Origin of the sequence: Clostridium tyrobutyricum DSM 2637 = ATCC 25755 = JCM 11008 (genome assembly GCF_000359585.1) — a bacterium.
Lineage (GTDB): Bacteria > Bacillota > Clostridia > Clostridiales > Clostridiaceae > Clostridium_B > Clostridium_B tyrobutyricum.
This window is the reverse complement of sequence record NZ_APMH01000004.1, coordinates 57,672-115,342: the sequence shown is the minus strand read 5'-3', so window position 1 is coordinate 115,342 and position 57,671 is coordinate 57,672. Positions and strand designations below refer to the sequence as shown.

At 32.4% G+C, this 57,671-nt stretch carries 53 protein-coding genes (2 of these 53 cut by a window edge); 46 read left to right on the top strand and 7 right to left on the bottom strand.

What is annotated here, in order from left to right; translation table 11 throughout:
- From J418_RS0103615 to J418_RS0103510, 22 genes are all read left to right on the top strand, one after another.
- On the top strand, window positions 1-280 hold the end of the coding sequence (locus J418_RS0103615; RefSeq protein ID WP_017894813.1) for a LuxE/PaaK family acyltransferase. Its footprint begins 833 nt before the window's first position; only the last 280 of its 1,113 coding nucleotides appear in the window; its start codon lies off the left edge, out of view; it ends in the stop codon at window positions 278-280.
- Window positions 277-1,572, top strand: coding sequence for an acyl-CoA reductase (locus tag J418_RS0103610; protein WP_017751850.1), 1,296 nt, complete (start codon window positions 277-279; stop codon window positions 1,570-1,572). Before J418_RS0103615 ends, J418_RS0103610 begins: the two co-directional genes overlap by 4 nt.
- Window positions 1,573-1,742: 170 nt before the next feature.
- Window positions 1,743-3,188, top strand: a complete 1,446-nt coding sequence (locus J418_RS0103605) for a sigma-54 interaction domain-containing protein (RefSeq protein ID WP_017751851.1) — start codon at window positions 1,743-1,745, stop codon at window positions 3,186-3,188.
- A 165-nt stretch (window positions 3,189-3,353) separates the two neighbouring features.
- Window positions 3,354-4,250: an AraC family transcriptional regulator gene (locus J418_RS0103600; protein ID WP_017751852.1), complete on the top strand. Its 897-nt coding sequence runs from the start codon at window positions 3,354-3,356 to the stop codon at window positions 4,248-4,250.
- 209 nt (window positions 4,251-4,459) lie between these two features.
- Window positions 4,460-5,287: a sugar phosphate isomerase/epimerase family protein gene (locus J418_RS0103595; protein WP_017751853.1), complete on the top strand. Its 828-nt coding sequence runs from the start codon at window positions 4,460-4,462 to the stop codon at window positions 5,285-5,287.
- 219 nt (window positions 5,288-5,506) lie between these two features.
- Window positions 5,507-7,444 (top strand): 3D-(3,5/4)-trihydroxycyclohexane-1,2-dione acylhydrolase (decyclizing), encoded by a 1,938-nt coding sequence (gene iolD, locus J418_RS0103590; RefSeq protein WP_017751854.1) that lies wholly within the window; start codon window positions 5,507-5,509, stop codon window positions 7,442-7,444.
- Window positions 7,445-7,470: 26 nt separating this feature from the next.
- Entirely contained in the window at window positions 7,471-8,373 is a 903-nt protein-coding gene (iolE, locus tag J418_RS0103585) for a myo-inosose-2 dehydratase (protein WP_017894812.1), read from the top strand.
- Between the two features lie 45 nt (window positions 8,374-8,418).
- The gene (locus tag J418_RS0103580) at window positions 8,419-9,438 is read left to right on the top strand and encodes a Gfo/Idh/MocA family oxidoreductase (RefSeq protein WP_017751856.1); all 1,020 of its coding nucleotides are present in this window, start codon (window positions 8,419-8,421) and stop codon (window positions 9,436-9,438) included.
- Window positions 9,439-9,485: 47 nt separating this feature from the next.
- Complete coding sequence (locus J418_RS0103575) at window positions 9,486-10,280, top strand: 5-deoxy-glucuronate isomerase (protein WP_017894811.1); 795 nt, start codon at window positions 9,486-9,488, stop codon at window positions 10,278-10,280.
- Window positions 10,281-10,329: 49 nt separating this feature from the next.
- Window positions 10,330-11,172, top strand: coding sequence for a transketolase (locus J418_RS0103570; protein WP_017751858.1), 843 nt, complete (start codon window positions 10,330-10,332; stop codon window positions 11,170-11,172).
- 3 nt (window positions 11,173-11,175) lie between these two features.
- Window positions 11,176-12,141 carry a transketolase family protein gene (locus tag J418_RS0103565; protein WP_017751859.1) on the top strand — a complete coding sequence of 322 codons (966 nt, stop codon included), beginning with the start codon at window positions 11,176-11,178 and terminating at the stop codon, window positions 12,139-12,141.
- A gap of 109 nt (window positions 12,142-12,250) precedes the next feature.
- Window positions 12,251-13,639, top strand: coding sequence for an MFS transporter (locus J418_RS0103560; RefSeq protein WP_017751860.1), 1,389 nt, complete (start codon window positions 12,251-12,253; stop codon window positions 13,637-13,639).
- 98 nt (window positions 13,640-13,737) lie between these two features.
- Window positions 13,738-14,748 carry an inositol 2-dehydrogenase gene (iolG, locus tag J418_RS0103555; protein ID WP_017894810.1) on the top strand — a complete coding sequence of 337 codons (1,011 nt, stop codon included), beginning with the start codon at window positions 13,738-13,740 and terminating at the stop codon, window positions 14,746-14,748.
- Window positions 14,749-15,450: 702 nt separating this feature from the next.
- Window positions 15,451-16,851: a sugar porter family MFS transporter gene (locus tag J418_RS0103550; RefSeq protein WP_017751862.1), complete on the top strand. Its 1,401-nt coding sequence runs from the start codon at window positions 15,451-15,453 to the stop codon at window positions 16,849-16,851.
- A 274-nt stretch (window positions 16,852-17,125) separates the two neighbouring features.
- Window positions 17,126-18,130 carry a Gfo/Idh/MocA family oxidoreductase gene (locus tag J418_RS0103545; RefSeq protein ID WP_017751863.1) on the top strand — a complete coding sequence of 335 codons (1,005 nt, stop codon included), beginning with the start codon at window positions 17,126-17,128 and terminating at the stop codon, window positions 18,128-18,130.
- 32 nt (window positions 18,131-18,162) lie between these two features.
- A complete protein-coding gene (locus J418_RS0103540; protein ID WP_017894809.1) occupies window positions 18,163-19,278 on the top strand; it encodes a 4-hydroxybutyrate dehydrogenase in 1,116 nt (371 codons plus the stop codon).
- Between the two features lie 458 nt (window positions 19,279-19,736).
- Window positions 19,737-19,931, top strand: coding sequence for an MFS transporter (locus J418_RS0103535; RefSeq protein ID WP_017894808.1), 195 nt, complete (start codon window positions 19,737-19,739; stop codon window positions 19,929-19,931).
- A 103-nt stretch (window positions 19,932-20,034) separates the two neighbouring features.
- On the top strand, window positions 20,035-20,985 hold the full coding sequence (gene pfkA, locus J418_RS0103530) for a 6-phosphofructokinase (RefSeq protein ID WP_017894807.1): 951 nt from the start codon (window positions 20,035-20,037) through the stop codon (window positions 20,983-20,985).
- Window positions 20,986-21,301: 316 nt separating this feature from the next.
- Window positions 21,302-22,756, top strand: coding sequence for a 4-hydroxyphenylacetate 3-hydroxylase family protein (locus J418_RS0103525; protein ID WP_017751867.1), 1,455 nt, complete (start codon window positions 21,302-21,304; stop codon window positions 22,754-22,756).
- Window positions 22,757-22,767: 11 nt separating this feature from the next.
- Entirely contained in the window at window positions 22,768-23,061 is a 294-nt protein-coding gene (locus tag J418_RS0103520) for a NifU family protein (protein WP_017894806.1), read from the top strand.
- A 271-nt stretch (window positions 23,062-23,332) separates the two neighbouring features.
- Window positions 23,333-24,634, top strand: coding sequence for an acetyl-CoA hydrolase/transferase family protein (locus tag J418_RS0103515; protein ID WP_207736498.1), 1,302 nt, complete (start codon window positions 23,333-23,335; stop codon window positions 24,632-24,634).
- A gap of 42 nt (window positions 24,635-24,676) precedes the next feature.
- Window positions 24,677-26,062 carry a hypothetical protein gene (locus tag J418_RS0103510; protein ID WP_017894804.1) on the top strand — a complete coding sequence of 462 codons (1,386 nt, stop codon included), beginning with the start codon at window positions 24,677-24,679 and terminating at the stop codon, window positions 26,060-26,062.
- A 250-nt stretch (window positions 26,063-26,312) separates the two neighbouring features.
- Here the strand turns inward: J418_RS0103510 and thiW are convergent, their stop codons facing one another.
- Entirely contained in the window at window positions 26,313-26,804 is a 492-nt protein-coding gene (gene thiW, locus J418_RS0103505) for an energy coupling factor transporter S component ThiW (RefSeq protein WP_017751871.1), read from the bottom strand.
- Between the two features lie 201 nt (window positions 26,805-27,005).
- Between thiW and J418_RS0103500 the strand changes: the two genes are divergently transcribed.
- Window positions 27,006-27,848 (top strand): Cof-type HAD-IIB family hydrolase, encoded by an 843-nt coding sequence (locus J418_RS0103500; protein WP_017894803.1) that lies wholly within the window; start codon window positions 27,006-27,008, stop codon window positions 27,846-27,848.
- Window positions 27,849-27,935: 87 nt separating this feature from the next.
- Here the strand turns inward: J418_RS0103500 and J418_RS0103495 are convergent, their stop codons facing one another.
- Window positions 27,936-28,862, bottom strand: a complete 927-nt coding sequence (locus tag J418_RS0103495) for a tetratricopeptide repeat protein (RefSeq protein ID WP_017894802.1) — start codon at window positions 28,860-28,862, stop codon at window positions 27,936-27,938.
- 350 nt (window positions 28,863-29,212) lie between these two features.
- On the opposite strand from J418_RS0103495, the gene J418_RS0103490 reads away from it, so the two are divergent.
- On the top strand, window positions 29,213-30,136 hold the full coding sequence (locus tag J418_RS0103490; protein WP_017894801.1) for a S66 peptidase family protein: 924 nt from the start codon (window positions 29,213-29,215) through the stop codon (window positions 30,134-30,136).
- A 47-nt stretch (window positions 30,137-30,183) separates the two neighbouring features.
- Here J418_RS0103490 and J418_RS0103485 read toward each other — a convergent pair whose 3' ends face one another.
- Window positions 30,184-30,540 (bottom strand): SdpI family protein, encoded by a 357-nt coding sequence (locus J418_RS0103485; RefSeq protein ID WP_017751875.1) that lies wholly within the window; start codon window positions 30,538-30,540, stop codon window positions 30,184-30,186.
- A 103-nt stretch (window positions 30,541-30,643) separates the two neighbouring features.
- On the opposite strand from J418_RS0103485, the gene J418_RS0103480 reads away from it, so the two are divergent.
- Window positions 30,644-31,000, top strand: a complete 357-nt coding sequence (locus tag J418_RS0103480) for a YopX family protein (protein WP_017751876.1) — start codon at window positions 30,644-30,646, stop codon at window positions 30,998-31,000.
- 22 nt (window positions 31,001-31,022) lie between these two features.
- Here J418_RS0103480 and J418_RS0103475 read toward each other — a convergent pair whose 3' ends face one another.
- The 3 genes from J418_RS0103475 to J418_RS0103465 all read right to left on the bottom strand — a co-directional run bounded on the left by J418_RS0103475 (window position 31,023) and on the right by J418_RS0103465 (window position 33,340).
- Window positions 31,023-31,610, bottom strand: a complete 588-nt coding sequence (locus J418_RS0103475; RefSeq protein ID WP_017751877.1) for an HD domain-containing protein — start codon at window positions 31,608-31,610, stop codon at window positions 31,023-31,025.
- A 29-nt stretch (window positions 31,611-31,639) separates the two neighbouring features.
- Window positions 31,640-32,176 (bottom strand): macro domain-containing protein, encoded by a 537-nt coding sequence (locus J418_RS0103470; protein ID WP_017751878.1) that lies wholly within the window; start codon window positions 32,174-32,176, stop codon window positions 31,640-31,642.
- Between the two features lie 276 nt (window positions 32,177-32,452).
- The gene (locus J418_RS0103465) at window positions 32,453-33,340 is read right to left on the bottom strand and encodes a LysR substrate-binding domain-containing protein (RefSeq protein WP_017751879.1); all 888 of its coding nucleotides are present in this window, start codon (window positions 33,338-33,340) and stop codon (window positions 32,453-32,455) included.
- Window positions 33,341-33,467: 127 nt separating this feature from the next.
- On the opposite strand from J418_RS0103465, the gene J418_RS0103460 reads away from it, so the two are divergent.
- Window positions 33,468-34,997 carry a nitrite/sulfite reductase gene (locus J418_RS0103460; protein ID WP_017894800.1) on the top strand — a complete coding sequence of 510 codons (1,530 nt, stop codon included), beginning with the start codon at window positions 33,468-33,470 and terminating at the stop codon, window positions 34,995-34,997.
- A gap of 42 nt (window positions 34,998-35,039) precedes the next feature.
- Here J418_RS0103460 and J418_RS0103455 read toward each other — a convergent pair whose 3' ends face one another.
- Entirely contained in the window at window positions 35,040-35,708 is a 669-nt protein-coding gene (locus tag J418_RS0103455) for a helix-turn-helix transcriptional regulator (RefSeq protein ID WP_235807024.1), read from the bottom strand.
- 386 nt (window positions 35,709-36,094) lie between these two features.
- Between J418_RS0103455 and J418_RS0103450 the strand changes: the two genes are divergently transcribed.
- The 20 genes from J418_RS0103450 to ade form a co-directional block, all read left to right on the top strand.
- Window positions 36,095-37,222, top strand: a complete 1,128-nt coding sequence (locus J418_RS0103450) for a BMP family ABC transporter substrate-binding protein (RefSeq protein WP_017894799.1) — start codon at window positions 36,095-36,097, stop codon at window positions 37,220-37,222.
- A 477-nt stretch (window positions 37,223-37,699) separates the two neighbouring features.
- On the top strand, window positions 37,700-38,827 hold the full coding sequence (locus J418_RS0103445) for a BMP family ABC transporter substrate-binding protein (RefSeq protein WP_017894798.1): 1,128 nt from the start codon (window positions 37,700-37,702) through the stop codon (window positions 38,825-38,827).
- Between the two features lie 17 nt (window positions 38,828-38,844).
- A complete protein-coding gene (locus tag J418_RS0103440) occupies window positions 38,845-40,383 on the top strand; it encodes an ABC transporter ATP-binding protein (RefSeq protein WP_017894797.1) in 1,539 nt (512 codons plus the stop codon).
- Window positions 40,364-41,452, top strand: coding sequence for an ABC transporter permease (locus J418_RS0103435; protein WP_017753097.1), 1,089 nt, complete (start codon window positions 40,364-40,366; stop codon window positions 41,450-41,452). Before J418_RS0103440 ends, J418_RS0103435 begins: the two co-directional genes overlap by 20 nt.
- A gap of 3 nt (window positions 41,453-41,455) precedes the next feature.
- Window positions 41,456-42,385 carry an ABC transporter permease gene (locus J418_RS0103430; RefSeq protein ID WP_017753096.1) on the top strand — a complete coding sequence of 310 codons (930 nt, stop codon included), beginning with the start codon at window positions 41,456-41,458 and terminating at the stop codon, window positions 42,383-42,385.
- A 12-nt stretch (window positions 42,386-42,397) separates the two neighbouring features.
- Window positions 42,398-43,462: an XdhC family aldehyde oxidoreductase maturation factor gene (locus tag J418_RS0103425; protein ID WP_017894796.1), complete on the top strand. Its 1,065-nt coding sequence runs from the start codon at window positions 42,398-42,400 to the stop codon at window positions 43,460-43,462.
- Window positions 43,463-43,476: 14 nt separating this feature from the next.
- On the top strand, window positions 43,477-44,502 hold the full coding sequence (locus J418_RS0103420) for a molybdopterin-binding protein (protein WP_017753094.1): 1,026 nt from the start codon (window positions 43,477-43,479) through the stop codon (window positions 44,500-44,502).
- A gap of 5 nt (window positions 44,503-44,507) precedes the next feature.
- Window positions 44,508-44,987 (top strand): cyclic pyranopterin monophosphate synthase MoaC, encoded by a 480-nt coding sequence (gene moaC, locus J418_RS0103415; RefSeq protein ID WP_017753093.1) that lies wholly within the window; start codon window positions 44,508-44,510, stop codon window positions 44,985-44,987.
- A 20-nt stretch (window positions 44,988-45,007) separates the two neighbouring features.
- Window positions 45,008-46,231, top strand: a complete 1,224-nt coding sequence (gene dpaL / locus J418_RS0103410; RefSeq protein ID WP_017894795.1) for a diaminopropionate ammonia-lyase — start codon at window positions 45,008-45,010, stop codon at window positions 46,229-46,231.
- On the top strand, window positions 46,224-47,810 hold the full coding sequence (locus J418_RS0103405) for an N-acyl-D-amino-acid deacylase family protein (protein ID WP_017894794.1): 1,587 nt from the start codon (window positions 46,224-46,226) through the stop codon (window positions 47,808-47,810). The genes dpaL and J418_RS0103405 overlap by 8 nt, the downstream gene beginning before the upstream one ends.
- 19 nt (window positions 47,811-47,829) lie before the next feature.
- Window positions 47,830-49,014 carry a YgeY family selenium metabolism-linked hydrolase gene (locus J418_RS0103400; protein ID WP_017894793.1) on the top strand — a complete coding sequence of 395 codons (1,185 nt, stop codon included), beginning with the start codon at window positions 47,830-47,832 and terminating at the stop codon, window positions 49,012-49,014.
- A complete protein-coding gene (hydA, locus tag J418_RS0103395) occupies window positions 49,014-50,396 on the top strand; it encodes a dihydropyrimidinase (protein ID WP_017753089.1) in 1,383 nt (460 codons plus the stop codon). The genes J418_RS0103400 and hydA overlap by 1 nt, the downstream gene beginning before the upstream one ends.
- Before the next feature lie 82 nt (window positions 50,397-50,478).
- Window positions 50,479-51,807, top strand: coding sequence for a putative aminohydrolase SsnA (gene ssnA, locus J418_RS0103390; RefSeq protein WP_017894792.1), 1,329 nt, complete (start codon window positions 50,479-50,481; stop codon window positions 51,805-51,807).
- 13 nt (window positions 51,808-51,820) lie between these two features.
- A complete protein-coding gene (locus tag J418_RS0103385) occupies window positions 51,821-52,909 on the top strand; it encodes a 4Fe-4S binding protein (protein WP_017894791.1) in 1,089 nt (362 codons plus the stop codon).
- Entirely contained in the window at window positions 52,906-53,469 is a 564-nt protein-coding gene (locus tag J418_RS0103380) for a nucleotidyltransferase family protein (RefSeq protein ID WP_017753086.1), read from the top strand. Before J418_RS0103385 ends, J418_RS0103380 begins: the two co-directional genes overlap by 4 nt.
- A 33-nt stretch (window positions 53,470-53,502) precedes the next feature.
- Entirely contained in the window at window positions 53,503-55,623 is a 2,121-nt protein-coding gene (locus tag J418_RS0103375; RefSeq protein ID WP_017753085.1) for a xanthine dehydrogenase family protein molybdopterin-binding subunit, read from the top strand.
- A complete protein-coding gene (locus J418_RS0103370) occupies window positions 55,607-56,092 on the top strand; it encodes a (2Fe-2S)-binding protein (RefSeq protein WP_017894790.1) in 486 nt (161 codons plus the stop codon). The genes J418_RS0103375 and J418_RS0103370 overlap by 17 nt, the downstream gene beginning before the upstream one ends.
- On the top strand, window positions 56,071-56,904 hold the full coding sequence (locus tag J418_RS0103365; RefSeq protein ID WP_017894789.1) for an FAD binding domain-containing protein: 834 nt from the start codon (window positions 56,071-56,073) through the stop codon (window positions 56,902-56,904). The genes J418_RS0103370 and J418_RS0103365 overlap by 22 nt, the downstream gene beginning before the upstream one ends.
- Window positions 56,897-57,388 (top strand): nucleoside deaminase, encoded by a 492-nt coding sequence (locus tag J418_RS0103360; RefSeq protein ID WP_017753082.1) that lies wholly within the window; start codon window positions 56,897-56,899, stop codon window positions 57,386-57,388. The genes J418_RS0103365 and J418_RS0103360 overlap by 8 nt, the downstream gene beginning before the upstream one ends.
- Window positions 57,385-57,671, top strand: the start of a protein-coding gene (ade, locus tag J418_RS0103355) for an adenine deaminase (RefSeq protein WP_017894788.1). 1,477 nt of this gene lie beyond the right edge of the window; 287 of the gene's 1,764 nt are visible here — the first part of the coding sequence; it begins with the start codon at window positions 57,385-57,387; its stop codon lies off the right edge, out of view. The genes J418_RS0103360 and ade overlap by 4 nt, the downstream gene beginning before the upstream one ends.

The window sequence follows — 57,671 nt, the reverse complement described above, 5'->3', positions numbered from 1 at the left end:
ATACAAGCATGTACCGGATTTTGCAGATATTATAATAAGGGATTTTAACAGCTTGCGGGAATCGAAAATTGGAAAGCGTGGAATTATAGAGGTTATTAGCATTTTGGGATCCAGTTATCCCTCACAGGCTGTTTTAACTGAGGATGTAGGCGAACTAATTGGAATAGATGATTGTAAATGCGGTAGAAAGGGCAAATATTTCAAATTTAAATCCAGAATGCAAAGGTCGGAAACGAGAGGCTGTGGCGATACTTTTGCAGAAAGGGAGAAGGACAGATGATAGATTGTTATTTGTTAGACGGACATATATATCATGAAAAAATCAGATATTGCAACTTTAAATATATAATTGAAAATACAACTTGTAATTTGGAACTGCTGAATTCTATACCTTCGGAGGTTATAATACTTATATTGGATGAATATTCCAGAAAACTGTCTAGAAATAAAAATATGCTGAAGATAGAAGGAGTTGCCTATCTTTCATTTTTTTTAAGAAAAGCCAATATTGAAAAATTGATTGAGCTGAACATAGGAAACAAAAAATATTTGGATGATTTTGTAGACAAGGGAAAAGGAAAGTTTGTAAAAGCACAGGGGCGGGGAATTTCTTGCCATTGGGTAGCAGGTAATGTATATACTCTTGCAATTTACTCTGTAGTTCAATCTATAATAGCTAAAAATTTCAATATTGCGAGAATACCTGAACAGAGTTTGCAAATGGTATTAAAATTACTTGAATGTATGGAAAATATAGAGGTAAATTATATGGGAAAGTCATATTCTTCTATAGATATATTGAAAAATATTTGCATAATATATTTTAATAGTAAGGATGAAGACCTCAACAGAGAGATGTCCCATATTGCTGATTCAAGAATTATATGGGGAGGACAGTATGCTGTAGAACATATTTCACTTCTTCCTAAAAAGACTACCTGTAAAGATATAATTTTTGGGCCCAAGTATTCTTTTGCAGTTTTTGACAGTGATATTTTAGAATGCGACAGTTGTGAAAAATATATGGACAGATTGGTTTTGGATATAGTGTTATTTGGACAAAAAGCATGTTCATCTCCCCAGGTATTGTTTGTAGAAAAAAGCAATAAAACACTTAATTATATAGTTAAAATGTTGGAGAGCTCTTTTGAAAAAATAGGGGTAAAACATAAAAATATTTTGGATGAAGGACAATGTACAAAAATTATAAACGAAAGAGGCTTTTATAGTCTAAGCCTGGACAAAGATATTTGCTGCAGCAGGGGAATGGAATATACTATTTTGATTAATAATGATATAAAATTGGAAGAACCTGTTGGAGGAAGATGTATTTTTGTAAAGGAAATAGACAGCATATTTAATTTGGAAGCACTTATTACAAGGAGAATACAGACTGTAGGTTTTGCAATTAAAGATGAAAACAAGATATTTAAGTTTGCGGACTTGGTTACGAAAGCCGGTGTGGACAGAGTAATAAATATAGGAAATATGAATGACTATGATTGCCCATGGGATGGATATTTGATGATAAATGAGCTTGTGAGATGGTGTAATTTAAATATGAATTTTTAAATTAAAATTGATACACTGCTTATAGAACATAGCACTTATTAACTTATTAAATATGTGCTATAATTTTTATATAATGTAATTTATTGTACTATTTAATCTCATCAATTGTTTTAAAATTTATACTTTTAAAATGACAAGGATAATTAGATATGTACTTGGGAGGGTTGTTTATGAAAAACAACAATTTTTTGGGATTCGATGAATTTCTGCAGGAAGATGTAAATACATTGAAATTTAGAATAAAGCAGTTGTATCAGGTTCTTGAAAGTTCTTATGATGGTATATACATAACGGATGGAAATGCAAATACCATATTTTTGAATAGGGCGTACGAAGAAATTACAGGGATGAAAAAAAAAGAAATGATTGGTAAAAATATGGCATACTTAGAAAATGATAATTATATTTCTAAATCCGGAACGCTTATGGTTCTTAAAAGCAGAAAAAATATTACAATTGAGCAGAAATTTAAAACTGGCAAAACAGCACTTGTGTCCAGCAGCCCAATTTTTAACGATAATGATGACATAACAATGGTTGTTACAAATGTAAGAAATGTTACAGAGCTCTATGAGTTGAAAGAGCAGTTGAAAAAGAACAGGGAACTTACAGAAAAATACTACTCTCAATTGAGGGCAATGAGACATCAGTTGCTTAAATTTTCAGATATCATAGTAAAAGATGAAAAGATGCTCAATATACTTGAAATGGCAAGAAAAGTGGCCAAGGTAGATACAACAGTACTTTTGTTGGGTGAAACTGGTGTTGGTAAAGAAGAGGTAGCCAAGTATATACACAAAAATAGTAAAAGAAGCAAAAAGAGTTTTATTAGCATAGATTGTGGGTGTATTCCTTACAATCTTATGGAATCCGAATTATTTGGATATGAAAAGGGAGCTTTTACAGGCGCCAATAAAGAAGGAAAGGTTGGACTTTTTGAACTGGCCAATAGTGGTACGATTTTTTTGGATGAAGTTGGAGAACTTCCACTAGATATGCAGGTTAAATTGTTAAGAGTTCTTCAGGAAAAGGAAATAAAGAGAATAGGTGGAGTAGACAATATTAAGATTGATGTGAGGGTAATAGCGGCTACCAACAGAAATTTAGAAGAAATGGTCAGAAAAAAAAATTTCAGGGAAGATCTGTATTATAGATTAAATGTAGTTCCAATTAAAATATTACCACTAAGAGATAGAAAAGATGATATAGAACCTCTTGTAGAACATTTCATGTGTGTGTTTAATAAAAAATATAATTTTAATAAGATAATAACTCATGGTGCAATAGAATCACTTAAAGAATATAAATGGCCTGGTAATGTAAGGGAATTAAAAAATATAATAGAAAGAATTATGATTATGAGTACAGGAAATAAAATACTTAGAAGTGATTTACCTATAAAGGAGGTTTGGAGTAATGATAATAGAAATACAGATGTTGAAAGAGGGCATTTGAAATTGAAAGAGGAAGTTCAAAATTTAGAAGAATTGTTAATAGAAAATGCTTTTAAAAGATATGGAAATGTTAGGGATGCAGCCAGGGAATTAGGAATAGATGCATCTACTCTTGTAAGGAAAAGGAAGAGATATAAAAATAAATATATGATGAAGAAATAATACTTTTTTTAATAATGTACTCAGAAAATTTTATATTTTGAAAACGTTTTATAATCTTAGTTTAAAATGGTATATATAATCAATATTTAACATAATAAATTTAGTAGTATAAGTTACAGTTGTAAAGTACAATTATCAAGTTTTAAATTTAAAGGGGTGGAATTGATGATTCAATGCTTTGTAAAAAAAAATGTTACTTCTAGTTTTAATTATGTTACATTTCCCAAATTGCTTTATGTCAGTAAAATAAAAGAAGAGTCCAGTATTTATCCGCGTGTAATGCATTCTCATGATGATTTTGTAGAGATTGTTTTAATATGTAAAGGCAGTGGTGAATATTCTATTGGCGGTAAAATGTACAATATTAAACCAGGTGATGTTTTAATATATAACAGTGGTGTTATTCATGATGAGATTTCAGGACCCAATATTAAGATAGCCAGCTATTGTTGTGCTATTAGTGGAATTAAAGTAGAAAAACTACGAAAAAATGCTTTGATTCCTGATGATGAATGTCCTGTTGTGCCAAGTAAAAATAAATTTCCAGTATTATATAAAATTTTTAATGTGATGTTCTCTACTCTTTCGAGTGGATGCTATGGTGCAGAAGAGAGTTGCAATTATCTTATGATGGCACTTTTAGTACAAGTTAAAAATTTATTGTGCAAAATAGCCGGTTTTCATGATGGGGATACTGATGAACCTAATGTTTTAGTAAGGCGCATTGAAAAATATATTAATCAACATTATAAAGAGGATATGAGTTTAAAGACAATGTCGGGTGATTTGAATATTAGTCCATACTATTTATCTCATATATTCAAAAATTTTACTAGTTATTCACCAATTCAGTATGTATTGCGCCGACGTATTGGAGAAGCTCAGACGTTGTTGATAACAACCAACTATTCTGTTACACAAATAGCTTCTATAGTGGGATATGATAATCCAAGCAATTTTAACTTGATTTTCACAAAATATGTTGGAATGTCTCCTAAAAAGTATAGAAAAAATTACATTGTGAAGGTTGATAATATCAAGAAGAGTTTTACATTAAATTGAAAAAATTAAATTTAATTGTATGAACACAGCTCTGAAGATTTTTTAAATCTTCAGAGCTGTGTTCATATGATTGAATTTCCCGGCCAAACATTTTACATTAAAAATATAAAAGCAAGAAATGTATAAAACTTTTTATATAATGGGTCTATAATGTATATGACATGAAAATAATATTATTATATATAAAATAAAAAAGGAGTTGAAGTTAAGTGAAACTTGGTTTTAATGAAGCAACATGTATGAAAAAATCAAATGTTATGAGAGATTTGGAACTTTGTGAAAAGTATGGCTATGACTATATTGAGCTTCGTCTTGACATGATAAAAGATTATTTGGAAGATCATAGTATTGAAGATCTAAAAGAATTTTTTAAGGCAGGTCATTTGAAACCGTTCGCCCTAAATTCAATTGAAAATATTAATTTTTGTAACAAAAGGCAGTGGAATGAACTTATAGATTTATTTACTTTTGGGTGCAAGGTTGCATGCCATATAGGAAATCCCTATATAGTAGTGGTTCCAACTGTAACTTCAGAGGTATCCAATAAAAATGAAGAGGAAGTTTTCATTGACTCTGTAAACGTATTAAATAAATTAGCCGATATAGCTGAAAAATATAATGTAAAACTTGCATTTGAACCTATAGGAGATAAGAAATGGGTTTGCAATAGTATTCGTCAGGCATATGAAATTGTAAAATTAGTAAACCGTGATAGTGTTGGACTTGTAGTAGATTGTATAAATGTCTATTTGCATGATAAATGTGCAGATATTGAGTATCTCAGAAAAATACCGCTAGACAAGATATTTGTATTTCATATTAATGATTGTGAAAATCTGCCTCTGGGAATTTTGGACCATTGTAATAGGCTCTTCCCGGGAGACGGCTGTATACCAATAAAAGAAATTACTGATATATTAAAGGAGAAAGGTTACGATAAAATTGCTTCTTTAGAATTATTCCGTCCTGAATACTGGAATATGGAACCTGAAGATGTTATACGTATTGGTGCAGAAAAAACAAAACAATATTTATAGAGAACTTTATAATAAAACAAGAATTTTATAGTTTTAGGAAAATGATATTAAAAGTATTAAGGATAATAAAGGATAATATATGAAATATCCCAAATATCAAAGCAAGAAATCTATAGAATTGCATTAAAAAAAATTTTATACTATACACGTAAGGTAAAAGTAAGTAAATACCCATTATGTTAAAAATTAAAATATTGTTAGATAGAAGGAGGTATTACTTTGAATAGAGTAAAAATGACAGTGGGACAGGCAATTGTTAAGTTCTTGAATAATCAGTATATAGAATTTGATGGAGTTGAAAACCAGTTTATAGATGGTATTTTCACAATATTCGGTCATGGAATGGTAGCAGGACTTGGACAAGCATTGGAGGAGGATCCAGGACATCTAAGAGTATACCAGGGGCGTAATGAACAGGGAATGGCACATGCAGCTATGAGTTATGCAAAACAGAATAATAGAAGACGCATAATTGCATGTACATCATCAATAGGTCCAGGAGCTGCAAATATGGTTACTGCAGCACTCACTGCATCTATTAATAATATTCCTCTATTGTTGTTTCCATCGGATACGTTTTCTACACGTCAGCCGGATCCGGTACTTCAACAGATAGAGCAGCCATATAACCTGTCTATAACTACAAATGACTGCTTTAAGCCAGTAACTCGTTATTGGGATAGAGTTGCAAGACCGGAACATCTTATGACTGCTCTTATAAATGCAATGCGGGTATTGACGGATGTCAGCAATACTGGAGCAGTATGTATTGGCATACCACAGGATGTACAGGGTGAGAGTTTTGATTTTCCTGAATACTTCTTTAAGAAGAGAGTACATCACATTGCCCGCCGTAAAGCAGATGACAGGGAAATTGAAAATGCAGTTGATCTTATTATGGTTAGCAAGAAGCCTTTATTTATTGGAGGCGGAGGCGTAAGGTATTCAGAAGCCGGAGAGACTCTTCAAAGTTTTTGTGAGGAATTTGGCATACCATATGCTGAAACACAAGCAGGTAAGAGTTCTACCAAGTCATCAAGTCCAATGAATTTGGGTGGTGTAGGTATAACAGGAACACTTGCTGCAAATACAGCAGCAGAGATGGCAGATTTGGTTGTTGGAGTAGGAACTCGATTCAATGATTTTGTAACGGGATCCAAGGAAATATTCCGCAATCCTGATGTAAGATTTGTTACTATAAATACATCTGAATTTCATGCTGAAAAGATGGATGCTGAACGTGTTGTGGGAGATGCAAAATTAAATTTGGAGATTATTGTAAAAGAACTTCACAGCAAAAAATACAAACCTGCTTATAAAGAGGATGAAATAGCAAAAATTCAATCAGTATGGGAAAAGGAAAGGCAATCAGTTTGCAATGTTGTTTATACAGGAAAAGATTTTGTGCCATGTGTTCCAAGTTGGACTCCTGAAATTATAAATGACTATATTCGAGATATAGGAGGTACTATTACAGAATCCAACGGAGTAGGTATTGTAAGAGATGTTATTGATGACGATGCAATTGTTGTGGCTGCTGCAGGGTCACTGCCAGCTGATCTGGAACGCCTTTGGACTACAGATGTAAAGGATTCCTATAACATGGAGTATGGTGCATCATGCATGGGCTACGAAATTGCAGGTGCACTAGGTTCCAAACTGGCTGAACCGGATAGAGAAGTTTATGCTCTAGTAGGTGATGGCTCGTTCCTTATGTTGAATTCTGAAATTACAACAGCCGTACAGGAAAATGCAAAGATAACTATTATTGTATTTGACAATGCTGCATTTGGATGTATAAATAATCTACAGATGGGAAATGGAATAGGAAGTATGTGTACAGAATTTCGCTATCGTAATGAGAAAAGTGGAAGAACAGATGGAAACTATATCTATGTAGATTTTGCAAAAGTAGGAGAAGGTTATGGCTTGAAGGGATATGTAGCTAAAACTCCTGAAGAGTTGAGAGCAGCTCTTGAAGATTCAAAAAAACAAACAAGATCATGTATTATTGATGCCAAAGTACTTCCAAAGACAATGGCAGAAGGTTATAAATCCTGGTGGCATATAGGTGTTGCATCTGTTAGTAAATCAGAAGTAACTCAAGCCTCCTATAAAAGCAGACTTGAAAGACTTAAAAAAGCAAGAATATATTAAAACAAACTTACAAGGGGGAAGGTTTTATGTTAAATAGAGAAAATGTTAAAATTGGAATTGCACCTATTGCATGGACAGAAGATGACATGCCTGAATGGGGAAAAGAAAATACTTTCTTACAGACAATTAGTGAAATTGCACTTTCTGGTTATAAAGGTACTGAAATAGGATGCCAGTTTCCTAGAGATACAGACATTTTGAATAAGGAATTCAGTCGTCGAGGTATTTCAGCTATAACAGCATGGTATAGCTCCTATCTTAATGAAAAACCATATGAGGTTAATGAACGTGGCTTTATAGATCATATGAATTTTCTGAAGGCAATTGGTGCCAAGCATGTAGTCGTTTCTGACCAGAGCCATAGTATTCAACATTTTAACAATATTCCACATACTGACAAGTATGTTATTACAGATGAAGCTGAGTGGAAGCAGCTGGCAGAAGGACTGGACAAACTCGGTAAAATAGCTGTGGATAATGGCATGATGCTCATATACCACCATCATATGACTACTACAGTTCAAAGAACGAATGAAATTGACAAATTGATGGAATTAACTAATCCCAAGTATGTAAATCTTCTATTTGATACAGGACATCTTACATTTTCAGGTGAAGATCCAGTTGCAATTCTAGATAAACATTTTGACAGAATTAAGCACATTCATTTGAAAGATGTTAGACCTGATATCATGAAGAGATGCAGAGATAAAAAGTTGAGCTTTTTAAAATCCGTTCTTGAAGGTGTATTTACTGTTCCAGGTGATAAAACTGGTTCTGTAGATTATCCTGCAATTTTTAAGATATTGGAGAAAAGGAATTATAAAGGTTGGTTGGTAGTTGAAGCTGAACAAAATCCATATATATATAATCCACTTGATTATGCTAAACTTGCAAGAGCATATATTAAGGAGCAGACAGGTATATAAATTAAAAATTTTAATATATTATTTATGAAAATGGGGGAATTTAATATGAAAAAAATTAAAATTGGTTCTGCAGGTTTAGGCCGTCTTGGATATGAACATGCTTGCAATCTTGCTACACGTGTACCTGGAGCTGAACTTACTGCAATTACTGATATAGATGAAAGCAAGCTTAAACAAGTAAAAAGTGAACTAAATGTTCCATATGCTTACACTGACTTTAAAGAAATGTGCGCTAATCCTGAGTTAGATGCAATTGCCATAGTTACTCCATCTGCTCTTCACACAGAACAAATTGAAATTGCATTAAATGCTGGAAAGCATGTATTCTGTGAGAAACCTTTGGATACAAATATAGAGCACTGCAAGAAAGCTGAAAAAGTTGTAGAAGCCCACAAGGATAAAATATTCATGTTGGGATTCATGAGACGTTATGATTATTCGTATCGCAAGGCAAAAGAAAAAATTGAGAATGGTGATATTGGAAGAGTAATTTTGGTTCGTTCCTATACACAGGATCCTATAACAACAATAGAAGGTACATTGGCATTTGCACCACACAGCGGAGGACAGTTCCTGGATATGTGTGTACATGATATAGATTTATGCCGTTGGTTTACTGGAAGTGAACCAAAGAATATGTGGGGTATAGGAGGATGCTTTGAATTTGAGCAGTACCGCCAGTGGAATGACGCAGACAATGTAGGTTGTATGATTCAGTTTGAGGACGAAACTATGGCATTTATGTTTGCCGGACGTGCTGCAGCTCACGGTTGTAATGTAGAGACTGAAATTATTGGAACTAGGGGTACTCTAAGAATTGGATCAGTTGGAACCGATAGTTTACTGGAAGTAATGAGTGAGCATGGAGTATGTCGTGAATGTTATCCAGATTTCGTTGCACGTTGGCATAATGCATATATAGCAGAAATGGAGGAATTCGTAAAATGCATTCAGGAAAACCGCAAACCAAATGTAACTGTATATGATGGTACTGCTGTTTCAAAGATTGCAAATAGATGCAAAGAGTCATTTGAAAAGGGGCAAATGTTACCATATGAAAAGTAAGTTTGTATAAACATATTTTAAATTATAGAAAGAGGCGTATGCAAACTATGAAAATTTCTAGAAATACTCCCTTTTCAAAGGGATATAATGAAATTGTTAGTAAAGAGAAACATCCTTCAATGATGGGAATGGAATTTGGTGTAATTTCCATGGAAGATGGTGATGAAGATTCTTTCACTTATAATCAGGAAGCAATATATGTTCTGATGACTGGTAAGATTACATTTTCATGGAATAACAACAGTGAGACAGTAGAACGCAATAGTTGTTTCCATGAGGCACCTATTTTACTTCACGTGCCTCAGAATACGGCTGTATCAATTAAGTGTTTATCGAGAACTGCAGAGGTTGCAGTTTCAAGAACTGAAAATACAAAAAAATTCCAGGCAAAATTATTAAAGCCAGAAGATTGTCTTTGCGCAAATGAAGAAAGAGGTGCAGGTACATTAAATGAGTGCTCAACACGTCTTGTAAGAACATTCTTTGACAGATCAAATTGTCCTGAAACTAACTTCTTTGTTGGAGAAGTTGTTAGTTACCCTGGTAAGTGGTCTTCATTTCCACCACATACTCATGTGGAGCCGGAAATTTACTTTTATAAATTTTTGCCGGAAAATGGATATGGACTTGCAGAAATGGGAGATGATGCTTATAAGGTAAAAAACAATGAACTTACAGGAATGCCTTGTAATACTACACATGCCCAGTCTACAGCTCCAGGATATGCAGAATATTATTTATGGGTAATACGTCTTAGAGATGCTCAGAATATTATTACTACAGTAAGACCGGAGTATGAATGGACAACTGAGTCAGATGCAAAATATTTTCCAGAATTATAGATGATTTAACTAAGATGACTAAAAGATAACTCTCACAAGGAGGTATAAAATGTTAAGTAAAAGTGAAATCAGGGAACTAAAAAGATTAGCTGTAAAGATAAGGATAGATACTATAAAATCCATTGCTAATTTTGGTGCAGGACATGTTGGTGGTGCAATGTCTATGGTTGAAACTTTGGCTGTATTATATGGCAAAATCATGAGATATGATACTAAAAATCCAGACTGGAAAGATAGAGACTGGTTTATATGTTCAAAGGGCCATTCAGGTCCCTCATTGTATGCTACTCTTGCAATAGAAGGTTTCTTCCCGGAAGAAGAATTAAAGACATTGAATCAAGGAGGAACTAAACTTCCCAGCCATTGCAACAAGGATTTAACAAAAGGTGTTGACATGTCAACAGGTTCGCTTGGACAAGGATCATCTTTGGCAGTAGGAGTTGCACTTGGGAATAAGTTAGATAAAAGAGATAATTATACTTATCTGATGCTTGGTGATGGAGAAATCCAGGAAGGTCAGGTATGGGAGGCAGCGCTTTATGCAGCACAGAAAAAGTTGGATAATTTAATTGCTTTTGTGGATTATAATAAAAAACAACTTGATGGCTATGTAAAAGATATAAATGATGTGGGGGATATTAAAGTAAAGTTTGAATCTTTTGGTTGGAATGCACAGAAAGTAGATGGCAACGATGTAGTTCAAGTATACGATGCCATAATGAATGCAAAAAAAATTAAAGGTAAGCCATCTTTAATAGTTCTTGATACCATAAAAGGAAAGGGAATTCCTTTTGCTGAAAACCTTAAATTAAATCATCATATACAAGTTAGCAGTGAACAATTGGAAGAAACTCTTGCATATTTGGAAAAAGAACTTGAAAGGCTGGTGTAATTTATGAGTGTGGTTTTAGCATCAAAAAGAATAAAAGATGAAGAAATGAGAAATATATATTGCAATACTCTGCTTAAAATTGCAGCAAAAAATAAAGATGTTGTAGTTTTAGATGGCGATTTGATGTCATCTATGGGTATGAGAAAATTTGCAGAAGAATTTCCTGAAAGAACTTTTGATGTAGGAATTCAGGAAGCAAATATGATAGGTGTTGCAGCTGGATTATCTGCTACGGGAAAGATACCATTTGCTCATACATTTGGACCATTTGCCACAAGAAGATGCTTTGATCAATTGTTTCTGTCTGTAGGTTATTCCAACCGAAATGTAAGAGTAATTGGAAGTGATCCGGGAGTTACAGCAGCATTTAATGGAGGTACCCATATGCCATTTGAAGATATGGGGATAATGAGAAATATACCTAATGTTACGATACTGGAACCAGTAGATTGCACAATGCTTGAAGATTTAATCAAGCAGACAGCAGCTTTAAAAGGATTTTTCTATATTAGACTACTTAGAAAAAATCCAATTAAAATATATGAAAGTGGATCAACATTTGAAATTGGCAAGGGAGTTACCTTGAAAGATGGTAAGGATGTAAGTATAATAGCTAGCGGAATAATGGTTAATGATGCTATAAATGCAGCTGAAGCTCTAGCTAAAGAAGGAATAAATGCCAAGGTTGTAAATATATTTACATTGAAGCCAATTGACAAAGAATTAATAATAAATTGTGCCAAAGAGACTGGAGCTATAGTAACTGCTGAAAATCATAATATTATAAATGGATTAGGAAGTGCAGTTTCTGAAGTATTGAGTGAAAATATTCCAGTACCTTTGGAAAGGGTAGGTATACGTGATAGATTTGGTCAGGTTGGCTCAGTGGATTATTTGAAACAAGAGTATGGACTTACTGTTCAGGATATTGTTAATACTTGCAAAAAAGTAATTGAAAGAAAAAAATAATAGTTGCACAGTATAAATTAGATATATAATTATTACTATAAAATACTACAAAACTATAAAATAGTTTTGTAGTATCAATTTATGAAACAAGATAGGATTGAATACAGTTATGATTGAAAAAAAGCAGAAAAAAATAGCACTGATTGTAGCTATGTGCCTTTTTATGGAAATGTTAGACGGTACAATTGTAACAACAGCAACTCCGGCTATATCAAATACATTTAAAGTACCACTGGCTTCAACAAGTGTTATTATAACAGCGTATATGATTACTTTGGCCATGTTTATTCCTTTAAGTGGATGGTTTGCAGATAGATTTAATAATAAAACAATATTTTTAAGTGCAATTGTAATATTTACTGGGGCTTCTATTGGATGTGCCTTGAGCAAATCATTTGATTTTTTAGTGGCAATGAGAATTATACAGGGTCTTGGAGGTTCTATGATGGTTCCTGTTGGAAGATTGATAGTATTAAAGAAAACTCATAAAAAGGAACTGCTTCAGATGATATCTTATCTTGTATGGCCTGGCCTTATTGCACCTGCAATAGCACCGCTTTTAGGAGGGCTTATTGTAACTTATTATTCTTGGCATTTGATATTTGCAATCAATATTCCTCTAGGAGCTATAGCATTTTTGGTGAGTTTTAGAATATTGGAGAATTCTAATGGAGATAAAAATAAGTCATTAGATTGGATGGGATTTATTTTGATTGGAATAGGTGCCGGAGGTATTATTTACGCAGCCAATATATTGGCTGATTCCAGTAGATCATGGGAAAAAGGTCTTGTTTTGTTATTAATTTTTATCATGGAATTTTTGCTTGCAATGCTTTACCTTTACAGAACCAAAGATCCTTTAATTGATTTAAGAGTTTTGAAGATAAAGACTTTTCGCATATCTCAGACAGGAGGATCACTATTTTGGTTTTGTGTAGGTGCAGCTCCTTTTCTACTTACTATTATGCTTCAAAATTTATTTGGGTGGAGTGCAGCTTACTCTGGCAGTATAGTACTATTTATATTTGTTGGAAACATTGGAATAAAACCAGCCAGTACATTTTTAATAAACAAATATGGTTTTAAAACCATATTTATTGATTCAATGTTGGTAGTTTCAATAACAATGGTTGTAAGTGCATTTTTTTCCATACACACTCCAATAGTTTTCATGATTATTATCACAATTTTAAGTGGTATAGGCCGTTCTTTGACATTTACCTCTTATAATTCAATTGCATACAGTGAATTGGATTATAAGCAAACTAATGCTGCCAATACACTTGAATCAACTACAAAAAATATGGCACAGGCTTTAGGTATAGCCATAATTTCAGTAGTATTAAGAATAGGACAATCTATTTTTTCAGGAAAAGGATTAGAATCATTAAGTTACAGATTATCCTTTTTTGTTCTCGCAGTATTCTGCATAATGGCATTGATTGAGATATTCACGCTTCCTAAAAATGCAGGAAATGTTGTTCTCAAGGATAGATAAAAATTTGACAACCTTGAGGAAATGATATCATTAAAAACAAGATATTTTTAGACTTAGAAGAACTGGTTAAATTAAAATAATAAAGGAGGATGTATTATATGATTAAGTTAGGAATTATTGGTGTAGGTAGAATAGGAAGAGTACATGGTGAAAGTATAACAAAATATGTTGAAGGTGCAGAAATTAAAGCTATAGCTGATGCATATTTGAATGATGATCAGAAAAAGTGGGCTAAAGAAAAAGGTATACCAAATGTATACACTGATTATAAGAAAATAATTGAGGATCCAGAAATAGATGCAGTTTTAATTTGTTCTTCTACAGATACACATTCCAAAATATCAATTGAAGCTATAAAAGCTCATAAACATGTTTTTTGCGAGAAACCTATAGATCATGATATTTGTAAAATAAATAAAGTACTAGATGAACTCAAAAAAAATCCGAAAGTAAAATATCAAGTTGGATTTAATAGACGATTTGATCACAATTTTAGGGCTGTAAGACAGGCTGTTAAAGATGGAAAAATAGGTGAGCCACATGTATTAAAAATAACTTCAAGAGATCCTGAACCACCATCAATTGATTATGTTAAGGTATCAGGAGGAATATTTCTCGATATGACAATACATGATTTTGACATGGCAAGATATCTTATGGATAGTGAAGTTGTAGAAGTTTATGCAGCAGGAAATGTACTTATAGATAATGCTATAGGAGAAGCTGGAGATATAGATACTGCAATTATAACTTTGAAATTTGCAAATGGATCAATGGCAGTTATAGACAATTCAAGACAATGTTCATATGGATATGACCAGAGAGCTGAAGTATTTGGTTCAGAAGGACAGGTTTCTGTTTCAAATGATTCAGATTCATCTGCAGTTATATCAACAAAAGAAGGAGTCACAGGTGAAAAACCAATGTATTTCTTCCTTGAGAGATATATACAGGCTTATGCACAGGAAATTAGTGAATTTGTGGATGCAATTATAAATGATAAAGATACAACTGTAAATGCAGATGATGGATTAAAATCAGTGCTTATAGGTCTTGCAGCTAAAAAATCTTTGCAGGAAAATAGATCGGTTAAAATATCAGAAGTTTAATTTTGATGTTGTGTAAAAATTGATTTATTTGAATACGCATGAAAGTTACTAGATTTATAATGTGATTTTTTATGCGTATTTTAGGTTGTTTATATTATAATACAACAATTAAAATTGTATAGAAAAAGCAATAATTTAAGGAAACACTATAAAAAAATTATATAAATTCCTTATATAACAGTAAATATAAAGGCAAGAAATCCATGGAAGTTTATATATATATAATTTATAATATATATAAGGTAAAGGAATATAATATCTTCTCAATATACAATCTTAAATTTTCACAAAAACTTTTCAAAACTTTTCACTTATTCTCTTTAATACTAATATATAAATCAAGAAAGAGGTGTATATAATTATTGAAAATTTCTGGAGATATGACTTTTTAAATAGATATTCCAGTCGGCTAAATACTCAGTTAACACTAATCCAAATATATTAAAAATATATTAACGTATCTTAGTATTTGCAATTAACGGAAAAACTATATTAAAGGATTAAATATAATAGCAAGTACAATTATGATATATGATACTATAGACAAAAAGAGTTACTGATAAGATATTATAAATACCTGTAAAAAGAATAATAAGGAGTGATAAAACCTAATTTTGGTGAAAACGTTTAATATAAAAGCGAATTATTAAAAAATTAAACAATAACGGTCATATAATTAATAAATATGGGGGTATTAAATATATGGAACAAACTGTTAATAAAGACAAGAAAAAATTTTTAAGAAAGATTTCCATTTTAGCAACTTTTGGTTCACTGTTATTTGGCTATGATAGTGGGGTAATTAATGGTGCACTAACTTTTATAGCTAGAAAAGATCAATTGAATTTGACTCCTTTAACTGAAGGACTTGTCACAAGTTCGCTCTTGCTGGGAGCTGCTATAGGTGCAGTACTTATGGGACATTTTTCTGATAAATATGGAAGGAAAAAGGTGCTTAAAGTTCTTGCTGCAGTGTTCTTCTTTTCAACTATAGGGTGTTCAATTTCTCCAAATGCTGAGATAATTATTATATGTAGATTTATAGTAGGTATTGGTGTAGGTGGAGTATCTGTTGTTGTGCCAACCTTACTGGCTGAAATGGCACCTACTAAAATAAGAGGAAGTCTTGTTTCAAGGGATCAATTTATGATTGTTACTGGACAATTATTGGCCTATATATTCAATGGAATTTTGGGTAATGTTTTCGAAAATCCGGGGATATGGCGTTATATGATAGCTATATCATCTATTCCAGCTGTTGTCTTGTGGTTTGGGATGCTTGTAGTTCCAGAAACTCCAAGATGGCTGGCATCTCATGGAAAAATTGCTGATGCACTGGAAATTTTAAGACAAACTCGTGAAGAACAGGAAGCAGAAGCAGAAATCAAGGAAATTCAAAAAAATATTGAAGCTGAAAGCAGTTTGGAACGTGCTACATTTAAAGAGCTTGGTATACCATGGATAAGACGTATTGTAATAATTGGTTGCTTAATAGCTATTATACAACAATTTGCAGGGGTCAATGTATTGATGTACTATGGAACAACTGTATTGGAGAAATCTGGTTTTGGAGTTAAAACGGCATTGATAGCAAACATAGGAAATGGAATAATGTCTGTTGTCGCATCGTGGATTTATATGCACTTGCTGTCCAATAGGTGTAATCGAAGACCTTTGTTGATAATTGGATATTGTGGAACTACTGTAACCTGGCTTGCTATAACTATTGTTTCTCATGTACTTTCAGGTTCAGGAACACTTCCTTTTGTAATAGTTATTTTGACCATGATTTTTCTAGCTATTGATCAAGCTACATTGGGACCATTGACATGGCTTTTATTGTCTGAAATATTCCCACTTAGAGTAAGAGGAATGGGGTATGGTGTTGCAACATTTTTCAATTGGATAGGAAATTTTGCAGTTGGACTTACTTTTCCTATATTGATTGCATACTTTGGATTGTCAAGCACTTTTCTTATATTTGTTTTACTTGGAGTCTTATGTATAATATGTGCAATTATGGTTGTACCAGAAACTAGGGGAAAGTCACTGGAACAAATGGAAGACTATTTTAGAAGTTATAAAACTAGATCTGAAAGTTAACTTTATCAGTATGATTTTATAAGCAAAGCAATATATCAAATATTTGGGCTTATTGTCTAGTTAATATTTAGTAATTTATTATAAAGTATTGATTTATAGTACAATGCAAAAGCAAGAAATCTATAGAATTAAATGTGTAGTAAGCTATACTATATACAGTAGCAATGTTTGAATTCTTAAATTCATGCATGATGATTATCAATTTTATGTAACCGTATACTAAAATATAGCTTCATGAAAATTATTGACTTTAAAATTAAGGAGGAATATTGATATGGATCTTAAAGTTGGGGTAATTGGAACTGGGGGAATAGGTCAGGAACATATACGTCGTTTGACCAATGTAATTACAGGAGCCAAAGTAACAGCAGTCTCTGATATAAATGAGGGTACAGCACAAAAAATTGCTGAAAAATATGGAGCTAAGTTCTATAAAACCGGAGAGGAAGTTATTAATGCACCGGAAGTTGATGCTGTAGTTATTGCTTCATGGGATCAAACTCATGCAGGTTACGTGTTGGAGAGTATTAAATTAGGTAAATATGTATTTTGTGAGAAACCACTTGCTACTACTGCAGATGAATGTAAAGATATTATGAATGCTGAAATTCAGAGTAAAAGGCATTTGGTACAGGTTGGATTCATGCGCCGTTTCGATAGAGGATATCGTGAATTAAAGGAGATCATAAAAAGTGGCAAGTTGGGTTCAACTTTAATGATTCATGCATGTCATAGAAATCTTACACATATTCCCAGCCATACTACAGACATGACTATCACAAATTCTGGAATTCACGAGATAGATATATCACGTTGGTTGCTGGATGAAGAATATGAAAGTGGACAAGTGCTTACTGTAAAACAGAATTGTAATTCATCAAAGGAACTTTTAGATCCACAGATAATTCAACTTAAAACTAAAAGTGGAGTAAGAATAGATGTAGAAGTCAATATGTCTTCTGGATATGGTTACGATATTCAATGTGAGATTGTATGTGAAAAAGGTGCTGTTAGGCTTCCAGATCCTAATAAACCCCTTGTTCGATATAATTGTCAGCGTTCTTATGAAATTTATGAGGATTGGTCACAGCGTTTTATAGAAGCATATGACATAGAATTTCAAGAATGGGTGAATTCAGTTAAATCCAATAAGTTAACTGGTCCAAATTCCTGGGATGGCTATATTGCCTGCGTTACAGCAGATGCATTGATTAAATCAAGAAATATTGGAGCAGCACAGGATATTTTAACAATAGATAAACCACAGTTTTATAAATAAGTTTAAATTAACTTATGCTTGGAGGAATATTAATGAAGTTATTAGAGATAGTGCCTAAGATTTATAAATTTGATACAACTAAGGAATTTGCAAAATTTTTCAATGTCGGAAAAGGTGATCTTATACTTACTAATGAATTTTTGTATAAGCCTTTTTTGGAAAAATATTCTGATGGAGCAGATACTGTATTTCAGGAGAAATATGGTGCTGGAGAACCATCTGACCAGATGATAAATGCAATAATCAGTGATATAGGTGATAAAAAATACAAAAGAATAATTGCATTAGGGGGTGGAACTGTAATAGATATAGCTAAACTTTTAAGACTTAAATATACGAAAGACTCACTGGATATATTTGATGGTAAGGTTCCTTTGATAAAGGATAAAGAATTGATTATTGTTCCTACAACTTGTGGAACTGGTTCTGAGGTTACAGATGTATCTGTTGCAGAACTTAAATCCAGACATACCAAGAAAGGAATTGCAGGAGATCAATTATATGCAGATTATGCAGTGTTAATACCTGAAGTTGTAAAGGGACTGCCATATAAGTTCTTTGTAACTAGTTCTGTAGATGCTCTTATTCATGCATCTGAATCTTATTTATCTCCAAAGGCTACACCTTATACCGAAATGTTTAGTATAGATGCAATAAAATTAATATTGAATGGATATATAAATATATTGAAGAAAGGGCAGGATTATAGAACTGAGATAATTGAAGATTTTGTTCTTGGAAGCAATTATGCAGGTATTGCCTTTGGAAATGCTGGATGTGGTGCTGTACATGCACTTTCTTATCCAATAGGAGGCAATTATCATGTACCACATGGTGAGGCAAATTATATTTTCTTTACAGAAATATTAAAAACTTATGTTAAAAAGAATCCTAATGGCAAGATAAAGATATTCAATAATTTATTATCTGATATATTGAATTGTAACCAAGAGAATGTATGTGAAGAACTATCAAAAGTTTTAGATAAATTGTTACCTAGAAAACCACTCAAGGAATATGGAATGAAAGAAAAAGAAATTGAGATTTTTACTGATCAAGTTATAAAGGGGCAGCAGAGATTACTTGTAAATAACTATGAGCCTCTTTCAAGAAAAGACATAATTGATATATATAAGAGGTTATATTAAAATTTAGATAATTGGAATTAAGGAATAATTTCTTATAAGTTATTCCTTCCTTTATTTTTTATAATGCTGCAGAACTTGAAACAAAAATTTAGTAATTTCAAGAAGGGAGTATCCTAAGTACAAAAAGAACACTTTAACATAAAAAGCAAGAAATCTATAGAACTAAGTATATGATGAGTTATACTATAAGTACGATGTAAATATTTATCAACTCATTGAAAATTAATCTAAGAATCCTAATCATAAGTTAAAAAACATTACAGAACATGTAAATGTATTAAAATTGTTTGTATAGAAAGATATAATGTAAAAGTTGCATTTGAAATTAAAAGATGGATTTACAACAGTATTTTGCAGTAAAAATAAAATTATAGAAATATAATTGTAAATAAATATTGTAATATTCATTAAAATCTGAATAATAAAAACAATGCTTCAATAAATATATGGTTATATTTTTGCTTGTTTTGCTGACGTTACCTGTATTACTTGAGAAATTTGATACAGCGTTATTTATTGCCTATGCTGTAATGAATATATTTGCATTTATTTTTGCATGGTATAAAGTTGTTGAAACAAAGGGAAAAAGTTTGGAAAAAATTGAATGTGAATTATATAAAAGTGCTGCGAAGCAGCAAAATAGTTTATTTTAAATATAACAGAAAAATTAAAAAAATATTTATCAAGGGTATAGTTATATTCAACTAGAAAGAATAATACGTATCTGTATTAAGTTAATAACAGGTGGTGATATTAATGAGAATAGGAATTTTAACAAGTGGGGGAGATGCTCCAGGAATGAATTCAGCTATAAGAGCTGTAGTGAAATCTGCAATTTACAATAATATGAAAATTTTTGGAGTAAAATGTGGTTATAGAGGACTTATAGAAGGCAATTTGATAAAATTGAATTTTTCTAGTGTGGACAATATAGCAGAAAAAGGGGGAACTGTTTTAAAAACTAGCAGATGTCCGGAGTTTATGAAAGAGGATGGAAGAAAAAAGGCAGTTGATACACTGAAAAAATTTCAAATAAGTGGTCTGATAGTACTAGGTGGAAATGGATCTTTCAAGGGTGCGGAAAAGTTGAGCAAGTTAGGTATAAATACTATAGGATTGCCAGGTACTATAGATAATGATTTAAATTATACAAATTACTGTATAGGATTCGATACGACTCTGAATACGGTTCTTGATTGTATAAAGAGAATAAAAGACACGAATAGTTCTCATGACAAGACTACTATTGTAGAAGTAATGGGTAGATATTGTGGTGATCTGGCATTGTATTCAGCTCTGGCAGGAGGTGGAGAAATAATATCTACACCTGAGAGAAAACTCAGTTTTGATGATATATGTGAAAAATTAAATAAAAATATTTTATCTGGAAAAAAGGATAATATAATAATAATAACTGAAAGAATGTATGATATAGAAAAATTGCAAAAATATATAGAAGATAAATTAAATATTAGTATGAGAGGTACTGTACTGGGATTTTTGCAAAGGGGAGGAAGTCCATCTGCATTTGACAGACTATTGGCAGGTAAAATGGGAGTTAGAGCAGTACAATTATTATTGGATGGATGTACAGGTAGAGCTGTAGGTATCAGGGATAATAAAATAATAGATGTTGATTTTAAAGATATAGATATTGAAAATCACAACAAAAAATTAGAATATGAATTATTAAATATGCTTTTATAATAGACTTAGTATGTTGCAAAAATAAAATTTGTTGCAATTATGCAATTGTTTTAAATTATTAATTTAAGGACTTTACTATTACCAAACAAAGAATTTTCTTACCTATAAAAACGTTTTCTGATGCAATAATGCAGCAAAATAGTAATTTAATATAAATAACAATTAAGCCTATTTTAATGAATGAAAGTACTTAAGTGCTCATAAAATAGGCATTCATATTTATTTCTTTTTAAGATTGACAAGTTTGGCATCAGATTTGCTTGATATATTTGTACAATAATAAAAAATAAAAATAATTTTGGAAGGGTTGATTGTAATGGCTTTAATGACAGGAGAACAATATGTAGAAAGTATACGTAAATTAAATTTAAATATTTATATGTTGGGAGATAAGGTAGACAGTCCGGTGGACAATCCTATACTTCGTCCATCATTGAATTCTGTAAAGATGACTTATGAATTGGCTCAGCAACCTGAGTATGAGGATTTAATGACAACGACTTCAAACTTAACAGGTAAAAAAATAAATAGATTTACAAATTTACATCAGAATTCAGAGGATCTAGTTAAAAAAGTAAAGATGCAGAGATTACTAGGACAAAAAACAGCTGCCTGTTTTCAAAGATGTGTTGGAATGGATGCTTTTAATGCAGTTTATAGTACTACTTATGAAGTGGACAAGGAATATAAAACAAATTATTTTGAAAATTTCAAGAAGTTTTTAGCATACGTACAGGACAATGATTTAACTGTAGATGGAGCTATGACTGATCCGAAAGGTGACAGAGGACTTTCACCAAGTAAACAGGCTGATCCTGATTTATACCTGAGAGTAGTAGAGAGAAGGCCTGATGGAATTGTTGTAAGAGGTGCCAAAGCTCATCAAACAGGCATTTGTAATTCTCATGAGGTACTTGTAATGCCAACAGTAGCCATGAGACCAGAAGATAAAGACTATGCTGTAGCATTTTCAGTACCTACAGATACAAAGGGAATAACTATGATAATTGGCAGACAATCCTGTGACACTAGAAAGTCTGAAAAAAATGCAGACATAGATGTTGGAAACAAGGTATTTGGTGGAGTAGAGGCTTTAGTTGTATTTGATGATGTATTTGTACCAAATGACAGGATATTTTTAAATGGTGAAAGTGAATATGCAGGGATGCTTGTAGAAAGGTTTGCAGGATATCATAGACAGAGTTATGGTGGATGCAAAGTTGGTGTAGGTGATGTCTTGATAGGAGCTGCTGCATTGGCTGCAGATTATAATGGAGCAGCAAGAGCATCTCATATAAAGGATAAACTAATAGAAATGACACATTTAAATGAAACTCTATATGCATGTGGAATTGCATGTTCTGCAGAAGGGCATCCAACTAAGGCAGGAAACTATGAAATAAATTTACTTCTTGCAAATGTATGTAAACAAAATGTAACTAGATTTCCATATGAAATAGTAAGATTGGCAGAAGATATAGCAGGTGGATTAATGGTTACTCTTCCATCTGAAAAAGACTATAACAATCCTGAAACTAAAGGATATATAGAGAAGTATTTAGTAGGAGTTAATTCTGTATCTACAGAAAATAGAATGAGAATATTGAGATTAATAGAAAACTTAAGTCTTGGAACTGCAGCAGTAGGCTACAGAACCGAATCAATGCACGGAGCAGGTTCACCACAAGCCCAGAGAATAATGATATCAAGACAGGGTAATCTTCCTGCTAAGAAGAAATTGGCAAAAGCTATAGCTAGAATAGAAGAATAGAGGAAATAACTATGAAAGATAGGATACTTAAAGTAATTGAAGAAAAAATAAGACCGTATCTTAATAGTCATAATGGTGATATTGAGTTTTTAGACATAAGAGATGGGATAGTTAAAATAAGATTTTTAGGTGAGTGCAGCAGCTGTATTTCTGCAAAATACACTGTTAAAGATATAGTTGAAACTTCTCTAAAAAAAGAAATTCCTGAGATAAAAGAAGTACAGCTCATACAGTATATGGATGAAGAAATGATATCCATGGCAAAGAAAATATTGAGTAAAAAAATATTGAGTAAAAAAATATAATATGCCTAGATTAAGTGTAGGAATCAAGTATTGTGGAGGATGCAATGCAGGATACGATAGAAGAGAATTTCTAAAGAGAATGGAAGCGGAATTTAGTGCGGATTTTGAAGTCGCAAAGGTGGACAAGATTTATGATATGGTTATAGTCCTATGTGGCTGCAGCAGCTGTTGTGCAGATCATGAAAAGTTTAAGTTCAGATTTAAAAAAATGCTAGTTACAGATGTGGATGATTATTATCATATAAAGAAGTATTTTAACTATATAGAGAGGATGGTTTTTGTGAACTGGAAGGATTCATACAAAAATGCACTAGTCAGTGCAGAAGAGGCAGTTTCAAAGATAAAATCCAACAGTAGAATAGTTGTTTCACATGCTGTTGGAGAACCACTGGATCTTATTGATGCCCTGGTTAAAAATAGGGAACAATATGAAAACCTGGAAATAGTGCATATGGTAGCTATGGGAAAAGGTGAATATGTTAAACCTGGAATGGAGAAATATTTTCACCATAATGCTCTATTTGTAGGTGCCAGCACAAGAGAAGCCGTAAAATCTGGAAGAGCAGATTATACACCATGTTTCTTTTATGAAGTTCCCAGATTGTTTAAAAAAGGGTATTTGCCAATAGATGTGGCATTAATTCAGGTGAGTGAGCCTGATGAACATGGATACTGCAGTTTTGGAGTATCCAATGATTATAGTAAACCTGGGGCAGAAAGTGCAAAACTGGTAATTGCTGAAGTAAATAAAAATATGCCTAGAACCTTGGGAGATTCTTTTATACATGTTTCAGATATTGATTATATTGTAGAGTCTTCACATCCAATAATAGAATTAAAACCAGCTAAAATAGGTGAGGTAGAAAAGGCCATAGGAAAGTACTGTGCTTCGTTAATTGAAGATGGCTCAACACTGCAACTTGGAATAGGGGCGATTCCAGATGCTGTATTATTGTTCTTGAAAGATAAAAAGGATCTTGGAATACACTCTGAAATGATATCTGATGGAGTTGTTGAACTAGTAGAGGCAGGAGTTATAAACAACAAGAAAAAGACTCTCCATCCTGGTAAGATAGTTGTAACTTTCTTAATGGGAACAAAGAGATTATACGATTTTATAGATAATAATCCTATGATTGAATCATATCCGGTAGATTATGTAAATGATCCCATGGTTATTATGAAGAATTACAAGATGGTTTCTATAAATTCTTGTGTTCAGGTAGACTTAATGGGACAGGTATGTTCTGAAAGTATAGGATTGAAACAGATAAGTGGAGTTGGAGGCCAGGTAGACTTTATAAGGGGTACAAGCATGGCTGAAGATGGAAAGGCTATTATTGCAATACCATCTACTGCAGCTCATGGCAAGGTGTCAAGAATAGTTCCATTTTTAGATGAAGGAGCGGCAATTACTACTTCTAGAAATGAAGTGGATTATATAATTACAGAGTATGGTATTGCACAACTTAGAGGAAAAACACTGAAACAAAGAGCAGAAGCTCTTATAAATATTGCCCATCCTGATTTTAGAGACAGTTTAACTGGAGAATTCAACAGAAGATTCAATTAACATACGAACAAACCCATAAATAAATAGTAAAGGGGAATTTATATGTCACAAAAAAGAGAATATGGCAAGGAACAACCATATATATCTGCAGGTCCCTTTAAAGTACGTATTCCAGGAGTCCACTATAAATTTGAACTCCCGGATTATATTCAGGGACTTTTGATGTGTGCTGTCTGTCTTGGTGCAATCCCTATGCTTCAGCAGTATTTAGGGATGCCATTTAGAGTTGCACTGGCCATTGTTATTCTTAATGGAATATTTTATTGTACTCATGTTTTGCTGGGTGATCCAGTTATACCTGGATGGGTTACACCTGCTATACCGCTTTTAATGTTATATGTAAGTGGGTTTCCAATGGGGCCTCAAAGAGTACAGGCATTGATTGCATTTGAATTAAGTTTAGGTATTCTAGCTGCATTTCTTGGAATCACCGGACTTGGAAAAAAGGTCATATCTTTAATACCTAATTGTATGCAGGCAGGAATCATAATAGGAGCAGGACTTGCAGCTGTTAATACTGTGTTTGGAAAAGGGGGCAATTTTGATAAGTTTCCCTGGTCAATTGTAATTTGTATAGGACTTGCATTTTACTTGTTGTTTTCCAACCATTTCAAAAGCATAAGAAATAAAAATAGTATTTTTAGAACTATTTCTAATTTGGGAATTTTGCCTTGTGTGTTACTAGCAGTTGTAGTAGGGCCTCTTGTAGGAGAAACTGTGTGGCCAAGTATCAAATGGGGATTTTCAAATCCATCATTTGGTGAATTATGGAGCCACTGGACATTTTGGTCAATTGGATTTCCATCTCCAAAGATGTTTATACAGGCACTACCAATGGTATTTTCAGCTTATGTAATATTATTTGGTGAAATGATCCAGGCTCAGGCACTTCTTGAAGATGCACAAAAAGCCAGACCTGATGAACTAATAGAATATAATCCTAATAGATCACATTTAATATTTGGCCTGCGTAATATGATAATGTCATTTATAGGACCAGATATAACTATGTGTGGACCTCTTTGGGCTGCTATGCAAGTTGTTGTGTGCGATAGATACAAACACGGTAGAAAAGCCATGGATTCAATAAATGGAGGATCAGGTTCCTTTAGATTTGGAACTTTAACAGGCTATTTTCTTATGCCTATAGTTACTTTTGTTACTCCTGTTTTAAGTATAGCATTGGCTTTGACTATGTTAATTCAAGGATATGTTTCTGTAAGAATAGGTGTGTTGAAGGCACGTACTATGAATGATTTGGGAATTGCAGGTGTAATGGCAGCTGTAATAGTTGCAAGAGGAGCTACCTGGGGACTTGCAGTTGGCGTAGTATTGAGTTTGTTGATATTGATAGGTAATAAAAAGGGTTTTGACGTAAACTTATTCTCAAAACAAGATGATAAAAAAGAAGTTAGTGAAGAGGTTTAAATCATATATTTAAAATCAAGAGAGGCCAATCTGAAAAGATATAAATTTATCTTTTTAGTTTGATCTTAGTTTAATTTAAAAATTAAAAATGTTATAATTACAATAATAGAAGGACAGCAGAGATTATTGGTAAATAGTTATTAGCAATTTTCTAGACACAGCAGTATGCATACTTATAGAAAACCATATTAATCAGTTTAAATAGAGAGTAGATTTATTTTTTATAAATTTACTCTCTATTCAATAACTCTTATATGCTGTTTAATATGGTTTTAACCTTAGATTGAAGCACTTTAATAATAGCGTATCCTATAATACTCCCACCTGTAGTGCTTATTAAAAAAGGAATTATAAATGCAACGGCACCTACACTTTTTCCCATTATAAAATTAGCTATTGGAACTGATACAAGAGATCCTAATATTCCTGTCCCAAAAATTTCCCCTATAACAGCAGTTATTGGCTTCCTGAATTTTTTATATAATATACCGGCAAAAAATGCTCCAATCATGCTTCCTGGAAATGCCAGCAGTGATCCTGTACCCATGAAGTTCCTTAAAAGGGATATACAAAATGCAATAGATACTGAATAAAAAGGACCAAGTATAATTGCTGCCATTACATTAACTGCATGTTGAATGGGGTAACATTTTGCAATTCCAACAGGAATATATATGGAAGTTCCACCTAGAACTCCTACTGCAATAAACAGTGCTGATAAAGTCAATCGTCTTACTTTCATTGAGATTCCTCCTTATATTAATATGATTAAAATTCCATAATAAAAAAATATATCCAGAATAGGTGATAGCACTAATATATTTTATCACAAAAAAATATTAATTTATTTAAAATTTCTATAAAAATTAGTGTATTAATGTTAGAATAGTTAATGGCATTGTATTTTAATGAATTTTATAATGGATGGAAGGGAGAAGAATTAATGCTTAAATATAAGTGGTGTGTATGTGACATGGATGGCACTCTATTGAATTCTAAAAAAGCTATATCAGAAGAAAATGAGAAAGCATTAAAGAAACTTCAGAAGGAAGGTACGGAAATCATCATTGCTTCTGGGAGAATAGATCATTTGCTGAAGTCATATATAGAACAGTTGGGATTGACAGGCCCTGTTATATGCTGTAATGGAGGCTTGATAAAAGATATAAAGACAGGAAAGGTACTTTACTCCAAAGTATTGGATAGAAATTTAGGAAAAGAAATGCTGCAGTATTGTTTTGAAAATAATTTGGAATTTCTAATATATACTGCAGATTACATATATGCTAATGAGGATAATGCAAAAGGTATACGCTATGTAAATCTTAATAAATCTTTACCTGACAGTTTGAAGATACCAGTTAAATTTGTGGATGAAAACATAATTGAAAGTGTAGAAAAAGATTCTATGGACATATTAAAGATATTGTTGATTTGTGGTGATACAGATGAAGTTAAAGTGGTGAACGATAAATTTTCAGCATATGATAATCTTACAATTGTGAAGTCTGCAGAACTTCTTTTAGATGTTATGGCTTCAAATATATCCAAAGGAAATGGATTAAAGATTCTATCTGAAAAATTAAATGTAAATTTAAGTGAAGTTATTTCATTTGGAGACAACTATAATGATATGGATATGTTAAAGTGTACAGGTATGCCAATAGCTATGGAAAATGCAGTTGAAGATGCTAAGAAAGCGGCAAAATATGTTACTAAGACGAATAATGAATCAGGCGTTGCCTATGCAATTAATAATTTTATACTTGCGGATCAGAAAATTTAATGAAAATTCTGATGCCATTAAAAACAGTTTTAATGACAGATTGGTACATTTGAGATTTTTATAAAAAAAAGAGCATAGATTTGGATTTTATACAAATCTATGCTCTTTTTTTATAAATTCCTTGAATGAATTTAATTCCCTTATGCTTTCCAATTCTTCATCTTCTAGAACATATTTTAAAAATTGTGGATATAATTCTAAAGCCTTAATTATATCTTCACAGGCATTATTTTCTTCATTTATTAAAGCATAAAAACAACTTCTGTTATAGTATAAAAAGTCCACATTAATACAATTATTGATTCCCTTAGATAAAATTTTTATACCTTTTTTTGTATCTATATACTTATAAATTACTGCTAAATTTAAATAACTGTATTCGTAATCTTTATTTTTTCCAATTGCTCTTTCATAGAATCTAATAGCTTTTTTCAACATATTAAATTTATAACAAATTACCCCCATGTTAAATAAAGCAAGATAATTATTGGGATCTATTTTTAAAGCTGTTGAAAATTTCTTGTATGCAAGATTGTTTTGATTTTCTTCTTCATAAATGCTTCCCAGATTCAAATTTGCCCAAAAATCCATGGGGTTTAAACGTAATAGTTTTTCATAAGTTTCTATTGCTGAAATTTTTTTACCAGATACATCATAGGCATTTGCCAGGAAAAAATAAGCTTTGTGATAATTTGGGTTTATATAAATTGCTTTATTGTACAATTTTATAGCTTTTTCATAATTCCCTTCATCATCATATATTGCAGCCAAACCATAATAGGCCCTTTCTTCATATTCATCTATAGTTAAAGCTTCTTTATAATACTCTTTAACTTTTTCTGATTTTCCCAAATAGTCATATATTAAAGCCAAACCAATTATTGCATCTACATCATTACCCTTTGAAAGTTTATAAACTTTATTATATAAATCAAGTGCTTTAATCAGCTTGTTTTCTTCAAAAGCTTGTTCTGCTTTTTCTAAAGCTTTATTAATTTCTATATCATTATTCATAAATTCACTATTCCTCATTTTATTTGAAATTAAAATATTCATAAATTAAATTATCATCAATACGAATTAATTTCAAGGGTTTTTTAAATTTTTCTTTCTTAAGTGTATATCAAATGGGTTATGGTTTATAGAGTGGATAAATGGGGGAGCTGTATTGAATGTTATATCATTAATTAGAAACTATTTGAGTAATTTCATATAATATTCTATTAATAATAAAGTGAGTTTTTAGTAGTTTGCTAAGCTTGAACTTCCTGTCTGTGAGGATGATGGATATGAGTGGGTATGGGTGATATTTTTTACAATATTATAATATTATATATTATTAAGTTATTTAGAAGGTGGATTATATGGCAGTCAAACCACAGATTTTACGTACAGGAGATACAATAGGAATAGTTACTTTAGGGAGCCCGTTGTCTGCAGATGTCATCAATGCGGGCATACAGACTCTTAAAGATATGGGATTTAATGTGGTTTTAGGGAAATATGTATATTCTTATGGTGGATATGTAGCATCTACAGAACAGCAGAGGGCTTCTGATTTGATGGAAATGTTTAAAAATCCTGATGTGAAGGCAATTATACCGACAAGAGGTGGAGTAGGTGTTGCAGGTATTATACCATATCTTGATTATCCTGTTATTGCTCGGAATCCCAAGATTATTACAGGTTACAGTGATATAACAATTTTATTAAATGTTTTGTATATATGGGCTAACTTAATTACTTTTCACAGCCTTCTTTTAATAGATTTTAGATCCAATACTCCCGCATACAACATGAATCAATTTTTTGCTGCTACCTCTACAATTATCTCACCAAGGAGACTTGAAAATCCTCCTGGAATGCCACTAATAAGCAGGGTTTCTGGCAACGTAACCGGCCCCATAGTAGGAGGTAACCTTACATCATTTGTAGATAATCTTGGTACAACTTTTGAAATTGATACAAGAGGAAAAATACTCTTAATCGAAGAAGTCCACGAACCTATTAATACAGTCTACAGGTATATAAACCATCTGATATTAGCAGGCAAACTTAGGGATTGTGCAGGTATCATTATGGGAGAATGCACGAATTGCGAACCTGCATATGGTAAGTCATATGAAGATTTAATTAATGAAGTTATAGTTCCACTGAATAAGCCTCTTATGACAAATTTGGCATCAGGACACGGCACATACAAGATGACTATACCTATAGGTGCTCAAGCCAACCTTAACACTTATAATAATACATTGACAATACTTGAACCAACAGTGCGTATATAAATAGTGCAATATTTTTCGCTTTAATAGTGCACTATTTTGATATTTTACTATAAAATTTTTCTGTTTCCGTCTTCATCAAATAATTTTCTGAGATGAACTTCTGTGTAAAATATGATATTTATAAATAGAATAAATAAGATTACTATGGATATTCTTAATTGCAGGGATTGTTCTAATATTGTTAAATAGCTTATAAATATTGAAAATAGAGTGAAAAAGATTCCAGTTAATACTATCATAAATCCAAAGAAACGATTTGCTTCATACCAGGTTTCTTTATTTTTCATGGCAAAGGATGTTCTATACCCTATACTTTTATTTTTATATTTTGAAGAATATAATTTTAGTACAAGTCCAATAATTATTATGAATATTCCCATTAAACATATACTTAATAATCCCATAGAAATTACCACCTATAAATACTAGCTTTAATATTAGTATACTGATTTTATGATAATGTGTTAGTATATAATTAAATTGATTATTAGTTATGGAGGATTATAAATGAGAAAATTTAAATTCAGAATCTGGGATAGGGAAAATAAGAAGTTTTGTATAAGTGACAATCCATATCCAAAGGGATATTCAGATACTGAAGATAGATATATAGTTACTGAATTTACCGGGCTGAAGGATAAAAGTGGTAATAATATTTATGAAGGAGATATTATAGGGATAAACAAGGAAAAGAGTTCCTTGAAATTACCGGTTAAGTTTGGAAGGTATTCTTTTGGAAAGTATATTGGAGATTGTGGAGAAATCAGTGAAGATACTGAATTATATGGATTTTACGTGGAAAATGAGTATTTATACATTCAGATGTTAAAAGAAAATGTAGTAATTGTAGACAATATATTTTAACTGTCTACAACTACTGTTTAAATTAATTCTTTTTGAATGGTTTGATTTCCTCCAAAAGTTGAGAAGCTTCAAAGTCTGATGTCTGCATTATAACTATTTGAGGATATTTACTTGCTGCGTTAAAATATGATCTTATATTGCAAAATTCTTCACTGGTTCCCATATGCCACCTAATCATCATTATTTCAACATCTGTAAGTTCAATATATTTTTGAATCATTATAACAGATTTTTCTCCATGACCAATTGGAAAATTATCTTTGCATAGATAAGTATCATATGATTTCCATGTTCCATTGGAGTCCTTTAACCACCTTTTTCCTGTGGTATAGAAATCTATTTTGCAGAAGTCATGAAGCAAACCTGCTATATTTACAGTTTCTTCTGGTATACCAAGGTTGAATCTTTCATTTTTCTCTGCAATTAAATTTCTTACATTTAAACTATGCATGGCAAGACCACTTGGTATATTACTATGATATTTTGTACTTGCAGGAGCAGTAAAATAATCAGAAGATATTAGATATTCAATTAGTTTATCCATATTTTTTCTGTGGGAATTCTTAAGTAGATTAATTATAGTTGATTTTATTATTTCTGTATTTATCATATATACCTCTCTTAAATTTTATTGTTTAATTATAAATAATACTTTTCTTTTTCAAGAAATATATTATAGGTTTCCTCATCATGATTGCACATAACAATTGTTTTTAGACCTACATCATTTCTGCTTAAAAATTGTACGGAAACTTCCAAAAGTATTTCAGCACATCTTTCCTTTGGAAAGCCAAATATACCAGAACTTATAGCTGGTATTGATATAGATTTTAGATTATAGGATTCTGCTAGATTAAGTGCATTTAGAACTGATTTTTTTAGTTTGTTTTCTTCATTGCCTTCTCCCATTTTAGGGCCTACAGTGTGTATTATAAATTTTGCCTGAAGATTATGACCATATGTTATAACAGCTTTTCCAGTAGGCAAAAGTCCTATATTCCTTATAAGCTTATCACTATCTATCTGTATTTCGATTCCACCAGATTTTACAATGGCAGCAGCGGCTCCACCTCCATGTTGTAATGTGTCATTTGCTGGATTTACTATAGCATCGCTGTCTTCCTGCGTTATATCCCCTTTTTTAATTAGTACCCTTTTATCCTTTATTTTAATCAATGAAGTACCCCCTAAAAGTATTATTATACCTAATTATATTGTATTTCTAGAATGTTAGAAATACAAGGACAATTTGTATGAATATTGACAAAATAGCAGTTAGTACATACATCAAATAGAATTGAAAAATCATTATCAATATTTAAATTATATCAATCTCGTATATTTGATGTTTGTATTTACAATGATGACATTCAATCCTTATACTTTGATTGTAGTTTTAATAGTATTATATTATGTATTTGGAATTAACAAAAAACAATCACATAGATAATACTATTGATTTATATTGCTGTATTCCTGCAATTTTTCAAGAAATAATTCTATTATCTTGGACATACTTTCATTATGAACTAAATATGAAAAATATCTTTTGTATTTAATTCTGGTGGGTATTATCTTTAGTTCATTATTTTTAATATCGGGTTCAATAACTAAAGATGAAATAAAAGTTATTCCCAAATTATTTTTTACAGCTTCTTTTATAGCATAGTTGCTTCCAAAAATTATAATGTTTTTGGGACATATACTATTATGATTTAAAAATATATTCAGATTCTCACCTGTTCCGGACCCGTCTTCCCTATGTATCCAAGTCTGATTTGACAAGAATTTTTTTAATGATGAATTTTTTTCATATTTAAAAGAGTTAGGTACTACTATAACCATTGTATCTTCATAAAAATTTTTTAGTATATAGTCTTGTTTAGGTACAGTGCCTTCTATCAAGGCTATATCTATAATACGATTTCTAAATTTATCATAAATATTTTTCGTATTTTCTATGACTATTTCAAATTTTATATTTGGAAAATTTTTGGTAAATTCACCTAATAGTGAAGGTAGAATAAACTCACCTATAGTCATACTTGCACCTATTTTTAAAGTACCTGAAGGAGAGTTGGAGTAGTCATTTAATTCATTTTTGGTTTCATCTAAAATAAGAAGAAGTTGTTTAGCACGCTTATAAAGTATTTTACCTGTTCTTGTAATAAATATGTTTTTTTGTTTGTTTGATCTTTCTATTAATCTTGTATTAAAGTATTTTTCAAGATTTAGTACGTGCAAGCTTACACTTGGCTGGGATATATTAATAAATTTTGCAGCTTTAGTAAAGCTTTTTTTCTCTACTATTGCAATAAAAGTCTTTAATTCATCTATCAAAATTATCACCTTACCTATTAGGAATATTAATCGATTCTATAAAAAATATATATTATACTTATTGGTCAAGCAATAGTATACTTGAGTTAAACAAAGTTTTCAATAGTAAAAATAGAGGTGACATATAGTGAAAAATTTAAATGAAGTTCTTCTTGGCGAAGTAGAAGGATTTAGAGAGACAGGACATAAATTTTTAAATGGCGAAATTAGCAGAGGTGAATTTAAAGCAGCTTCTGGGGGAATGGGTGTATATGCTCATAGAAGTGGAAAAGAATTTGTAATAAGATTTAGAATACAATGCGGTGTAGTTTTAAGAAAAGATCTTGAGTTAGTTTATGATTTTGCCAAAAGGTATAGTCTAAATAGTATACATCTGACTACACGTCAGGCAATTCAGCTTCATGGAATGAATATTGATGACATTTGTGACATTATGAAGGAAGGTATAGTTAAAGGACTGTACTCAAGAGGAGGAGGAGGAAATTTTCCAAGGAATGTCGCAATGTCTCCTCTAAGTGGGGTGGACAATGACGAAGCCTTTGATGTGTCTCCTTATGCATTGGAAGTTAGCAATTATTTCTTAAATAAAATATATACATATAAACTTCCTAGAAAATTAAAGGTTGCATTTTCAGCAAATAAAAAAGATGCGGCACATACAACAGTGTGTGATCTTGGATTTTTGGCGGTATTTCAAAATAACAGAAAATATTTCAAGGTATATTTAGGAGGTGGACTTGGGAGAAATGCTAAAATAGCTGTTGAATTTCCTGAACTTGTAGAACCAAAAGATGTTTTATATCATGTTGAAGCAATGACAAGGCTGTTTATAAATGAGGGTGATTACAAAAATAAAGCTAGAGCTCGTATAAGATATATAATGGAAAGAATGGGGCAAAAACATTTTATAGATTGTTATAATAAATATCTCGAACAAGTAAGGCAAGATAAAAATTTAGAAGTACATGTTGAAGAAAAAAAGTATGATAAAAGCGGTGTTGAAATTTTTATAGAAGACCCAAGAATAATTTGTCAAAATAAGAAAGGACTATATAGTTTATATGTACATCCATTAGGTGGGATATTATCATTAGAAGATTTGAAGCTTATTTTAGATGAAACCAAAAATATAGAAGATGTGGAAATAAGATTGGCTATGACAGAAGGACTGTATATTAGAAATTTAAATGGTATGGAGGTAAAAAACCTTTTGGAACTTACTAAACATATTGGAGGTACTACTCGTCTTGAAAATTCTGTGGCTTGTATTGGAGCTAAAATATGTCAGATGGGTTTTTTGGATAGTCAGGATGTACTAAAAAGTATAATTGACTATTTTAAAGAAAAGAAGTTTAGTCAAGATGTATTGCCTAAAATTCATATATCAGGATGTCCAAATTCCTGCGGTGTACACCAAATAGGTGAAATTGGTTTCTGTGGTAAAAGGAAGGATGTATTTGAAATATATCTGTATGGAAAGCTTGGATATGGAAATACAGTGTTGGCTTCTTCTTATGGAGATATACATAGAGAAAGCATACCGAAGTTTTTGTATGAAGTTGCAACGATTTTACAAAGTTCAAATGAACAGTTCTATTTATGGGTAGAGAATAATAAGATGGAATTTGAGTATATTTTAGAAAAGTATACAGTGTAAAATTAAAGCTGCCATTAATTAAATTAATTGGCAGCTTTATATTTATTTATATTTATTTAAATATCTATATATAGTAGGCTCTGACACTTGAAGAGCCTTGGCAACTTCAACTACAGCACCTTTCAAGTTGAAAGCTCCCTTATCATATAAATGTTTTACTACACAGGTTTTTTCATCAACTGACATTCTCTCAGGTAAAATATTTATTTCAGATATAGCTTCTTCTATCATTGTATACAATAGATCATCTACATTATCATAAAATTGTTCTTGGGTTTTTATATGTTGTTCATTCTTGTTTATATTTATATCTATATTTGATATAAAGCTTAACTTGTCCATTAAATCTTTAACTTTATTATAAGGTTCAATATCTATGTTCACACATAAAACACCTATTATTTTATTATTGTCATTTTTTATAAAATAACTTGCAGACTTAAATGTTTTAAAATTTCCAACAGCCTTATAGTTTGCTGCAAAAGGTTTCTCTTTATATGTTTTATTTTGAATTATATTAAGAACTAAATCGGTGAGAGGTCCGCCTACACTTCTTCCCGTAAGGTGGCCGTTTTTTATAAAAATTATAGAATTGTTAGGAGCAGTTACATCCTGTATTACTACTTCACAATTATTTCCCATGATTTCAGAAATAAATTCAGCAATGGGTATATATTTTTTCAGTAATTCTGTGTTATTCAAATTTTTCACCTCAACTATTATTTAATTTATAACAATAAAGATAATAAATAAAATGAAAATAACAAGTAGTTACCTAATAATAAAATTATCCCAACATAAAATACTTAGTTTTAATTATATCATTAAATTTATATATTAAAACCCATATTTATAAAATACTTATAAAATATTTTTAGTATAAGAATTTATATACTAAAAATAAAGTATAAAATTATTAAAATTACAATATGTAATTTTAATTGAAATCATAAGAAAATTTAAAACTGATTTAATTATAAAATCACTCATATTTTAATAAATTTATATTTTACTATTGATTTATATAGAATTTCCAACTATAATTTAATAATATATTATTAAATTAATAATATATTATTAAATTAGGGGGACTATCTATGAAAAAGAAAAAAATACTTACATTTTTACTTACGCTTGTTGTTATTACAGGACTGTTTGCAGGGTGTTCGTCATCCAAGACAAGTTCTACAGGAATAACTACTACTTCACAGGGTAAAAAAATAGATAAGGATAAGATTAAGGTTGGATTTATCTATCTTGCAGCTGTAGGTGATGGTGGATGGAATGATGCACACAATGATGGAAGACTGGCTCTTGAGAAGATGGGAATAAAAACTATTTACAAGGAAAACGTGCCTGAGTCACAGAAAGTACAGACAGTTATAGAGGACATGATAAATCAGGGATGCAATGTAATTATTGGTACAAGTTTTGGATATATGGATTATATGTATAAGGAAGCACAGAAGCATCCGGATATAATATTCTTACATAATACTGGATACAAGACGGCAGACAATATGGGAGTGTATATTGGAAGATTGTATGAAGCAACTTATCTAAGTGGTATAGTAGCCGGAATGAAGACAAAGACAAACAAAATAGGTGTAGTAGCGTCTATGCCAATACCAGAACTATATAGACAAATCAATGCATTTGCTTTAGGAGTGCAATCAGTAAATAAAAAAGCTGTAGTAAATGTGAAATGGACTCACACATGGTATGATCCTGCAAAAGAAAAAGAGGCAGGCAAAGCACTTGTTGATCAGGGAAATGATGTTATAAGTGAAGAACAGGATACTACATCAGCATTGGATGCTGCCCAAGAAAAGGGGCTTGCAGGTATAGGATTTGACAGGGACAAGAAAAATGCAGATCCAAAGATGTATATGACTGCACCTGTTTATAACTGGAGTGTATATTACAAAGAACAGATCAATGACTTAATTGCTGGAAAGTGGAAATCACAGAGTTGGTTGAAAGGTCTTGAATCAGGAGTTGTTGATCTTGCACCAATCAGAGATCAAAGTGCACCAGCAGGAGCAAAAGAAGCTGTAGCAAAAGCCAAGGCAGATATAAGTTCGGGTAAATTGAAGGTATATGTAGGCCCTATTAAAGATCAAAAAGGTGAATTGAAAGTTAAAGCCGGACAATCGCTAGATGATGCTTATCTTCAAAAAATAGACTGGTTTGTACAAGGAATAAATGGAGCAAATGAAAAATAAAAATGTCAATGATAAAAATGCTAGAATAAATATTTCTAGCATTTTTATTATAAATTTTTTACATTTATGAAATTTAAAGATACAAAAAATGCTTTTTCAGAAAATAAAGAAAAACATCGATAAGATTGATAACTAATGAAAGTCATATTTAAATATGTAAAAAAATGATATAATCATATAAATATATACGTTATCATAAGATTTATCATATATAAATCAAAAAATATTAATAAATTTGTATTTTACCTATTGCATTATTTTAAATTCGCAATTATAATACTTATTATAATAATAATTTATTATAATAATATATTATTATAACAATAATGATAATTTTATTAAAATTATTCTATAAAAACATAAAAATACTTAATACTTATTAATAATATGATTGTATATTACATGTACTTAAAAAATTTGTTGCATGAAATCAATAGTAATATAAAATTCATATTAAATATCAAGGGGGACCTAATAATGAAAAAGAAGAGAATACTTGTATTTTTACTTGCACTCGTTGTTATTACAGGATTATTTGCAGGATGTTCATCGTCAAAGACAAGCTCTACAGGAGTAACTACTACTTCGCAAGGTAAAAAGATAGATAAGGACAAGATAAAAGTTGGATTTATCTATAGTGGAAGTTTAGGTGATGGTGGATGGGTTGATGCCCACAATGATGGAAGACTGGCTATTGAAAAGATGGGAATAAAGACTATATACAAGGAAAATGTACCTGAATCACAGAAAGTACAACCTGTTATAGAAGATATGATCAGCCAGGGATGTAATGTAATTATAGCTGCAAGTTTTGGATATATGGACTATGTATACCAGGAAGCAAAAAAACATCCAGACATAATATTCCTACATAATGCAGGATACAAGACAGCAGACAATATGGGAGCATATTTTGCTAAATACTATCAAGCAACATATTTAAGTGGTATACTTGCTGGAATGAAAACAAAGACAAACAAAATAGGTGTGGTAGGATCTATGCCAATACCAGAGTTATATAGACAAATCGATGCTTTTGCATTAGGAGTACAATCTGTAAATAAAAAAGCTGTAGTAAATGTAAAGTGGACTCATACATGGTATGATCCTGCAAAGGAAAAAGAAGCAGGCAAGGCACTTGTTGACCAGGGAAATGACGTTATAAGTGAAGAACAAAATACTACATCAGCATTGGACCCAGCTCAAGAAAAGGGACTTGCAGGTATAGGATTTGACAGGGACAAGAAAAATGCAGATCCAAAGATGTATATGACAGCACCTATTTATCACTGGGATGTATACTACAAGGAACAGATGAACGATATCATAGCAGGAAAGTGGAAGTCTCAAAAATGGTTGAAAGGTCTCGAATCAGGAGCTGTTGACCTTGCACCAATTAGAAAAGAAAGTGCACCTGCAGGAGGAGAAGCAGCTGTAGCGAAAGCAAAGGCAGATATAATTTCAGGTAAATTGAAGATATTTGAAGGACCTATCAAAGATCAAAAAGGCGAATTGAAAGTTAAGGAAGGTCAGGTTCTTGATGATGCTTATCTTGAAAAAATAGATTGGTTTGTACAGGGTATAAATGGTGTAAATGAAAAATAGAGAGGAAGTGTATCCTTTTGAGTGAAGAATATTATTTAACTATGAAGAATATAACCAAAAAATTTGGTGATGTTGTTGCAAACAACAATATTAATTTTAATGTTAAAGGTGGAGAAATACATGCACTGTTAGGAGAAAATGGTGCAGGAAAGAGTACTCTTATGAACATGTTGTCAGGAATTTATATTCCTGATGGCGGTTCAATTTTTATACATGGCAGGGAAGCTAGGTTCAAATCACCTACTGATGCTATAAAATCTGGTGTAGGGATGATATATCAACATTTTAAACTTATAGAGTCCATGACTGCCATACAAAATATTCTTTTGGGAAATAAAAGGAAAATCTTCTTGAATTACGATCAGGAATTGAAAAAAATTCAGAAGATACAGGATAAATATGGTTTTGATGTGGATTTAAACAAATATGTTTACGATATGTCTGTAGGAGAGAGAGAAAATCTTGAAATATTAAAAGTACTATGCAGGGGTGCAGATATTCTTATTTTGGATGAACCTACAGCAGTATTTACTCCCCAGGAGACTAAAAAGTTATTTGATTTGATGAACAGAATGAAAAAAGAAGGATGTTCCATTATCTTTATAACTCACAAACTGGATGAAGTTATGGAGGTAGCAGATAGTATTACCATACTTAGAAAAGGTGAATCTGTTGAAACTGTAAAAAAAGAAGATACTACACCTAAGGAATTAGTGGATAAAATGATAGGGTATCATGTAGATCTGGCAATAAAAAGGTCAAATACAACTATTGGAAAAACTATTTTGAAAGTTTCAGATTTGAATTTAATAAATGATGCCAATATACCTGTACTTAAAAATATAAATTTTGAGATACATGAGGGTGAAGTAGTAGGTATTGCAGGAATTTCAGGGTGTGGGCAAAAGGAACTCTGTGAAGCTATAGCTGGAGTTACTAAAATATCAAGTGGTAAAATTGAGTTCGAAGGAAAAGATATAACCTGTAAAGATAGTGCAAAGCTTGCAAAAGAAAATATAGGAATAAGTTTTGTACCTGAAGATAGAATTGGCATGGGGCTAGTAGGATCCATGGATATGGTAGACAATGTCCTTTTAAAACATTATAAGTACCAAAAGGGGTATATTCTAAAGAAAGATGATATGGAAAAGGAATCCCAGAAGATTAAAGATGATCTTGATGTAAAAACTCCAAACATACATTATCCAATCAAAAATCTATCTGGAGGAAATATACAGAAAATACTTTTGGGAAGAGAACTTGGATTAAATCCTAAACTACTTTTAATGGGATATCCTGTGAGAGGCCTTGATATAAATACATGTTATACTATTTACAATCTGGTAAATAAAGAAAAAGAGAAGGGTACGGGAGTACTATTTGTTGGAGAAGATTTGGACATACTATTGAATCTATGTGACAGAATTATAGTTATGCATTCAGGTGAAATAACAGGAAATTTTGAAAGTGAGAAAGCTACAAAGGAAATTATCGGTTATAAAATGCTTGGTAATAATTACAAAGGTGATGAAGTTTATGAAAATGAAATTTGTTAAAAGACAGGACATAAGTAAAAAACAAGAAGTATCTATAAGAATAATTGCCATAGTATTGGCTTTTATTGTAATGGGGATCCTATTTGTAACACTTAAGTGCAATCCGATAGCAGTTTACATTTCCATGTTTAAGGGAGCATTTGGAAGTGCCAATTCGATAAGACAGACTATAGTTGCAGCAGTACCACTTGGAATTACTGCACTTGGAATTACAGTGGCCCTTAAGCTTAAATACTATAATATAGGTGGTGAAGGACAGATAATAATGGGAGGATTTGGAGCAGCTCTTGTTGCATTTCACTTTCCAGATATGCCAATGCCGGTACTTATTGTTTTGATGTTTTTAAGTGGAGCGTTATTCAGTGGAATATGGGGATTTATACCTGGCTTCTTTAGAGTAAAGTGGAGAGCAAATGAAACTATAACAACACTTATGATGAACTATATTGCATTAAAATTTATAACATACCTTCAATATGGACCTTGGAAAGATCCAGGTTCTCTGGGATTTCCCAAAATGCCTAATTTTTCTCTCAATGCAGTTTTACCAAATGTTTTTGGAATTCATATTGGATGGATAATTTTAATAGTACTCGCAGTATTTGTAGCTGTATTTTTGAATCATACTAAAACAGGTTATGAAATTTCTGTAATTGGTGAAAGTGAAAATACTGCTAAATATGCAGGAATGAATATAAAGAAAACTACCCTTATTGCTATAGTATTAAGTGCCATATTTTGTGGAATAACAGGAGTAATACAGGCCTCGGCAGTAGAACAGACTCTATCTACTGAAATAACAGGAGGGGTTGGATATACAGGAATAATAATAGCTTGGATAGCAAATTTAAATCCTGTTATAAGTATTGTAGTATCAGTCTTATTTGCAGCACTTTTACAGGGTGGATCATTTATCCAGACAGCATTTGGTATACCTGATTCAGTATCATCACTACTTCAGGCGGTAATTTTATTCTTTGTACTTGGAAGCGAATTCTTCATTAGATATAGATTTTCAAAAGGCGAAGAAAATAATGAAGAAAAAAATAAAGTTGTAAATGAGGTGTAAATAATGGATGCAGTAATTAGTTTTTTAGCAGCAGCCGTAGTTGCAGGAACTCCTCTTCTTTTTGCAACACTAGGAGAAATTTTAACTGAAAAGGCTGGAAATTTAAATCTTGGAGTTGAGGGATTGATGCTCATGGGTGCGGTTATGGGATTTAGTATAGGATATAAAACTGGAAATCCTGGAATGGCTATTTTGGCAGCAATGATAGCAGGAGCACTTGGTGTACTTGTATATACTGTTTTAACAGTTAACTTAAGAGCAAACCAGACAGTTTCAGGATTGGCAATATCCATATTTGGTACTGGATTTTCTAATTTTGTAGGCAGAAATGTAGTTGGTAAAAACGTACCAGCTCATGTTAGTCAATTTTTTCAGCCTTTAAGTATACCTGGGATTTCACATATACCCTTTATTGGGCCCATTTTCTTTAAACAGGATATTTTAGTGTATCTTGGATATATAGCTGCAATTGTTATGGGAGTTTATTTTTATAGAACTTATAGAGGATTAAATCTCAAGGCTGTAGGGGAAAATCCCGCTGCAGCAGACGCAGCTAGTATAAATGTAAATCTGTATAAGTATGTACATATACTCATTGGGGGAGCACTTTGTGGCCTTGGTGGAGCATATTTATCGCTGGCTTATGTTCCAAGCTGGCAGGATAATGTTACAGCAGGAAGAGGATGGATTGCAGTAGCTTTGGTAGTATTTGCAGCATGGAATCCATACAAAGCTATTTTTGCATCATATCTTTTTGGAGGACTTGATATAATAAGCTTTAGAATGAAAAATATGTTCGTTTCACAGTATTTTATAGATATGCTTCCTTATATAGTGACTATTGCAATACTTGTATTTGTATATATGAAAAAATCAAACAAAAATGCTCCACCTAAATCGCTTGGTACCCCTTACTTTAGAGAAGAACGTTAAGGAGTGGGTTGTATGAATGATATTTATAAAAATATTTATAAATATTTAACTCAGGATAGATCAATTTTAATAGCTACAATATATACCAGCGAGGGGTCATCTCCAAGAACTTCAGGAGCTAAAATGATTATTTTTAAGGACAAAAGTATTTATGGAACTATTGGAGGTGGAAGACTTGAAGCACAGGTTATAGAAGCTTCCTCAAAGGTATTTGAGAAAAAAGAGAATTTGATAATGAAATTTGACTTAAATGGAGTACGTGATACGGATATGATATGTGGAGGAGCAGTTGAAGTTATTATTGAATATCTGTCTAGTAAAAACGCTGATTGTGTTGAACTCTATAAAGAAGTCGCAAACTCTATTGATAGTTTAAATTCCTGCTATATAATAACTTCAATTGACACTAAAGTTAATAGTGTAAAATATGATCTGTACAGAGATTGTAAATTTATTTTTAATAAATTTACAAATAACAAATGTGTGTATAATATAATTAAAGACAATTTAAGAAAGCTTAAATCTGTTAAAATTAATAGTGGATTAATCATTGTCGAACCAGTTTTGGTAAAGGAGAATGTATTTATATTTGGAGCAGGACATGTATCACAGCAAATTGCAAAATTAACCAGCATGGTTGGCTTTAATACAATTGTAATAGATGATAGAGCTGAATTTGCAAACAAGAATAAATTTCCTGAAGCGGACAAAATACTAGTCTTGGATGACTTTAAAAATTGTATGGATAGTTTGGATATAGATGATAGAAGCTATATTATAATAGTTACACGCGGACATAAAAGTGATTTGATAGTTCTGAAACAGGCACTAAAGACCAGGGCTTACTATATTGGCGGTATGGGAAGCAAGAGAAAAAAACTAGAATTTTTCAACAAATTAAAGGATGATGGATTTGATGATAAGGCTCTAGGCAGGATATTTATTCCGATTGGAATTGAAATAGGATCTGAAACTCCAGAAGAAATTGCAGTAAGTATTGTGGCTGAATTGATACAGAAAAGATCTCAAAATATAGAATTACATAGTTCTTTTGCTATAAATGACAAGACATTATAGTCGAGGTGAATTTTATGAAAAAGATAAAAGCGAAGGATGCTGTAGGAATGTCTATATGTCACGATATGACTAGAATTATACCTGGCAAGTCTAAAGGTGTTGCTTTTAAAAAGGGTCATATAATAACGGAAGACGATTTAAGCATACTTGAAAAGATGGGCAAGGAAAATATATATGTATATGAAGACAAACCAGGTTTTATACATGAGGATGATAGTGCCCTAAGGATTGGAAATGCCATATGCAATAGTAGAGAATTTGATTTTAGTGATATCAAAGAGGGAAAGCTTAATATACACTCCAAAAGATCTGGACTTATTAAGATAGACAGGGAAAAATTATATGAACTAAATAGAATTGAAGATATATCAATAACTACTGTATATGATAATATAATAGTTTCAGAAGGTGAAAAAATTGCATCATGTAGAATAATACCAATGTTTACTAAAAAGATAAACATAAAAAAACTTGAAGGTATATGCAGCTTTGGAAAGTTATTTTCTGTAAAGCCATTTTTAAAGAAAAAAATACATCTTATTATTACTGGAAATGAAATATTTAAAGGACTTGTTGAAGATGCATTTTATGATACACTGAAACCTAAAATTGAATATTACGGGAGCAGTATAATTAGAACTTTAAAGCTTCCTGATGATGATAAATTAATTGAAAATCAAATTATCAGATCTGTTGAACAAGGAGCGGATATAGTTATTTGTACAGGTGGAATGTCTGTAGATGAAGATGATTTGACTCCAACTTCTATAATTAGAGCTTCCAATGAAGTCATTACACATGGGGCTCCAGTTCAACCGGGAAATATGTTTATGCTTGCATATAGAAATAAAATTCCTATAGTAGGTATACCAACAGCTGCAATATACAACAAAATAACTTTGTTTGACAAAGTATTACCTATGTTGTTGTGTAATGAAAAACCTGACGGGGATTTCTTTATAAAATTGTCACTTGGAGGATTGTGCAGGTCATGCAGTGAATGTCATTATCCAAACTGTACTTACTGTAAAGGAAGGTGATTCAATTGAATTTAACTCATATAAATGATCAGGGAAGAGCTAAAATGGTTGATGTAAGTTCTAAGGATGAAACTGAAAGAAGTGCTGCAGCAGTAGGGCACGTATTCATGAAAAGTGAAACTTTGAATAGAATAAAAGATGGAAGTATAAAAAAAGGAGATGTATTGGCTGTAGCACAAGTAGCTGGTATAATGGCTGCAAAAAATACATCCAATATAATACCTATGTGCCATCCAATTTTTATTTCCGGTTGTGATATAGAATTCTCCATGAATTTTGATGACAACTCAATTAAAATAAAATCCACAGTGAAAAATACAGGGCAGACAGGTGTTGAAATGGAAGCATTAACTGCAGTCTCAGCTGCAGCTCTAACTATATATGACATGTGCAAAGCTATTGACAGGGGGATGGTTGTCAAAGATATAATGCTCATGAAAAAAAGTGGAGGAAAATCTGGAGTATTTGAAAGAAAAATTAAATAGAAAGAAAGGATTTGATGATTATGTTAAGTGAAATAAAATTTAAGTATAATTCCAATTCAGGAGATAAAATATCAGATATAAGCAATACGGATTTCTTGTCTAAAGAATCTATAGGTACTGTAAGAAAATTCTTTGAAACATTTCCAAATTACAAAGCTACACCACTTCACAGTTTGAATAATTTAGCAAAATATCTTGGAATAGATAAAATTTATATTAAGGATGAATCAAAAAGATTTGGCTTAAATGCTTTTAAATCATTGGGAGGCGCTTATGCAGTTAGCAATTGTATTTGTGAAAAACTTGGTATTGATATAGAAGATGCAAGTTTTGAAATGCTTAAATCAAAAGAAATAAAAGATAAAATAGGAGACATAACTTTTGTAACTGCAACTGATGGAAATCATGGTAGAGGAGTAGCGTGGGCAGCTAAAAATTTTGGATACAAATCCATAGTATATATGCCTAAGGGATCTGCCAAAGACAGACTTGAAAATATAAGAAGAGAAGGCGCAGAAGCAAGTATAACAGATATGAATTATGATGATGCTGTAAGATATGCCAAAAGTGTAGCAGACAAGATAGGTGGAATCATGGTTCAGGATACTGCATGGGATGGATATGAACATATTCCCACATGGATCATGCAGGGATATACTACTATAACTGATGAGGTAATTTCGCAGCTTCAAGATATGGGAGCTGAAAAGCCAACTCATGTATTTCTTCAGGCAGGAGTTGGATCTTTTGCAGGATCAATACTTGGATACTTTACTAATCTTTACAGAGAAGACAGACCTATATCTATTATAGTAGAGCCAAATACAGCAGCATGCATTTTTAAATCAGCATCAAGCGGAGATGGTAAAATTCATCCTGTAACAGGGGATATGGAAACCATTATGGCAGGACTTGCATGCGGCGAACCCAATACTATTTCATGGAAAATACTCAGAGACTATGCAAATGCATATGTTTCCTGTGGAGATTATGTATCTGCAAGAGGTATGAGGATACTTGGAAATCCATTACCAGGCGATGATCAGGTAATATCAGGTGAATCAGGAGCAGTTGGAATGGGACTTTTAAGTCTTATACTCCAAAGAGAAAAGTTCAAGGATGTCAAAGAAAAATTAAAGCTTGACAGCAACTCGAAAGTCTTGATCATAAGTACTGAAGGAGATACATATCCAGATGGATATAGAGAAGTAGTATGGGATGGGAGATGTCCAAGCTATGAGTAGTGTACTTATAAAAAATGGGATTATTGTAGATGGAACAGGTTCATCACAATATAAAGCGGACATTGTAATTAAAAATGAAATTATAAGTTGCATAGGAAAGAATATAGGAGGCAAATTTGATACTGTAATAGATGCAAATGGAAAAGTTGTATGTCCTGGTTTTATAGATACTCACAGTCATTCAGACGTACAGATACTTCTTGACCCATATGTGGAACCAAAAGTTAGACAGGGTATAACTACTGAGGTACTGGGACAGGATGGAGTGTCTACAGCACCTATACCTGAAAAATACATAAGTCCATGGAGAAAAAATATAGCCGGACTTGATGGCGACAGTACCAAGCTTAAATGGGATTGGAAAGATACCAAAGGATATTTGAAACTTCTTGAAAAAAATAAAACTGCAACAAATGTATCTTATCTTGTTCCACATGGAAATATAAGAATGGAAGCTGTAGGTCTTGAAAATAGGCCATTGACCAGGGAAGATATTCAAAAGATGAAAGACATAACCGAAAGAGAATTGAAGGCAGGAGCTATAGGTATTTCCTCGGGACTTATATATATGCCATGTGCATACAGTGAAGTAAATGAATTAATAGAGATTTGCAAGGTTGCAGCAGAGCAGGACAAGATATTTGTAGTTCATCAGAGAAGTGAAGCTGATGATATAGTAAATTCCATGAAGGAAATAATAAAAATTGGACGGGAAAGTGGAGTCAAGATTCATTTTTCCCACTTCAAAGTATGTGGAAAGAAAAATTGGGATAAGGTTGACAAGATGGCGGAACTTCTAGATGAAGCTGAAAAAGAAGGATTAAGGGTATCTTATGATCAGTATCCATATTCTGCAGGAAGTACAATGCTTGGAGTGGTTCTTCCTGGATGGGTTCACGATGGTGGAACTGATAAATTACTTAAAAGATTGGAAGATAATGATCTTAGAAAGAAAATGATTGATGATATAAAAAATGGAATTCCAGGATGGGATAATTTCATAGATTTTGCTGGCTTTGAGAATATATATGTTACTAGTGTAAAGACAGACAAGAACAAGGATTGCATAGGAAAAAATCTTGTGGAAATTGCAGATATGAGAAACAAAGATCCATATAATGCTACTTTTGATCTATTGTATGAAGAGGAAAATGCAGTAGGTATGTACGATTATTACGGAACAGAAGAACATGTAATAAAATTTCTAAAGAGAAGAGAACAGAATGTGTGCACTGATGGTCTACTTGCAGGGAAGCCACATCCAAGAGTTTATGGAACCTTTCCAAGAATACTTGGAAGATATGTAAGAGAGAAGAAAGTGCTTACGCTTGAAGATGCAATATACAAGATGACTTACAAAGCTGCAAAGACATTCAATATAAAGGACAGAGGAGTTCTACAGGTTGGCAAAAAGGCCGATGTTGTAATATTTTCACCAGATACTGTAATTGACAAGAGTACATTTATTGATCCTGAACAGTATCCAGAAGGAATAGATACGGTAATTATAAATGGAAATGTTGTACTTGACAATGGAAAAAGAAGCAAAGATTTAAGCGGAAGCGTAATAAGAATTTAATATTTCAGGGGGCATAAAGATGTTATCGGAAGAAAGAAAAAATGAAACAGTAGAATTGTGCAGAAAGCTTATAAGCACCAGAAGTTATTCAGGAGAAGAAAATGGAGTTGTAGATGTTATAAAAAGTGCATTTAACAACATGGGCTTCGATGATTTTTTTATAGATGATTATGGAAATATAATAGGACATATAAAAGGCGAAGAAAGTGGAAAATCCATATTGTTTGACGGTCATATGGATACTGTACCTGTAATTGATAAAAGTGAATGGAAATACCCTCCTTTTGCTGCTGAAATCCATGAAGGAAAGATGTATGGAAGGGGAACTTCTGACATGAAAGGTGCACTTTGTGCCATGATATGTGCAGTTTCTTATTTTGCAAAAGATATTAAAAGAAAGTTTAAAGGTGATATATACATTGCAGGAGTTGTTCATGAAGAGTGTTTCGAAGGGGTTGCTTCAAGAAAGATAAGTGCAAGAGTAAAACCTGATTATGTAGTAATAGGAGAAGCATCAAACTGTAATTTGAAAATAGGTCAGAGAGGAAGAGCGGAAATCTTAGTTGAAACTTTTGGAAAACCTGCTCATTCAGCAAATCCTGAAAATGGAATAAATGCAGTTTATAAAATGAATAAACTAATAGAAGCTATACGAAAACTTAAACTCAGCACTCATCCTTTCCTTGGAGATGGAATACTTGAACTTACAGATATAAAATCATCCCCATATCCAGGAGCATCCGTAGTTCCAGATTACTGCAGGGCAACTTTTGACAGAAGACTTCTGGTAGGAGAAACAAGAGAAAGTGTTTTAAAGCCTATACAGGATATTATTAAAAAACTTGAAGGCGAAGATGCCGAATTTAAAGCTAAAGTAAGTTTCTCGAAGGGAAAAGAAAGATGCTATACAGGTAATGAAATCGAAGGAGAAAGATTTTTCCCTGGATGGTTGTATGATAGAAAAGATGAATTTGTTGAAAAAGCATACAATGGCCTTAAAAAGGCTGGAATAGATCCGGAAATAACTCATTATTCTTTCTGCACAAACGGAAGTCACTATGCAGGTGAGGCGGGAATAAAGACCATAGGTTTTGGACCATCCAAGGAAAACCTGGCTCATACAGTAAATGAATATATTGAAATATCGCAACTTACAAAGGCTGTGGAAGGATATTATACAATTGTCAAAGAGGTGCTTTCCTAATGTCAACCATAATAAAAAATGGTAATATAGCGACTTCTGAGAAGTTGTTGAAAGGTGACATATATATCGAAGATGGAATAATTGTAGATATAGGAGAAAATATACAAAGAGATTCAGACAATATAATTGATGCTTCAAATATGTATGTAGTTCCAGGTGGTGTAGATGTGCATACCCACCTGAATCTTCATACAGGAAGTGCAGTTGCCGTAGATGATTTTTATACGGGTACGGTGGCTGCGGCCTTTGGCGGAACTACATCCATTGTAGATCATATTGGTTTTGGGCCTCAAGGCTGCAGTTTAAAACATCAAATTGATGTATATCATGGATATGCAGATAATAAGGCAGTAGTCGACTATGGATTTCATGGAGTCATACAGCATGTAGATGATCATATAATCAATGAAATGAAATATATAGTTGAGAAAGAAGGAGTAACCAGTTTTAAAATATACCTTACATATGATTTCAAACTTGAGGATCAGGACATTTTAAGGACAATGAAGAGATTGGGAGAACTTGGTGCAGTTACTGCCGTTCACTGTGAAAATGATGGAATATTGAATTATTTTAGAAATTTCTATTTGAGCAGAGAAATGAAATCACCTATATATCATGCACTTAGCAGGCCTGAAGAGGCAGAAGAGGAAGCAGTGAATAGAATGATTACACTGGCATCTCTTGCAGGAAATGCACCACTTTATATAGTTCATGATTCTACAGCAAAGGCTGCCAAATTAATAGAAAATGCAAAGAAAAACAAAAGGAATGTATTTGGAGAAACATGTCCACAATATCTTTTCCTGGATGAAACTCTTTATAACAAACCTGATAATGAAGGACTTAAATACATAATGAGTCCACCTCTTAGAAAGAAATTCAATCAGGATATTCTTTGGAAATACATTGAAAATGGTACATTGGATGTAGTTGCTACAGATCATTGTCCTTTTAATTTCAATAAAGAAAAACAATATGGAATAGGTGACTTTAGTAAATGCCCAAATGGAGCACCTGGAATTGAAACCAGATTACCACTACTTTTTTCAGAAGGGGTTATGAAGAAGAGGATAAGTATTAATAAATTTGTTGATATAACAAGTACAAAACCTGCAAAAATATTTGGGCTTTATCCTAAAAAAGGAGATATAAAAATAGGCTCAGATGCTGATATAGTCATTATAGATCCAAAGAAGAATATGACTATAAAAAATGATATGCTTCATGAAAATGTGGATTATACATGTTATGAGAACTTTGAACTTCAAGGTTATCCTGTAATAACCATGTCAAGAGGAGAAGTCATAGTAGAAAATGGACAATTCAAAGGCAAAAAAGGCAGAGGAAAATTTATTAGAAGAAGTGTAAGTAAAGTTTAGAGTTCAAAGAACAAATATCAGATAGCAAAAATTGGACTTTGATATTTGAACTTTAGACTTTTGAAAAAAGGGGTGATAAAAAGTGCTTGTAAAAAATGGAACTGTACTTAAATTTGACAAACACAACACCATAGTAAAAAATGGTGCAGTATATATAAAAAATGGAATAATAGAAGAAGTTGGACCAAGCCAACAACTTGAACATAAATATGAGCATGAAGAACAAATTGATGCTGCAGGAAATTACATAATGCCCGGAATGGTGTGTTCCCATTTTCATACCTATAGTGCTTTTTCACGTGGAATGAATATTGGAGGAGATCCATCAAAAAATTTTCTTCAAATACTTCAAAATCTCTGGTGGAGATTGGATAAAAAATTGTCCATGGAAGATATATACTACAGTGGACTTGTATCAGCTATTGAAGCAGTTAAACATGGAACTACATCTATTGTAGATCATCACTGCAGTCCCTATGCCTGTACGGGCAGCTTGAATGAATTGAGCAGAGCTTTTAAAAGTATTGGAGTAAGAGGAAATTACTGCTATGAAGTGTCTGAAAGAGATGGAATGGAAATAGCAGAAGAAGGACTTAAGGAGAACTATGATTTTATAAAAAAATGCAGAGAAAATAAAAATAGTCTGATAACCGGATCTTTTGGAGTCCATGCAGCTTTTACAGTTTCTGATGAAACTTTTAAAAGGGCAGTTGAAATGCAGAGGGAGCTTGGATGTGGATTTCATATTCATGTATCTGAAGGTATGGCAGATGAAGATATAAATCAATACAGATATAGGAAAAGTGTAGTTAAAAGACTCTATGATCTTGGGGTTTTAGGAGAAAAAACCATAGCCGTTCATGGAGTAAATATAGATAAGGATGATATTGAAATATTAAAGAATAGTGATACTATGGTGGTTCACAATCCTGAATCCAATATGAATAATGCAGTAGGACTTCCAGATGTAAGTTACATGCTTGATAGAGGAGTACTTGTAGGATTTGGTACAGATGGATTTACTACAGACATGTTTAGAGAAATCCAAACTGCTTATGTAGTCCATAAGATGATAAAAAAAGATCCTTCGGCAATGGGATTGGATTCTATTGAAAAAATGGCATTTTACAATAATGGTGAAATAATAAACAGACTTTTTGGAAAGCCTGCAGGTGCTATAGAAAAGGGATGTTTTGGAGATGTGATAATAGTGGATTACAAAGATTATACACCTGTATCAGGAGATAATATATTAGGTCATCTGGTGTTTGGGATGGGTGCCTCCAATGTAGTATCTACTATTATAAATGGAAAGATAATAATGGAAAATAGAAAATTGAAGAACATAGATGAAGATAAGATTATGACAAAAGCACGTAGTTTATCTGAAAAGTTGTGGAAAAGAATTTAAGGAGTGATTTAGTATGGCAAAAACAAGTGTTAATATATGTGGAATAGAGTTTAAAAATCCTGTAATTGCAGCAGCAGGTCCACCTACAAGAGATGCAGAAATGATAATAAAATGTGCCCAAGGAGGAGTAGGTGGGGTTGTAAGCAAAACTATATCTACAAAGGCTGCAAAAATACCAAAACCATGTATGGCAACTTTTGGTGAAAAATTTTTAAACACAGAATTGTGGTCTGAATTGACTCCAGAACATTGGATTGAACATGAATATGAAAATTCAAGGAAGAGCGGCGTACCTATAATAGTAGGGCTTGGATACAAAGAAGATGAAATTGCAAACCTTGTTCCAAGAGTGGATAAATTTGCAGATGCATATGAAATATCAGCTCACTATGTAGGAAGAGATATACGCGCAGTTACCGGCCCACTTGAAGCTGCAAAAGCTCATACGGACAAGCCTGTTTTTATGAAGATAAGTCCTGGGGTAGCCGATGTAGGAAAGTTTGCATCAATGCTTGAAAGTGAAGGAGCAGATGGCATCGTAGCTATTAACTCTGTGGGACCATGTCTCAGCATAGATGTAGAAACAGGACTTCCAAGAATGGGAAGCCAACTGGGCTATGGCTGGATGACAGGTTCAGCTATAAAGCCCATAGCACTTAGACATGTATATGAAATATGCAAAGCAGTTTCCATTCCAGTATTTGGTGTTGGAGGAGTTAGCTCGGGAAAAGATGCCATAGAGATGATAATGGCAGGAGCATCTGCCGTTCAGGTCTGTACAGAAGCTATAATACATGGACATGATGCTTTTGGTAAAATTGCTCGGGAAATAGATGAATGGCTTGATTTACATGGATATAATTCCCTTGATGAAATAAGGGGGATTACTATAGGGAAAATGAAAAAAAGAGAGTCTGAACTTTATAAAACTGTATTTCCGTCAGTAATTCAAGATAAATGTATAGGATGTGGAAACTGCAAGACAAGCTGTATGTATGATGCTATATCAATTGCAGACAAGAAGGCATTTATAGATAGATCAAAATGCTTTGGATGTGGACTTTGTACTACAAAATGCAAATTCGGTGCTATAAAACTATGATGGTTGAGGGCATTGTTTTAGCAGCAGGGCTGTCTTCAAGAGCAAAAACTTTTAAAATGGCCCTTCCATTTAGAGGAAAAACCATTATTGAAAATTGCGTAGAGAACATGATGCAATATTGTAATAAAGTATATGTTATAGGTGGACACAAGATACAAATTATACAGAGAATATTAAAAGATTATGATAAAGTTAAGATAATATATAATTCCAATTATAAACAGGGCATGTATTCTTCTGTAAAAACAGGTATAACTAAACTTGAAGGAGACAAATTCTTTCTGACACCTGGAGATTATCCTCTGATAGATAAAAGTACGTATAATACTTTATTGAATAGATCAGAGGATATTGTAATACCCACATTTAAAAAGAAAAAGGGTCATCCTGTATTTATGGAAACGACAATTGGAAAACAGCTGCTATATGATAATTCCTATGACAATTTGAGAGATTTTATAAATTCAAAAGGATTTATACCGGTTGAGGTTGAAGATAGAGGCATAATTTTAGATGTTGATACTATGGAACAGTATAGACGATTGACAACTCAAAATTGACAGTTCACAGTTGAAAGAAGGGAGCTATTCATTATGGAAAATAATATAAGTGATTCTGTAATAAGACTTGATGCAGAGGAAAAAATATCTGGAAAAGCCAGATATCTTTCTGATATAGAATATGAAGATGTATTATATGCTAAAACACTTAGATCTGAAAGAGCAAGGGCGAAAATACTTTCTATAGACTTGCCTGATATTCCAGAAGGATATTTTATTGTAGGTAAAGATGATGTGCCTGGGAAAAATGTAGTAAAAATAATGTTTGATGACTGGCCGATTTTTGCAGAAAATGAAGTAAACTATATTGGAGAAGGTATACTTCTTGTAGTAGGACCAGATAAAAAAGTGATAATGGATATCATGTCTAAAATAAATGTTAAATACGAAGATATACCTGGGGTTTTTACTATAGATGATGCCTCACAAAAAGATGATAAATTCATAGAATACAAATATTCCAAAGGTGATATGGAAACCGCATCTAAAAATGCTGCTTATGTATTTGAAAATGAATATACTACAGGTTATCAGGAACATGTATATATGGAGCCCCAAGGTATTGTTGGAATTTATAATAATGGAAAAATTACCATTGATGGTTCCATGCAGTGTCCATACTATGTAAAAGATGCAGTTGTTCAGGCGATGGAGCTTGATTATGATAGAGTTCAGATAAGACAGACCACTACAGGTGGAGGATTTGGAGGAAAGGAAGATTATCCATCACTTTTAGGATGTCAGATTGCAGTAGCAGCTTATAAGGTTAAAAAACCTGTAAAACTTGTATTTGAGAGAAATGAGGATATAATGTCCACTACTAAAAGGCATCCATCTAAAGTCAGATTAAAAAGTTATGTGGACAAAGCTTATAAGATAATTGGAATGGATGCCAATGTAAGATTAGACGGAGGAGCTTACTCGGGTCTTTCAAATATAGTACTTCAAAGAGCTCTTTTTGCAGTATGTGGAGTGTACGATGTAGCAAATGTCAAAGCCAAGGGCACAGCTCTTAAAACAAACAAAGTTGTATGTGGTGCCTATAGAGGATTTGGTGCTCCACAATCATTATTTGCAGTTGAGTTATTTATGGAATATATGGCGAATAAACTCAATATAGATCCACTGAAATTCAGAAGGATGAATTATGTAAAAAAAGGCAAAAAATCCCCTACAGGAGGAACATTTAAAGAAGATATATTATTGGATAAAATTACGGACAAAGTACAGGAAATGTCTGATTACAAGAGAAAGTACAAGGATTACATGTCAGAAAATAAATTAAAAGGTATAGGAATGTCTGTATTTTTTCATGGCGGTGGTTTTACGGGAAATGGTGAAAGGGATATTATAAAAACCAGGTTAAAGATGAAAAAAAACAAGGACAATACTGTGGAGATACTTGTATCAAATGTGGAAATGGGACAGGGACTTGCAACTACTTTCAGAAAGATAGCTTCAAAAACTATTGGTATACCAATAGAAAGAATAATATATAACAATCCTGATACGGATAAAGTACCAAATTCAGGACCAACGGTAGCTTCAAGGAGCATTCTTATAGTTGGAAAGCTAATACAGGAGGCATCTCAGAAGATAAAGGATCAATGGAGTGCAAAAGATGAATTTGAAGTTATAACTAGATATAGACATCCAGAAGAAGTAGTCTGGGATGCAGACAAGTTTATAGGTGATGCATATAACACCTATGCCTGGGGTGCCAATGTAGTAGAGGTGGAAGTGGATCCACTTACTTATGAAGTAGCAATTAAAGGTATATGGACTGTTTATGATGTAGGTAATGCAATAGATGACAATATTGTCAGAGGACAGATAGATGGAGGAGTAACTCAAGGGCTTGGTTATGCCTCTATGGAAGTTTTAAAGTCAAAACAGGGAAAACTTGGCCAGGCTACATTTACAGATTATATTGTTCCTACAGCCATGGATTTTCCCAGAATACATCGTGAATTGGTAAACGTACCTTATTATAATGGACCTTTTGGTGCAAAGAGTGTCGGAGAACTGACTTTTGACGGGGCGGCACCAGCCTATGCCATTGCAGTTGAAAATGCCATTGGAAAGCCATTGAATGAAATACCAATAACACCTGAAACTATAATGGAGGTAATGAACAATGAAGATAAGCTTTAATTTGAATAATAAATATGTAGAAATTGAGGCTCCAGGTGTTAAGAGGTTGCTAGATGTTCTAAGAGATGATTTTAAGCTAACTGGAGTAAAAGAAGGCTGTGGCCAGGGAGAATGTGGTGCCTGTGCTGTTATAATAGATGGTAAATTGATTAATTCCTGTTGTGTTCCTGCAGCCAATGTGATAGGAAGCAAAGTTACAACCATTGAAGGATTAAGGGATACCAGGGAATTTGAATTGCTGGATCAATGTTTTAAAGAGGCAGGTGCTGTTCAATGTGGATTTTGCATACCTGCAATGATAATGGCATCTTATGCTCTTTTAAATGAAAATTCAACTCCTACGGAAGATGATATAAGAAGGGGAATATCAGGCAATATATGTAGATGTACAGGATATAATATGATAATTGATGCTATAAAATTGGCAAGTGAAAGGGGAAGAGACATATGGAGAGCTTTAAACCGCTAAATATTGAGGAAGCATTTGATATACTCAGTGTAAAAGATGCAATTATAGTAGCTGGTGGAACTGATGCCATGGTAAAGCGAAGAACTGAACCAGGAATTGTACCTGAATTTGAAAATGATGTAGTTTTTATAAATGGAATAAGAGAATTAAAGAATATCAACAGTGATGAAAATTATATATATATTGGAGCAGGTTGCACTTATACTGAGGCAGCAGAAAACGAACTTATACCAGATTGTTTTAGAACAGTAATAGCTGACATAGCTACTCCTGCCATAAGAAATGCAGGAACTCTTGGAGGAAATGTATGCAATGCATCTCCTGCTGCAGATATTCTTCCACTGCTCTATGCCCTTGAAGCTAAACTTTTAATAGAAAGCAAATCTGGAAATAGGACTATACCCATAGAAGATTTTGTAGTAGGTCCGGGAAGAACCGACCTAAAGAAGGGTGAAATATTGACTTGCATTAAAATTCCGCTAAAAGAATACAATTTATTCTATTATAAAAAAGTTGGAACCCGTAAGGCTGCTGCTATTTCAAAGATATCTTTTGCTGGATTTGCAAATGTTAAAACAGGCAAAATAAAGGAATTTCATGCTGCTTTTGGTTCCGTTGGCCCTACTACAGTTAGAGTAAAGAAAGCGGAAGAGGAAATAAAGGAAATGAATATAGATGAGGCACTGCAACTTTATGGAAATTCTATAAATCCAATAGATGATCAGAGATCTACAGCCATTTATAGAAAGAAAGTTTCAATGAATTTGCTTAAAGATTTTATAGGAAAAGTGGAGGAAAAATATAATGGATAGAGTCAAGCATCTATATTATTTAAGAAGAGCAAATGAAATTGCCAAGAATTCGCGTGAGCATGGAAATACACCTTTTGGAGCACTGCTTGTAGATAAAGATGGTAATATACTTCTAGAGCAGGAAAACATAGAGATAACAACGAAGGATTGTACAGGGCATGCTGAAACTTCGCTTATGAGAAGAGCATCACAAAAATATACAAAAGAGTTTTTGAAAGAGTGTACACTATATACTACATTTGAGCCATGTGCAATGTGTTCGGGAGCTATTTATTGGGGAAATGTAGGAAATGTAGTATATGGACTTACGGAAAAAGAACTTTTAAATCAGACAGGAAATGATGAGCAGAATCCAACTTTTGATCTTTCCTGCAGGGAGGTATTTGAAAGGGGACAGAAGGACATTAATGTAATAGGGCCTTTTAATGAATTGAAGGATGAAATTTTGAAGACTCATGAAGGATATTGGAGGAATAACAATTGAAAACTTATTCTAAAATAAAAAATCTTATACAAAGTGGCCTGGGAGAGATACCATGTGATTTAAAACTTTCAAATGTAAATTTGGTAAATGTATACTCTGGTGAAATATATAATACAAATATTTATATAGAAGATGATAGAATTGTTTCCATTGACCCGGAAGTTCAGATGAAAACAAAAAAATCTATAGATTGCGGCGGAAAATATGCTGTTCCTGGTTTTATTGATTCACATTTACATATTGAGACTACCCTGCTTTCTCCAGAGGCTCTTTCAGATGTGAT

Coding starts and splice junctions, on each gene's coding strand:
- J418_RS0103430 (WP_017753096.1), top strand. CDS start 41,456: ATGGATGCAGTAATTAGTTTTTTAGCAGCAGCCGTAGTTGCAGGAACT.
- J418_RS0103450 (WP_017894799.1), top strand. CDS start 36,095: ATGAAAAAGAAAAAAATACTTACATTTTTACTTACGCTTGTTGTTATT.
- J418_RS0103365 (WP_017894789.1), top strand. CDS start 56,071: ATGGAGAGCTTTAAACCGCTAAATATTGAGGAAGCATTTGATATACTC.
- J418_RS0103420 (WP_017753094.1), top strand. CDS start 43,477: ATGAAAAAGATAAAAGCGAAGGATGCTGTAGGAATGTCTATATGTCAC.
- J418_RS0103495 (WP_017894802.1), bottom strand. CDS start 28,862: ATGAATAATGATATAGAAATTAATAAAGCTTTAGAAAAAGCAGAACAA.
- J418_RS0103515 (WP_207736498.1), top strand. CDS start 23,333: ATGGTTTTTGTGAACTGGAAGGATTCATACAAAAATGCACTAGTCAGT.
- iolG (WP_017894810.1), top strand. CDS start 13,738: ATGATTAAGTTAGGAATTATTGGTGTAGGTAGAATAGGAAGAGTACAT.
- J418_RS0103575 (WP_017894811.1), top strand. CDS start 9,486: ATGAAAATTTCTAGAAATACTCCCTTTTCAAAGGGATATAATGAAATT.
- J418_RS0103565 (WP_017751859.1), top strand. CDS start 11,176: ATGAGTGTGGTTTTAGCATCAAAAAGAATAAAAGATGAAGAAATGAGA.
- J418_RS0103580 (WP_017751856.1), top strand. CDS start 8,419: ATGAAAAAAATTAAAATTGGTTCTGCAGGTTTAGGCCGTCTTGGATAT.
- J418_RS0103370 (WP_017894790.1), top strand. CDS start 55,607: ATGAAGATAAGCTTTAATTTGAATAATAAATATGTAGAAATTGAGGCT.
- thiW (WP_017751871.1), bottom strand. CDS start 26,804: ATGAAAGTAAGACGATTGACTTTATCAGCACTGTTTATTGCAGTAGGA.
- J418_RS0103400 (WP_017894793.1), top strand. CDS start 47,830: ATGTTATCGGAAGAAAGAAAAAATGAAACAGTAGAATTGTGCAGAAAG.
- J418_RS0103475 (WP_017751877.1), bottom strand. CDS start 31,610: ATGATAAATACAGAAATAATAAAATCAACTATAATTAATCTACTTAAG.
- J418_RS0103490 (WP_017894801.1), top strand. CDS start 29,213: ATGGCAGTCAAACCACAGATTTTACGTACAGGAGATACAATAGGAATA.
- J418_RS0103545 (WP_017751863.1), top strand. CDS start 17,126: ATGGATCTTAAAGTTGGGGTAATTGGAACTGGGGGAATAGGTCAGGAA.
- J418_RS0103560 (WP_017751860.1), top strand. CDS start 12,251: ATGATTGAAAAAAAGCAGAAAAAAATAGCACTGATTGTAGCTATGTGC.
- J418_RS0103605 (WP_017751851.1), top strand. CDS start 1,743: ATGAAAAACAACAATTTTTTGGGATTCGATGAATTTCTGCAGGAAGAT.
- J418_RS0103550 (WP_017751862.1), top strand. CDS start 15,451: ATGGAACAAACTGTTAATAAAGACAAGAAAAAATTTTTAAGAAAGATT.
- J418_RS0103600 (WP_017751852.1), top strand. CDS start 3,354: ATGATTCAATGCTTTGTAAAAAAAAATGTTACTTCTAGTTTTAATTAT.
- J418_RS0103425 (WP_017894796.1), top strand. CDS start 42,398: ATGAATGATATTTATAAAAATATTTATAAATATTTAACTCAGGATAGA.
- dpaL (WP_017894795.1), top strand. CDS start 45,008: ATGTTAAGTGAAATAAAATTTAAGTATAATTCCAATTCAGGAGATAAA.
- pfkA (WP_017894807.1), top strand. CDS start 20,035: ATGAGAATAGGAATTTTAACAAGTGGGGGAGATGCTCCAGGAATGAAT.
- J418_RS0103480 (WP_017751876.1), top strand. CDS start 30,644: ATGAGAAAATTTAAATTCAGAATCTGGGATAGGGAAAATAAGAAGTTT.
- J418_RS0103360 (WP_017753082.1), top strand. CDS start 56,897: ATGGATAGAGTCAAGCATCTATATTATTTAAGAAGAGCAAATGAAATT.
- J418_RS0103540 (WP_017894809.1), top strand. CDS start 18,163: ATGAAGTTATTAGAGATAGTGCCTAAGATTTATAAATTTGATACAACT.
- J418_RS0103445 (WP_017894798.1), top strand. CDS start 37,700: ATGAAAAAGAAGAGAATACTTGTATTTTTACTTGCACTCGTTGTTATT.
- J418_RS0103380 (WP_017753086.1), top strand. CDS start 52,906: ATGATGGTTGAGGGCATTGTTTTAGCAGCAGGGCTGTCTTCAAGAGCA.
- J418_RS0103610 (WP_017751850.1), top strand. CDS start 277: ATGATAGATTGTTATTTGTTAGACGGACATATATATCATGAAAAAATC.
- hydA (WP_017753089.1), top strand. CDS start 49,014: ATGTCAACCATAATAAAAAATGGTAATATAGCGACTTCTGAGAAGTTG.
- J418_RS0103385 (WP_017894791.1), top strand. CDS start 51,821: ATGGCAAAAACAAGTGTTAATATATGTGGAATAGAGTTTAAAAATCCT.
- J418_RS0103520 (WP_017894806.1), top strand. CDS start 22,768: ATGAAAGATAGGATACTTAAAGTAATTGAAGAAAAAATAAGACCGTAT.
- J418_RS0103485 (WP_017751875.1), bottom strand. CDS start 30,540: ATGGGATTATTAAGTATATGTTTAATGGGAATATTCATAATAATTATT.
- J418_RS0103510 (WP_017894804.1), top strand. CDS start 24,677: ATGTCACAAAAAAGAGAATATGGCAAGGAACAACCATATATATCTGCA.
- J418_RS0103570 (WP_017751858.1), top strand. CDS start 10,330: ATGTTAAGTAAAAGTGAAATCAGGGAACTAAAAAGATTAGCTGTAAAG.
- J418_RS0103435 (WP_017753097.1), top strand. CDS start 40,364: ATGAAAATGAAATTTGTTAAAAGACAGGACATAAGTAAAAAACAAGAA.
- J418_RS0103375 (WP_017753085.1), top strand. CDS start 53,503: ATGGAAAATAATATAAGTGATTCTGTAATAAGACTTGATGCAGAGGAA.
- J418_RS0103525 (WP_017751867.1), top strand. CDS start 21,302: ATGGCTTTAATGACAGGAGAACAATATGTAGAAAGTATACGTAAATTA.
- J418_RS0103500 (WP_017894803.1), top strand. CDS start 27,006: ATGCTTAAATATAAGTGGTGTGTATGTGACATGGATGGCACTCTATTG.
- iolE (WP_017894812.1), top strand. CDS start 7,471: ATGTTAAATAGAGAAAATGTTAAAATTGGAATTGCACCTATTGCATGG.
- J418_RS0103405 (WP_017894794.1), top strand. CDS start 46,224: ATGAGTAGTGTACTTATAAAAAATGGGATTATTGTAGATGGAACAGGT.